Source organism: Sphingobium sp. WR1, from assembly GCF_059693745.1.
The window spans coordinates 1-57,103 of sequence record NZ_JCATID010000006.1; the positions used below are offsets into that span (position 1 = coordinate 1).

52 protein-coding genes are annotated in these 57,103 nt (G+C 65.1%); 25 read left to right on the plus strand and 27 right to left on the minus strand.

All coding sequences use genetic code 11. The features are described from left to right. Positions 1-316 precede the first annotated feature (316 nt). Entirely contained in the window at positions 317-1,804 is a 1,488-nt protein-coding gene (locus AC58EF_RS09335) for a lipopolysaccharide biosynthesis protein (protein ID WP_497275857.1), read from the plus strand. A 13-nt stretch (positions 1,805-1,817) separates the two neighbouring features. Here the strand turns inward: AC58EF_RS09335 and AC58EF_RS09340 are convergent, their stop codons facing one another. Then, positions 1,818-2,246, minus strand: a complete 429-nt coding sequence (locus AC58EF_RS09340) for a CBS domain-containing protein (protein ID WP_497275858.1) — start codon at positions 2,244-2,246, stop codon at positions 1,818-1,820. Positions 2,247-2,322: 76 nt separating this feature from the next. On the opposite strand from AC58EF_RS09340, the gene AC58EF_RS09345 reads away from it, so the two are divergent. Together AC58EF_RS09345 and AC58EF_RS09350 are read left to right on the plus strand one after the other, a co-directional pair. Further along, complete coding sequence (locus AC58EF_RS09345; protein ID WP_497275859.1) at positions 2,323-2,622, plus strand: hypothetical protein; 300 nt, start codon at positions 2,323-2,325, stop codon at positions 2,620-2,622. Then, positions 2,612-2,992 carry an acyl-CoA thioesterase gene (locus tag AC58EF_RS09350; RefSeq protein ID WP_497275860.1) on the plus strand — a complete coding sequence of 127 codons (381 nt, stop codon included), beginning with the start codon at positions 2,612-2,614 and terminating at the stop codon, positions 2,990-2,992. The genes AC58EF_RS09345 and AC58EF_RS09350 overlap by 11 nt, the downstream gene beginning before the upstream one ends. Before the next feature lie 9 nt (positions 2,993-3,001). Here the strand turns inward: AC58EF_RS09350 and AC58EF_RS09355 are convergent, their stop codons facing one another. From AC58EF_RS09355 to hisS, 6 genes are all read right to left on the minus strand, one after another. After that, positions 3,002-4,561 (minus strand): DUF4139 domain-containing protein, encoded by a 1,560-nt coding sequence (locus tag AC58EF_RS09355; RefSeq protein ID WP_497275861.1) that lies wholly within the window; start codon positions 4,559-4,561, stop codon positions 3,002-3,004. A 13-nt stretch (positions 4,562-4,574) separates the two neighbouring features. Beyond that, the gene (locus tag AC58EF_RS09360; RefSeq protein WP_497275862.1) at positions 4,575-5,990 is read right to left on the minus strand and encodes a DUF4139 domain-containing protein; all 1,416 of its coding nucleotides are present in this window, start codon (positions 5,988-5,990) and stop codon (positions 4,575-4,577) included. A 118-nt stretch (positions 5,991-6,108) separates the two neighbouring features. Further along, positions 6,109-6,927: a DUF4167 domain-containing protein gene (locus tag AC58EF_RS09365; RefSeq protein WP_497275863.1), complete on the minus strand. Its 819-nt coding sequence runs from the start codon at positions 6,925-6,927 to the stop codon at positions 6,109-6,111. A gap of 310 nt (positions 6,928-7,237) precedes the next feature. After that, entirely contained in the window at positions 7,238-8,059 is an 822-nt protein-coding gene (prmC, locus tag AC58EF_RS09370) for a peptide chain release factor N(5)-glutamine methyltransferase (protein ID WP_497275864.1), read from the minus strand. Positions 8,060-8,111: 52 nt separating this feature from the next. Further along, positions 8,112-9,197, minus strand: a complete 1,086-nt coding sequence (gene prfA, locus AC58EF_RS09375) for a peptide chain release factor 1 (RefSeq protein WP_497275865.1) — start codon at positions 9,195-9,197, stop codon at positions 8,112-8,114. After that, complete coding sequence (gene hisS, locus AC58EF_RS09380) at positions 9,197-10,528, minus strand: histidine--tRNA ligase (protein WP_497275866.1); 1,332 nt, start codon at positions 10,526-10,528, stop codon at positions 9,197-9,199. The genes prfA and hisS overlap by 1 nt, the downstream gene beginning before the upstream one ends. A 144-nt stretch (positions 10,529-10,672) precedes the next feature. Between hisS and AC58EF_RS09385 the strand changes: the two genes are divergently transcribed. Both AC58EF_RS09385 and ppa read left to right on the plus strand, forming a co-directional pair. Then, entirely contained in the window at positions 10,673-12,592 is a 1,920-nt protein-coding gene (locus AC58EF_RS09385; protein ID WP_497275867.1) for a M61 family metallopeptidase, read from the plus strand. Between the two features lie 36 nt (positions 12,593-12,628). After that, the gene (gene ppa / locus AC58EF_RS09390) at positions 12,629-13,171 is read left to right on the plus strand and encodes an inorganic diphosphatase (RefSeq protein ID WP_497275868.1); all 543 of its coding nucleotides are present in this window, start codon (positions 12,629-12,631) and stop codon (positions 13,169-13,171) included. A gap of 114 nt (positions 13,172-13,285) precedes the next feature. Here the strand turns inward: ppa and yczR are convergent, their stop codons facing one another. After that, the gene (gene yczR / locus AC58EF_RS09395) at positions 13,286-14,749 is read right to left on the minus strand and encodes a MocR-like transcription factor YczR (protein WP_497275869.1); all 1,464 of its coding nucleotides are present in this window, start codon (positions 14,747-14,749) and stop codon (positions 13,286-13,288) included. Positions 14,750-14,837: 88 nt separating this feature from the next. Between yczR and yczE the strand changes: the two genes are divergently transcribed. From yczE to AC58EF_RS09410, 3 genes are all read left to right on the plus strand, one after another. Continuing rightward, a complete protein-coding gene (gene yczE, locus AC58EF_RS09400; protein WP_497275870.1) occupies positions 14,838-15,440 on the plus strand; it encodes a membrane protein YczE in 603 nt (200 codons plus the stop codon). A 141-nt stretch (positions 15,441-15,581) separates the two neighbouring features. Further along, the gene (locus AC58EF_RS09405; RefSeq protein ID WP_497275871.1) at positions 15,582-16,763 is read left to right on the plus strand and encodes an NHL repeat-containing protein; all 1,182 of its coding nucleotides are present in this window, start codon (positions 15,582-15,584) and stop codon (positions 16,761-16,763) included. A 12-nt stretch (positions 16,764-16,775) separates the two neighbouring features. Continuing rightward, entirely contained in the window at positions 16,776-17,282 is a 507-nt protein-coding gene (locus tag AC58EF_RS09410; RefSeq protein ID WP_497275872.1) for a DUF1993 domain-containing protein, read from the plus strand. A 158-nt stretch (positions 17,283-17,440) separates the two neighbouring features. On the opposite strand, the gene AC58EF_RS09415 is transcribed toward AC58EF_RS09410, so the two are convergent. Next, positions 17,441-17,923 (minus strand): hypothetical protein, encoded by a 483-nt coding sequence (locus tag AC58EF_RS09415; RefSeq protein WP_497275873.1) that lies wholly within the window; start codon positions 17,921-17,923, stop codon positions 17,441-17,443. An 86-nt stretch (positions 17,924-18,009) separates the two neighbouring features. Between AC58EF_RS09415 and gyrB the strand changes: the two genes are divergently transcribed. From gyrB to AC58EF_RS09430, 3 genes are read left to right on the plus strand one after another with little or no spacing between them, the layout of a single operon-like run. Beyond that, positions 18,010-20,532 (plus strand): DNA topoisomerase (ATP-hydrolyzing) subunit B, encoded by a 2,523-nt coding sequence (gene gyrB, locus AC58EF_RS09420; protein WP_497275874.1) that lies wholly within the window; start codon positions 18,010-18,012, stop codon positions 20,530-20,532. A 5-nt stretch (positions 20,533-20,537) separates the two neighbouring features. Next, entirely contained in the window at positions 20,538-21,107 is a 570-nt protein-coding gene (locus AC58EF_RS09425; protein ID WP_497275875.1) for a DNA-3-methyladenine glycosylase I, read from the plus strand. Next, a complete protein-coding gene (locus AC58EF_RS09430) occupies positions 21,104-21,625 on the plus strand; it encodes a COG3650 family protein (protein ID WP_497275876.1) in 522 nt (173 codons plus the stop codon). The genes AC58EF_RS09425 and AC58EF_RS09430 overlap by 4 nt, the downstream gene beginning before the upstream one ends. Positions 21,626-21,769: 144 nt before the next feature. Here the strand turns inward: AC58EF_RS09430 and AC58EF_RS09435 are convergent, their stop codons facing one another. Beyond that, a complete protein-coding gene (locus tag AC58EF_RS09435; protein WP_497276122.1) occupies positions 21,770-24,193 on the minus strand; it encodes a ligase-associated DNA damage response DEXH box helicase in 2,424 nt (807 codons plus the stop codon). Positions 24,194-24,316: 123 nt separating this feature from the next. Here AC58EF_RS09435 and AC58EF_RS09440 point away from each other — a divergent pair, with 123 nt between their 5' ends. From AC58EF_RS09440 to AC58EF_RS09450, 3 genes are all read left to right on the plus strand, one after another. Then, on the plus strand, positions 24,317-24,532 hold the full coding sequence (locus tag AC58EF_RS09440; RefSeq protein ID WP_497275877.1) for a hypothetical protein: 216 nt from the start codon (positions 24,317-24,319) through the stop codon (positions 24,530-24,532). Positions 24,533-24,675: 143 nt separating this feature from the next. Further along, the gene (locus AC58EF_RS09445; protein ID WP_497275878.1) at positions 24,676-26,001 is read left to right on the plus strand and encodes a cystathionine gamma-synthase family protein; all 1,326 of its coding nucleotides are present in this window, start codon (positions 24,676-24,678) and stop codon (positions 25,999-26,001) included. Next, on the plus strand, positions 25,998-26,954 hold the full coding sequence (locus AC58EF_RS09450; protein WP_497275879.1) for a 2-hydroxyacid dehydrogenase: 957 nt from the start codon (positions 25,998-26,000) through the stop codon (positions 26,952-26,954). The genes AC58EF_RS09445 and AC58EF_RS09450 overlap by 4 nt, the downstream gene beginning before the upstream one ends. Positions 26,955-27,030: 76 nt before the next feature. Here AC58EF_RS09450 and AC58EF_RS09455 read toward each other — a convergent pair whose 3' ends face one another. Next, complete coding sequence (locus tag AC58EF_RS09455; protein WP_497275880.1) at positions 27,031-27,705, minus strand: HAD family hydrolase; 675 nt, start codon at positions 27,703-27,705, stop codon at positions 27,031-27,033. Between the two features lie 98 nt (positions 27,706-27,803). Between AC58EF_RS09455 and AC58EF_RS09460 the strand changes: the two genes are divergently transcribed. Genes AC58EF_RS09460 through AC58EF_RS09475 form a run of 4 tightly spaced genes read left to right on the plus strand, consistent with a single transcriptional unit; the run spans position 27,804 to position 31,413 of the window. Further along, entirely contained in the window at positions 27,804-28,913 is a 1,110-nt protein-coding gene (locus AC58EF_RS09460) for an MlaE family lipid ABC transporter permease subunit (protein ID WP_497275881.1), read from the plus strand. Continuing rightward, positions 28,913-29,785, plus strand: coding sequence for an ABC transporter ATP-binding protein (locus AC58EF_RS09465; RefSeq protein ID WP_497275882.1), 873 nt, complete (start codon positions 28,913-28,915; stop codon positions 29,783-29,785). Before AC58EF_RS09460 ends, AC58EF_RS09465 begins: the two co-directional genes overlap by 1 nt. 3 nt (positions 29,786-29,788) lie before the next feature. Then, positions 29,789-30,751: an MlaD family protein gene (locus tag AC58EF_RS09470; RefSeq protein WP_497275883.1), complete on the plus strand. Its 963-nt coding sequence runs from the start codon at positions 29,789-29,791 to the stop codon at positions 30,749-30,751. 47 nt (positions 30,752-30,798) lie between these two features. Further along, positions 30,799-31,413, plus strand: coding sequence for an ABC-type transport auxiliary lipoprotein family protein (locus AC58EF_RS09475; RefSeq protein ID WP_497275884.1), 615 nt, complete (start codon positions 30,799-30,801; stop codon positions 31,411-31,413). Between the two features lie 31 nt (positions 31,414-31,444). On the opposite strand, the gene pepN is transcribed toward AC58EF_RS09475, so the two are convergent. The 7 genes from pepN to AC58EF_RS09510 form a co-directional block, all read right to left on the minus strand. Continuing rightward, positions 31,445-34,045 (minus strand): aminopeptidase N, encoded by a 2,601-nt coding sequence (gene pepN / locus AC58EF_RS09480; protein WP_497275885.1) that lies wholly within the window; start codon positions 34,043-34,045, stop codon positions 31,445-31,447. Between the two features lie 145 nt (positions 34,046-34,190). Then, complete coding sequence (locus AC58EF_RS09485) at positions 34,191-35,123, minus strand: ParB/RepB/Spo0J family partition protein (RefSeq protein ID WP_497275886.1); 933 nt, start codon at positions 35,121-35,123, stop codon at positions 34,191-34,193. Next, complete coding sequence (locus AC58EF_RS09490) at positions 35,120-35,902, minus strand: ParA family protein (RefSeq protein ID WP_497275887.1); 783 nt, start codon at positions 35,900-35,902, stop codon at positions 35,120-35,122. The genes AC58EF_RS09485 and AC58EF_RS09490 overlap by 4 nt, the downstream gene beginning before the upstream one ends. Further along, positions 35,899-36,543 carry a 16S rRNA (guanine(527)-N(7))-methyltransferase RsmG gene (gene rsmG, locus AC58EF_RS09495; RefSeq protein ID WP_497275888.1) on the minus strand — a complete coding sequence of 215 codons (645 nt, stop codon included), beginning with the start codon at positions 36,541-36,543 and terminating at the stop codon, positions 35,899-35,901. The genes AC58EF_RS09490 and rsmG overlap by 4 nt, the downstream gene beginning before the upstream one ends. Continuing rightward, positions 36,540-38,390 carry a tRNA uridine-5-carboxymethylaminomethyl(34) synthesis enzyme MnmG gene (gene mnmG, locus AC58EF_RS09500; protein ID WP_497275889.1) on the minus strand — a complete coding sequence of 617 codons (1,851 nt, stop codon included), beginning with the start codon at positions 38,388-38,390 and terminating at the stop codon, positions 36,540-36,542. Before mnmG ends, rsmG begins: the two co-directional genes overlap by 4 nt. A 58-nt stretch (positions 38,391-38,448) precedes the next feature. After that, complete coding sequence (mnmE, locus tag AC58EF_RS09505) at positions 38,449-39,741, minus strand: tRNA uridine-5-carboxymethylaminomethyl(34) synthesis GTPase MnmE (protein ID WP_497275890.1); 1,293 nt, start codon at positions 39,739-39,741, stop codon at positions 38,449-38,451. Positions 39,742-39,746: 5 nt separating this feature from the next. Next, a complete protein-coding gene (locus tag AC58EF_RS09510; RefSeq protein WP_497275891.1) occupies positions 39,747-40,001 on the minus strand; it encodes a DUF6489 family protein in 255 nt (84 codons plus the stop codon). Between the two features lie 154 nt (positions 40,002-40,155). On the opposite strand from AC58EF_RS09510, the gene AC58EF_RS09515 reads away from it, so the two are divergent. From AC58EF_RS09515 to AC58EF_RS09525, 3 genes are all read left to right on the plus strand, one after another. Then, positions 40,156-40,854, plus strand: coding sequence for a dienelactone hydrolase family protein (locus AC58EF_RS09515; RefSeq protein ID WP_497275892.1), 699 nt, complete (start codon positions 40,156-40,158; stop codon positions 40,852-40,854). Next, on the plus strand, positions 40,854-41,822 hold the full coding sequence (locus AC58EF_RS09520) for a quinone oxidoreductase family protein (protein ID WP_497275893.1): 969 nt from the start codon (positions 40,854-40,856) through the stop codon (positions 41,820-41,822). The genes AC58EF_RS09515 and AC58EF_RS09520 overlap by 1 nt, the downstream gene beginning before the upstream one ends. Positions 41,823-41,890: 68 nt before the next feature. Continuing rightward, a complete protein-coding gene (locus AC58EF_RS09525) occupies positions 41,891-42,910 on the plus strand; it encodes a phytanoyl-CoA dioxygenase family protein (RefSeq protein ID WP_497275894.1) in 1,020 nt (339 codons plus the stop codon). Between the two features lie 18 nt (positions 42,911-42,928). Here the strand turns inward: AC58EF_RS09525 and AC58EF_RS09530 are convergent, their stop codons facing one another. Next, on the minus strand, positions 42,929-43,651 hold the full coding sequence (locus AC58EF_RS09530; RefSeq protein WP_497275895.1) for a YjbE family putative metal transport protein: 723 nt from the start codon (positions 43,649-43,651) through the stop codon (positions 42,929-42,931). A gap of 112 nt (positions 43,652-43,763) precedes the next feature. Next, positions 43,764-45,020: a transcription termination factor Rho gene (gene rho, locus AC58EF_RS09535; protein WP_497275896.1), complete on the minus strand. Its 1,257-nt coding sequence runs from the start codon at positions 45,018-45,020 to the stop codon at positions 43,764-43,766. A 274-nt stretch (positions 45,021-45,294) separates the two neighbouring features. Here rho and AC58EF_RS09540 point away from each other — a divergent pair, with 274 nt between their 5' ends. After that, entirely contained in the window at positions 45,295-46,275 is a 981-nt protein-coding gene (locus AC58EF_RS09540; protein WP_497275897.1) for an aspartyl protease family protein, read from the plus strand. Positions 46,276-46,288: 13 nt separating this feature from the next. On the opposite strand, the gene AC58EF_RS09545 is transcribed toward AC58EF_RS09540, so the two are convergent. From AC58EF_RS09545 to AC58EF_RS09570, 6 genes are all read right to left on the minus strand, one after another. Beyond that, positions 46,289-48,397: a transglycosylase domain-containing protein gene (locus tag AC58EF_RS09545; RefSeq protein ID WP_497275898.1), complete on the minus strand. Its 2,109-nt coding sequence runs from the start codon at positions 48,395-48,397 to the stop codon at positions 46,289-46,291. 133 nt (positions 48,398-48,530) lie between these two features. Next, positions 48,531-48,935, minus strand: coding sequence for a peptide-methionine (R)-S-oxide reductase MsrB (msrB, locus tag AC58EF_RS09550; protein WP_497276123.1), 405 nt, complete (start codon positions 48,933-48,935; stop codon positions 48,531-48,533). Positions 48,936-48,967: 32 nt separating this feature from the next. Then, positions 48,968-50,008: a DNA polymerase III subunit delta gene (gene holA / locus AC58EF_RS09555; protein WP_497275899.1), complete on the minus strand. Its 1,041-nt coding sequence runs from the start codon at positions 50,006-50,008 to the stop codon at positions 48,968-48,970. Further along, the gene (lptE, locus tag AC58EF_RS09560; RefSeq protein ID WP_497275900.1) at positions 50,005-50,505 is read right to left on the minus strand and encodes an LPS assembly lipoprotein LptE; all 501 of its coding nucleotides are present in this window, start codon (positions 50,503-50,505) and stop codon (positions 50,005-50,007) included. Before lptE ends, holA begins: the two co-directional genes overlap by 4 nt. 97 nt (positions 50,506-50,602) lie before the next feature. Beyond that, entirely contained in the window at positions 50,603-53,116 is a 2,514-nt protein-coding gene (gene leuS, locus AC58EF_RS09565; protein ID WP_497275901.1) for a leucine--tRNA ligase, read from the minus strand. Between the two features lie 96 nt (positions 53,117-53,212). Continuing rightward, on the minus strand, positions 53,213-53,662 hold the full coding sequence (locus tag AC58EF_RS09570) for a DUF3576 domain-containing protein (protein ID WP_497275902.1): 450 nt from the start codon (positions 53,660-53,662) through the stop codon (positions 53,213-53,215). 254 nt (positions 53,663-53,916) lie between these two features. On the opposite strand from AC58EF_RS09570, the gene AC58EF_RS09575 reads away from it, so the two are divergent. Beyond that, positions 53,917-54,639 (plus strand): hypothetical protein, encoded by a 723-nt coding sequence (locus AC58EF_RS09575; protein ID WP_497275903.1) that lies wholly within the window; start codon positions 53,917-53,919, stop codon positions 54,637-54,639. A gap of 106 nt (positions 54,640-54,745) precedes the next feature. Here the strand turns inward: AC58EF_RS09575 and AC58EF_RS09580 are convergent, their stop codons facing one another. Then, complete coding sequence (locus tag AC58EF_RS09580; protein WP_497275904.1) at positions 54,746-55,321, minus strand: peptidase S14; 576 nt, start codon at positions 55,319-55,321, stop codon at positions 54,746-54,748. Between the two features lie 157 nt (positions 55,322-55,478). Between AC58EF_RS09580 and ruvA the strand changes: the two genes are divergently transcribed. Together ruvA and ruvB are read left to right on the plus strand one after the other, a co-directional pair. Further along, on the plus strand, positions 55,479-56,087 hold the full coding sequence (ruvA, locus tag AC58EF_RS09585; protein ID WP_497275905.1) for a Holliday junction branch migration protein RuvA: 609 nt from the start codon (positions 55,479-55,481) through the stop codon (positions 56,085-56,087). Continuing rightward, positions 56,084-57,103: a Holliday junction branch migration DNA helicase RuvB gene (ruvB, locus tag AC58EF_RS09590; RefSeq protein ID WP_497275906.1), complete on the plus strand. Its 1,020-nt coding sequence runs from the start codon at positions 56,084-56,086 to the stop codon at positions 57,101-57,103. Before ruvA ends, ruvB begins: the two co-directional genes overlap by 4 nt.

The window sequence follows — 57,103 nt, forward strand, 5'->3', positions numbered from 1 at the left end:
CAACGCCTAGAAGCCGTCAGCACACCGAGCCGCCGCCCACATGTCCCTTCATCTAACCTACAATGTCAAAGAACCAGCCAAACTCCAAACCGGACACCGACCGTTCCCCGTACTTTCGTGCGAGGGACTGGTGTCCGTCTATGTTGGCGACCGTCCGTTTCGCTGCCTCAGTGGCGTCGTCCCGTCCGGTGAGGCGGCATATATGGGGGGCTTTCTGAACCGTCAAACCCTTTTTGCATTTTTATTTCAGAAATTTTTGGGAGGTTCCCGCTAGACCGGAGTCGACCGCAATCGGGATCAAGGGACGAAGAATATAATGGGCTTGCAGGATGCCGATGCGAATGATGCGGGTTTCGGCGCACGCATAAGAAGTGCGATCTTCTGGCGATCGGGCAGCCAGATCCTTTCGCAGATCATGAGCTGGGTGGTGACTTTGGCGGTCATTCGCCTGCTCGACCCCGCCGACTATGGCCTGTTCGCCATGACCCAGGTCATCCTGAACTTCGCGACCTTCCTCAACGGCTATGGCCTGGTGAGCGCACTGGTGCAGTCCGACACGGTCGAACCACACCGGCTGCGCCAGGCCTTCGGCATCATGATGTTGCTCAACGGCGCACTTGCCCTTCTTCAGTTGGGCATCGCGCCACTGGCCGCAGACTATTATGACCAGCCGATGGTCGCCGATCTGCTGCGGGTGCAGGCGCTGCTCTATCTGTCCACGCCCTTCATCTCCATCCCGGAAGCGATCATGGGGCGGGCGCTGGATTTCAAACGCCCCGCCCTGGTCAACCTGATCGCCGCCGCCGCCTCGGCCGCGATGGCGCTGACCGGCGCATTGTCGGGTTGGGGCGTATGGACGCTGGTCTGGGCACCGATCACCGGATTCTGGGTCAAGGCGGCGGGCTATGTGATCGTCACCGGATTCAGGCCGATCCCGAGTTTCGATTTTCGCGGCACCGGCGCGATGGTGGCCTATGGCGCGTCGCTGCTGGGCGGGCAACTATTCTGGATCGTCCAGAGCCAGGCGGACATCTTCATCGGCGGCCGCGTGCTGGAGCCGCACCAACTGGGCCTCTATGCCGAAGCATTGTTCCTGACCCAGATATTCGTCAGCAAATTCGTGCCGCCGCTCAACGATGTCGCTTTTCCCGCCTATGCCCGGATGCAGAAGGATGTGCGCCGGGTTTCCTGGTCCTTCTGCAAAGCGGTCAAGCTGCTGCTCCTGCTGACCTGCCCCATCTATCTGGGCATGGCGGTGACGGCGGAGCCGCTGGTCGAGACGCTGTTCGGGAAGAAATGGCTGGAAATGGCGCCCTTCGTCGCGATTCTCGCGCTCGCCATGCCGTTCATGACCGTGCAGGTGATGTTCGCGCCGGTGAGCAACGCGCTGGGTCGCCCCGGCACGACCGCGCGCGTCGCCGCGGCGGGGGCGGTGCTGATGCCCGCCGCCTTCCTGATCGGCATCCAGTTCGGCGCGATCGGTCTGGCCTGGGCTTGGCTAGCGGCCTTTCCCGTGCTGACGGCTATCACGGCCCGACTCGCCGGAGGGCCGATGGGGCTGCGATTCGCCGATCTGATCCGCGCGGCTGCGCCGAGCCTTGGCTGCTCGGTGCTGATGGCCGGAGTAGTGGTGGCCGCAAACAGGCTGTTGCCGCCCCTCCCCGCTCCTGTCCGGTTAGGCATATTGGTGCCGACCGGCGGCATCGCCTTCCTTGGCGCGCTGATCCTGTGCGCGCGCGGCACGTTGAGGGAACTGATCGAACTGCTGGTCCGCCGCAGGCCACCGGCCCAGGCAGCCGCCTGAGCCGGTAAACGAATCAGGCCGTCTGAATATAATCGCGTAGCGACGCCGCTTCCGATTCGATCGTATCGATGCGGAACTTCACCAGATCGCCGATCGAGATCAGCCCGGCCAGCTTCCCGTCGATGACGACCGGCAGATGGCGAATGCGACGCTTGGTCATCAACGACAGGCCGTGCAGCACCGGGGTCCGATCATCGATGGTGATGGCGGGCGCGGTCATGACTTCTCCCACCGTATGATTAAGCGCCTCAGCGCCGTCGCTGGCGACTCGGTAGAGCAGATCGCGCTCGGAAAATATGCCGAGCACTTCACCATCCTCGACCACCGGCAGGCAGCCGATACGTTTGTTTGCCAGCAACTGAACCGCGGACAGCACGCTGTCGGTCGGCTTCACATGAATGACGTCGCGTCCCTTCCCCTGCAAAATCGCCGCGATGGTCATGGCTGCTCTCCTTTTTGCCTGAAATCATTTTCTTCGGGCGCTTGATGATCCCACTTTCGCACCCCAATGAAAAGGGATGACACGCAAGGAAGCGCTCGACGATCCGCAGATCGCAGCCACCGCCTGGCGCCGGTTCCGCCGAATCATGGCGTGGATGGCGCTGGCCGGCGCGCTGTGCGTCGCGGCGGCCCTGCTGTTCCTTTATTGGTGGACCGGCACCCTGCCGCTCCATATGGCGATCGCGACCATATTGGGGGTCTGGTTGACCTTCATGCTGGGAACCGGTCTGATGGCGCTCGCTTTCCTGTCGCACGGGACCGGGCATGACGAGCAGGTGATGGACAGGCTGAAGGACGAGGTGCCAATTGACGACTGATCGACGAGGCGAAGTGGTGCTGCGGGTCGTGCCGCGGCTGACCGACATCAACAGCAACGGCCATATTTTCGGCGGCTGGGTGCTGAGCCAGATGGACATTGCCGGCGGCATCGTCGCGCATCGAATCGCGCAAGGCGCGGTCGCGACCATCGCGATCGAGAGCATGAAGTTCATTTCGCCGATCCTGCTGGGCGATATCGTGTCGGTCTACGCCCGCGAGGAACGGCGTGGCCGGACGTCGATCGCGATTCGAGTCGATGTCGTGGCCACACGCGACGCCAGTCAGCAGGAGGTGGAACTGACCAGCGGCGTCTATACCTTCGTCGCGCTGGACGCGAATCACCGGCCCCGGCCGCTACCCGAAGGCTGAGCCTCCACCTCAGCGCGGCAGACGCTCTGTATAGACATAGTCCAGCGTGTCATTGGCGGGCACAATTGCGCGCCAAATCCAGGCATTACCACGCCGGTCCATTGTGGTGGGTCGAGGATCGATGTCATGGGGGATGGCGACTTCGGCGGTGACGTCGAAGGGCCGTGCGTTGCTCAGGCTGATCGTCCAGCGGCGTTCCTTGCGCGATTCGGACCGTTGGCGCACGGCGATTCGGACGTCGGCGCTGGCTGCGAGATCATAGTCGACCCGCTCACCCTCGGTTTTGTCACCGATGTCGGCTTCGCCCGCGAGCAGGCGCATACCGCCCACATCCTCGAAAACCGCAACCCGGCCCGAAGGCATGGCAAGGCCCAGGCCATCCGCCTTCCTGTTCTGCACACGCAGGCGCAGCGTCATCGGTTGCGATCCATCGGTCGCAGCCTGGACGGTCGCGGCATAGAGGCGCTCCACCTTGACGTCCGCCTGGTGCAGCAGGGCCACTTGCTTCTGGCCATGGGCGGCGACATCGACGTTCACCGGCACGCGATAAAGTTTCAGGTCGCCGACATCCTCCGGCGGCGGGGGTGGCGGTGGCGGTGGCGGCGGGGGCGGAGCCGGGGCAGCAAGCATGGCCATTGATTCACGACGCATGCTGGTAACGACAATATCTTGCGCACCGGCCATATCCATCGCCGGCGGCGCGGGCATCTCGACCGGAAACAGATCCCAGCGCGGATGCGTGCTGGTGATGTCCATCGGCCAGCAGGTCAGCCGGAGCGGTCCGCCGGTCGGGCGCGGCTGCGGCCCGCGTGCGCGCTTGTTGGGCTGGCCGGCTATGACGCTGAGCCGCGCGCCGGGGAAACCGGTGACGCCGCCATTGGCGACGGTCAGCCAAGCCATGAGGTCCAGCGTCCGGCCATCGGGCTTCATATCAGCAACATAATTGGCCGCCCAGTCGAAGCCTTCGGCGAGATAGGTGAGTTGCAGGGTGGCGCGAATGGCGCGATCACTGGTCCCGATCACCGATAATGTCGGCCGCGGCGACAGGTCCGGTGGCAGCTTCGGATAGAGCATCCGTTCCGGCAGACCGCTGCATCCCAGCGCCTCAAAGCCCTGTGCGGTCTGGACGATCACGCCGCCGGTCGGGCCGGCGCTGATGATCGCGTCCTGCTCGGTCGTCTTGCCGGTCTTGCGGTCGGTGCGGCGGAGGGTGACGCGGCGCTTAAGATAGGCGTCGACCAGTCCGGCGGGCGTCAGCAGCCGGGCATCGCGATTCTTCTCGCGCACGCCGCGCGGCATATCGGACAGCATCGCCGTTTCCGGCATCAGGCCTTCGGCGACCCCCTCGAATCGAACGGTCGATTCGCCCTGGGGCAGATCGATGGTCCGGGTTTCGGTGATGAGCGCATAGCCGCCGGGCCAGTTGCGATCGATCGCGCCCTTCGTCCGACCGGGCTGGCGATAGACGGTGACGGACACCGAATCGGCTTTGGCCGAAACGACCGTGCCCGCCTGCGCCGGCGCGATGCAAGCGCAGACCAGAAGGAGCAGGAGGAAGACGCGCGACATCGGCGCTCGTCGCTCAGTAGCGCGAATCGAAGGTGACGCTGAGATCGACCGAACCGTTGGCCGGCACCGGCGCACTCCATTCCATCCGGTCGGCCGAGACGCGCTTGCCTTCGACAGCTTGCCCACCCAGCATCTGGGCCATGACGCGGGTGTCGCCCCACAGCCCCTGTTGCGCCAGGTCGATCGTCACCGGTTCGGCGCGCGCGTTGGTCAGCGTGTAACGCATCTTCGTTTCCCAGCGCGAACCGCCCTTCTTCGTGCGCTGCTCGACGGTCGGCCGCACCTTGACGTCGAAGGCGTCGCCGGTGCGAAGCGCCATGGACGATCCCATGGGGGTGTGATCGATAACATTCTCGCCGATGAACTGCGGATCGCCGCGCGCGTCGCGCATATAGACGCGAATCGTGCCGGCGGGGAGCTGGTCGCCAAGGCCGCCCTGCTTGGCTGTAGAGAATTTGAGCACGCTCGATGCACTCATCGCTTCGGCCGCGCTACCGAGCCAGCCATTGACATATTCATAGGTCGCCCGCGCCGGCGCGCCCTTTACGTCGAGGAAGCTGACCTGTTTCTGCTGGGCGTTGGCGATGGTCGTGCGGGCCGCCAGCGGATAGAGATAATAGTCGCCCAGCCGCTCGCGGGGACCGCTTTCGGTGCCGGCCTGGTCCATCGCGCCGCTGGAGGATCGCCACCAATTGGTCCGGCCTCCGCCATTGGCGGGATTACCCGCGACCAGGAGCGTCTTCGCATTGTTGAATGTCGTGCCCGTATTGTTGGTGAGCGTGACCCAGCCCTGCATGTCCATCGCGCCCTTGGCGGCGTCGAACAGGGCGACATAGTCCGCCGTCCAGCCCAGATTCGGCGTCAGATAGGATAGCCGCGCCGGCACGCTACCGCTCCGTGCCGATTCGACCGTTACCGACAGGGTCGGACGTGCGCGCAGATTGGGCGGAACCCGGTCGAAGACGACCCGCACCGGCAGGCCGTCGTCGCGCAGCACCTCGATCCGGCTGCCGATCTGGAGGACGATGCCGCCATTGGCCGCCAATATCCTGGCCCTTTCACGCATTTCGGCGCCGGTGGCGGGGTTGGTGCGCACCAAAGTCACCTCCTGCCCCACGGCCTTGTCCATCAGCTTGTCGGGGGAAAGGAGGTTATAGTCGAAATTCTGTTCGACGATGGACAGGCCGGGACCGGAAAGATTCACGGTTTCCGGGCGGATGCGCGCCGACACATCGGGAAATTCGATGCGGTTGCGGCCCTGGTTCACCGGCAATTGCCGGTCGTCCTGCACCAGCGACTGGCCGTTGTTGTAGATGGTGACGGCGACATCCCCCTGGGCGGTGGCGCCGGTCGGATCCGCGGCGTCCTGCGCCTGCGCCGAAAAAGGAAGAGTGGTCAGCAGCAGGGGAAGCAGGCGCACGGCTTTCATCGGCATCTCTCCAGCAAGGTGAGAGCCTTGTGCCGGATCGCGAAGCAGTTGGAAAGCAGGCATGAAAAAAGGGACAGTGCACCGGGCACCGTCCCTTCAATCTCAAACGTCGCGGCGCTTATTCGGCGGCTTCGGTCGCGGCGGCGCGGGGGCGACGGGTGCGCTTCTTGGGCGCTTCCTCGGCCGCCGGCTCGGCATCATTGTCGGCGCGCGCGATCGACGGCGGCAGGACGGCGGCGTCAAAGCCCTCGCCCGTTTCAACCGGCGCGGCAGCTTTGCGCGGGCGCCCCCGGCGCGGACGGGGCGCTTCGGTTTCAGCCTCGGGCGCTGTTTCGGCTACCGGCTTCGGCGCGGGCACGGCGGCGGGACTGCCGACCGGGCCTTCCATGCCCATTTCCTGCTGGACGGGCGCATTTTCATCGCCCGCGAAGCGATCGCGGCGGTTGCGGTCGCGGCGGTTGTTGCGGCCCTCGCGCCCTTCCCGGCTGTCCCGTGCGTCGCGATGATCGCGATTGTCACGCGATTCCTCGCTACGCTCCTGGTCGCGCGGCGCGCGATCATAGGAAGGCTGCTGTTCGCTGCGGAAATCCTCACCGCCTTCATAGGCGCCTTCGAATTCCTCACCCTCCTCGTCGAAATTCTCCTCGCGGGGACGGAAGCGCTGCTGTTGCTCCTCCTGCCGGGCGCGGTTGTCGGCGAGCACGCGGAAATAATGATCGGCGAACTGAAGATAATATTCGGCGTTCACCCGGTCGCCCGCCATCTGTGCGTCGCGGGCCATATTCTTGTATTTCTCAAGAAGCTGGGCCGCGTTGCCGCGCGAGCGGTTGTCGATGCGGTTGCCATTGTCGCCACCGCCCCGATTATTGCCGTTGGGGCGTCCGTTGTTATTGTTCCGGCCGCGATTGCGGCGACCGGCCTGCCGATTGTTGATCAAGATATGATCCTTGCGTTCGCTATGCCAAACTTCACTGAAAACACTGTTCAGTCGCCATCCCCAAGCATGGCCTGAATTTCAGGCCGGATGCGGCTCCGCAGGGCATGACCCTAGCCGGACCATTCCCCAGCTGCCAGCGGCGCCTGCGCAGCGAGCGCCGTCATGACTTTAAGGAGCGGGAAAACGGCCTTTTCTATCAATGGTCTGTGCGACCATGTCACGAGATGAAGCCGTCCCTGCCGTTGATGTAGTGGCTTTCCCACCAGAAACCAAGCAATTTTCGCTTGTCCCATGGTAAATCAAGGATTGTTTACGCCGGATGGATGGCGAGGAGGCAGCGATCATGGCCCGCCAGGTCGCGGCGCACGCGCACATCCAACCCCTGCTCGACCAATAGCGCGGAGACACTGTCCCGCTGATCATAGCCGATCTCGATCGCGGCCATGCCGCCCGGCGCGATCAGGCGCGGCAGGTCCGGCGCGATGCGGCGATAATCGTCCAGGCCATCGGCGCCCGCGAACAACGCGCTGGCCGGATCGCGCAGCACATCGCCCGACAGCGGCTCATCGCGCGCGATGTAGGGCGGGTTGATAAGGAGTAGGTCGAAAGGGCCATCCACCCCCTCTCCCCAGTCGCCCAGGCGGAATGCGGCGCGATCCGCGAGGTCAAGCCGGATCGCATTGCCCTGCGCAACGGCAAGCGCTGCCGAGGACGCGTCGATACCCAAACCCCGCGCCTGCGGCCATTGGGCCAGCGCCGCCAGCAGCAACACGCCGGAGCCGGTGCCGAGATCGAGAATGGTCGCCGGCGCGCGATCGCGAAAATGATCGACAGCCGCCTCGATCAGCGTTTCGCTGTCGGGCCGAGGAATCAGCACGTCGGGCGTGACCGTCAGGCTGATCGTCCAGAAATCGCGGACGCCGGTGATATGGGCGATCGGCTCGCCCGACAGGCGGCGCGCCAGCAGCGCGTCGAAGATGTCGGGCACATCCAGATCGCGCTGACGCAGCAGCATGTCGGCCCGCGACAGCCCCAGCGCATGGGCCATCAGCAGTTCGGCGTCGAGGCGCGGCGTGTCACTGCCGACAGCGAGTTGGACAGTTGCCGCGCGCAGAGCGTCAGGAACATCCATGCTCGTCATTCCCGCGTAGGCGGGGATGACAGGAAAATAGGCGACGGCGTAATCAAGCGACCCCGTCCAGCTGCGCCAGGCGGGCCGCTTCATCCTCGGCGATCAGGGCGTCGATCACTTCCGACAGGCCCGGTCCTTCGAGTATTTCGGGCAGGCGGTGCAAGGTCAGGTTGATACGATGGTCGGTGACGCGGCCCTGCGGAAAATTATAGGTGCGGATTCGCTCGGAACGGTCGCCCGTTCCCACCATCGCCTTGCGCGCGCCGGCCTGTTCGCTCTGGGTGCGCTCACGCTCGGCCTCGTAGAGGCGGGCGCGCAGCACCTGCATCGCCTTCGCCTTGTTCTTGTGCTGCGACCGCTCATCCTGCTGGGTCACGACGATGCCGCTCGGCAAATGGGTGATGCGCACGGCGGAATCGGTGGTGTTGACATGCTGGCCGCCCGCACCCGACGCGCGGTAGATGTCGATCTTGAGATCACCGTCAGCGATCTGGACATCCACCTCCTCGGGTTCCGGGAGGACGGCGACGGTCGCCGCGCTGGTGTGGATGCGCCCGCCGCTTTCGGTCGCCGGCACGCGCTGGACGCGATGGACGCCGCTCTCGAACTTCAGCTTGGCGAAGACGCCGACGCCGTTGATGCTGGCCACCACTTCCTTGAAGCCGCCCTGTTCGGAGGCGTTGGCGGCGATCATCTCCATCTTCCAGCCCTGCGCATCGGCATAGCGCTGATACATGCGGAACAGGTCGCCGGCGAAGAGCGCCGCTTCGTCGCCGCCGGTGCCGGCGCGGATTTCCAGCATGGCGGGCCGGGCGTCGGCCGCGTCCTTGGGCAGGAGTTGCAGCGCCAGCGTGCGCTCCGCGTCAGGCAACTGGCTTTTAATCAGTTGCATCTCCTCCTGCGCCATTTCGCGCATCAGCGGATCGGCTTCCTCGCCGCCGGTCATGGCTTCGAGCGCGGCCAGTTCCTGCCGCAGCCGGCGCAGTTCGCGCGCGGCCGCCGCGACCGGCTCGATCTCGGCATATTCCTTGGACAGTCGCACGAACGCATCGGGCGCGAGGTCGCTGCGCGTCATCGACGCCTGCACCTCATCCCGGCGCGCCTCGATCTGCGCGATGCGTTCGGCGGAGATGTGCATTAGCGACGGCCGGTCAGCACAATTGGTCGCGGAAATTCCGTTTCGCTGTCATCAAACACAAAGCAATCAACGATTGCTTGTTTCAACCTTCTGCGAACTTTCGGTGCCGGATTGTCCGGGGTCCGCGCGTTGATGTCTCTAATAAGAAGCGTTCCGACGCCCTCGCCACCAACTTCTACATCAAGAAGGCGATACGTCCCTGCTCTTTTAGCCTTTTCAAAGCGCTTCTTCGGTGATCCACTATAGGCCATCTCGGCCTTGATCCCGCCCCGCCGAAGCAAAGCTAAAATTTCAATCGAAAGCTCTAACGCCTCGTCGCCTCTGGGAACAATCGCTATTTCTGCGACCTCACGTTCCGGCATATCTACCAGCATCGCCAGCCGCTCAATCCCCGCCGCCCAGCCGACCGCCGGGGTGGAGGGGCCGCCCAGATTCTCGATGAGGCCATCATAGCGACCGCCGCCCAGCACCGTGCCCTGCGCGCCGAGCCGGTCGGTGATGAATTCGAACGCGGTGTGGCGATAATAATCCAGGCCGCGCACCAGCCGGGCGTTGCGCTCCCACGCCACGCCCGCGGTGTCGAGGCCGCTCGTCACCTTTTCGAAGAAGCTGCGCGCTTCGTCGGTCAGATAGGCGTCGATGTCCGGCGCGCTGTCGGCCACCGGGCGGTCGCGCGGGTCCTTGCTGTCGAGGATGCGCAGCGGGTTGCGCTGCAACCGGTCCAGACTCTCTTCCGAAAGCTGATCGCGATGCGCCTCGAAATGGGCGATCAGCGCCGCGCGCCAAGCGTCGCGGCTCGGCCCGTCGCCCAGCGTGTTGAGGTTGAGCGTCACACCATCCGAAACGCCCAGTTCCCGAAGCAACTGGTCGGCCATGACCAACAGTTCGACATCGGCGCCCGGCTCGCCCGCGCCGATGATTTCGGCGTCGAGCTGGTGGAACTGGCGGAAGCGACCCTTTTGCGGGCGCTCATAGCGGAAGAGCGGACCGTGGGTCGCGACCTTGAGCGGCGCATATTGCTGCCAGCCCTCGGTAATATAGGCACGACTGATCCCGGCGGTGAATTCGGGACGCAGGGTGATGCTGTCGCCGCCGCGATCCTCGAACGTATACATCTCCTTGGAGACGACGTCGGTGCTTTCGCCCAGCGAGCGCGCGAAGACGGCGGTGGATTCGAACACGGGCACTTCGACGCGCTGGAAACCGTAGAGCTTGCGCACCCGGTCGAACGTCGCGACCACATGCGCGAAACGCTCCTGGAACGCTTCACTCGTGCCGCCCAGCATGTCCTGCGTGCCGCGTACCGGACGCGGGGTTTCGATCTTCGCCATGGGGCAGCGCCTTTAACGGCAAACGCTTCCCAAGGAAACGCGCTTTTTAAGGCTGGGTTCAGGGGGGTGGACGCAGGCCGCCCATAGCGCCATGCTGAAGAGCATAAGGGCCGTCCGGCCCCGCCCAAATTTCTGGAGACCTCCATGATCCGCAGCCTTGCTGCCGCCCTTTGCCTTTCCACAGCGATCGCCAGCCCCCTGTTCGCGCAGGACACGATCCGTTCCAAGCCGACCGCCCTCCCCGTCGACAGCGCCGCGCCGATGCCCAAGGACGTGCCCTATCCAGGCGGCACCATCCGGCTGGAGGTCGATGCGACCGACACGACCCAGCGCATCTTCCGCGTCAGGGAAACCATCCCCGTCGCCGCCGCCGGCCCGTTCACCCTGCTGATGCCGCAATGGCTGCCGGGCAATCATGCGCCGCGCGGGCAGATCGACAAGCTGACCGGCGTCACCTTCACCGTGGGCGGCCAGCCGGTGGCCTGGAAGCGCGATCCGCTGAACGTCTACGCCTTCATCCTCGACGTGCCGCAGGGGGCGCGCGAAGTCGTCGCGCAATTCCAGTTCCTGTCCGCCACCCAGCCCAATCAGGGCCGCGTCGTGGTGACGCCCAAGATGCTGAACATCCAATGGGAAAGCGTCTCGCTCTATCCGGCGGGCTATTATACCCGCCAGATTCCGATCCAGGCGACCGTCACCTATCCCGCCGGCTGGCAGGCGGCGACCGCGCTGCGCGGCACGAAGACGGGCGACACCGTCGCCTATGAGACGATCGACTATGAAGCATTGCAGGATTCGCCGGTCTTCGCCGGCCGCTATTTCAAGCCGGTGGACCTGGGCAGCAACGTCACGCTGAATATCGTCGCCGACGATGCCGACGAGCTGGAGTATAAGCCCGAGCAGATCGCGAAGCACCGGAAGCTGGTGGCCGAAGCCGGGTCGCTGTTCGGCGCCTATCATTTCAACCATTATGACTTCCTGCTCGCCATCACCGACGAGATGGGCGGCATCGGCCTGGAACATCATCGCTCATCCGAGAATCAGGTGGAGCCGGGCTATTTCAAGAAATGGGACGGGGGCGAGGCGCTGCTGGACCGCAACCTGCTGCCGCATGAATTCACTCATAGCTGGGACGGCAAGTTCCGCCGGCCCGACCTGCTGTGGACGCCCGACTTCAACGTGCCGATGCAGGATAATCTGCTGTGGGTCTATGAAGGGCAGACGCAATTCTGGGGCTATGTGCTGGGCGCGCGGTCGGGCCTGTTCTCCAAGCAGGAGACGCTGGACGCCTATGCCCAGATCGCGGCCAAGCTGGACACCGCGGTCGGCCGCCAGTGGCGCCCGATGGAGGACACGACCCACGACCCGATCATCTCCGCCCGCCGCCCCAAGGGCTGGGCGAGCTGGCAGCGATCGGAGGATTATTATAACGAAGGCCTGATGATCTGGCTGGAGGCCGACGCGATCATCGCCAAGGCGACGCGCGGCAAGAAGGGCCTCGACGACTTCGCCAAGGCCTTTTTCGGCATCAAACCGGGTGACTGGGGCCAGGTCGTCTATAATCGCGACGAGGTCATCCGGACGCTGAACGACATCGCCCCCTATGACTGGGCCGGCTTCTTCCAGAAATATGTCGATTCGCCGACCAGGGAAACACCCAAGGGCGGCTTCATCCTGGGCGGCTACAAGCTGGTCTATGGCGAGGAACCGGGCGCCATCACCAAGGCCGCGGAAGGCGCGAACAAGATGGTCGACCAGAGCTTCGGCATCGGCGCCATCGTCAAAAATGACGGCGAGATCAGCGGCGTCATCTGGGACAGCGCGGCGTTCAAGGCGGGCCTCGTCACCGGTGCGAAGATACTGGCGGTCAATGGCGACGAATTTTCTGGCGACGTATGGAAGGCCGCGATCAGGACCAAGACGCCGATCCAGATCATCCTGAAACAGGATAAATACTACCGCACTTTGACTCTCGATTATTCGGGCGGCCTGCGCTATCCGCGCCTGGAAAAGACAGGAGAGGGTGAAGGCAGCCTCGACCGGCTGCTGAAACCGAGAACATAATCACCCGCAAAGCAACGTGTAGGAAAAGGCATTTCCATGAATATCGAACTGATCCCTGTCGGCGACGATCCGCCCAACAGCCTCAACGTCATCATCGAGGTCCCGACCGGCGGCGAACCGGTGAAATATGAGTTCGACAAGGCGTCGGGCGCGCTGTTCGTGGACCGCATCCTGCATACGCCGATGCGCTATCCCGCCAATTACGGCTTCGTGCCGCACACGCTGTCGCCCGACGGCGATCCGCTGGATGCGCTGGTCATCGCCCGTTCGCCCTTCATCCCCGGCGCCGTCGTGGCGGCCCGCCCGATCGCGGTGCTGAATCTGGAAGACGAAGCCGGCGGCGACGAAAAGCTGGTCTGCGTGCCCGCCGATTCGGTCTTCCCCTATTATTCCAACGTGACGGAGAAGGACGACCTGCCCGGCATCGTGATGGAACAGATCGAGCATTTCTTCACCCACTATAAGGATCTGGAAAAGAAGAAATGGGTTCGCGTCGGCACCTGGGGCGGCGCGGAAGATGCGAAGCGCATCACGCTCGAAGCGATCGAACGCTACAAGGCGGGGAAGAAGGCGGCATAAGGTCGGTCTTCCGATCGAAATCGAAAAGGCCGCCCGGAGCGATCCGCGCGGCCTTTTCTGTTGAGTTCGGCACCGGCCCGCAAGATGCGCCCTTCCGCGCATCTTGCCAAAAACTCAAATCAATCGGTCCGCCTCCAGCGCCATGGCGGCCGAATCCCGCGCCCTGGGCATACGGGCGTGAAGCCGGGCGTCGGCTTCGACCAGCCGCTCGACGCCGGCTTCCAATTGCGCTTCGTCCAGGGTGAAGGGCAGGCGCAGGAAACGCTCGAACGCGCCGCCGACGCCGAAGCGCGGGCCGGCGGCGATCCGGACGCCCAGGCTTTCGGCCAGGGCGGCGAGCGCGGTCGCTTCGGCGCGCGGCAGTTCGGCCCAGAGCGACAAGCCGCCCGCCGGCGCCTCGACCCGCCAATGGGGCAGATGCCGCGCGATCAGCCCCAACAGATGGTCGCGCCGCCCGCGCAACACCTCCGCCCGCGCCCCCAGCCCCACATCGGCGTCGACCAGTTGGGCGACGGCAAGCTGCTCAACCACGGGACTGGCCATGTCCATCGTCGTGCGCAGCCGGCCGAGCGCGGCGATCGTCTGCGCATCGGCGCGAATCCAGCCGACGCGCAGGCCACCCCAGAAAATCTTGCTGGCCGATCCCAGGGTGATGACCTGCCGTCCCGACGGATCATGCATCGCGACCGGCGGCGGCGGCGCGAAGTCCAGGCCCATCGCCACCATCGTTTCGTCGACGATCAGCGGCGTATGGCTGCGCGTCGCCGCCGCCACCAGCGCGCGGCGGGTGGCCAGGTCCATGCTGCGCCCGGTCGGATTGTGGAAATCGGCTATGACATAGGCGAAACGGGGCGAGGTCTGGCGGAAGGCCGCCTCCATGGCGTCGATGTCCCAGCCCTGCGCCGGCAGGCCGACCGGCACCGGCACGACATGCGCGCGCTGCAACGCCTGGATCGCATTATGATAGGTGGGATGGTCGATCACCGCCCGGTCGCCCGGTCCCGCCAGCCATTTGAGCAGCAGGGAAAAACCCTGCTGCGCCCCGTTCGTCACCATGATCTGGTCGGGCGAGGTCGGGCAGCCGCGCCGCTCATAATGGGCGGCGATCGCCCGGCGCAGCACCATCAGACCGAGCGGATCATAGCCGAGATCACCGAGATAGGCCGGGAGCGCCTCCACCGCCGCCTGATAGGCGCGGCCGACGCCGGGCGCGGCGGGCAGCGCGGCATGGGTCCAGTTGAGGATATTGCCGCCGCTGCTGAGATCCCGCTCCTCCTGCGGCGCCTCGACATGGCCGGCGGGCAGGCGCGTGACGCTGCCCGACCCCTGCCGGCTTTCGAGAAACCCCTCGTCGCGCAGCCGGTCGAAGGCGGCGGCGACGGTGGTGCGCGACAAGCCCAGCGCGGCGGCCAGTTCCCGCTCGCCCGGCAAGCGGACATTGAGTCCCACGCGCCCGTCCAGCACCAGCATCCGCAGCGCCTGCGCCAGTTGGCGATAGGCCGGCTCGGCGCTGTCCAGCGCGCGCCAGGCGCCCAGCAGGCGAAGGAGGGAAGGTGGACGCAGCAGCGAAGTGGACATGGGATTCGTTCCGTTCGAACCATTGATACAGGCCATTTAAGTCAGACTGGTCCTTTTTGAAAAGGCCAATTATGCGGAAAAGCCTGCCATGATGATGCACCGCCGCCTTTTCCAGCTTTTCTGGGGCCTATGCCTCTATGGTTTTGCCATGGCGCTGCTGCTGCGCGCCAATCTGGGCCTCGATCCGTGGGACGTGCTGCACCAGGGCCTCGCGCCCCCGCTCGGCCTCAGCTTCGGCATGACGGTCAACCTGATCGGCGCGATCGTGCTGCTGCTCTGGTGGCCGCTGCGGCAGCGGCCGGGGATCGGCACCGTCGCCAATATATTGGTGATCGGAACGGCGGTGGACCTGTCGCTGATGATCCTGCCGACGCCGGAGGGTTATGCCATGCGCGCCACATGGCTGGTCGCGGGGATCATCCTCAACGGCATCGCCGGCGGCGCCTATATCGGCGCGGGGCTGGGACCGGGACCGCGCGACGGGCTGATGACGGGCCTGTGCCGCCGCACCGGCTGGCCGGTCAAATGGGTGCGGACGGGAATCGAGATCGGCGTGCTGGCGATCGGCTGGATGCTCGGCGGCACGGTCGGCATCGGCACCCTGCTCTATGCCGCGACCATCGGCTGGATCGTCCACCACGCCCTACCCTTCTTCCGCATTGTCGGCGCGGACCAACCCGCTCGCGCCTGACTCTGATGCCCCCTGACCGGCCGGCGCTCGAAGACCCGCCGGCCGGTCCTTTTCTTCCTGCAAATGCGCCGCTTGGCATTGACCGGACCGGGCGGTCGGGCATGATCCCGCCGCCCTTCCCCGATCAAGGAGCCTTGCCTCATGCGCGCCTTCCTTGCCCTCCTCCTGCTGCCCCTGACCGCGGCGGCCGCGCCCGAGCCGGCGCTCGCTCCTCTCGCCTTCGAACAGATCGCGCCCGCTGGCACGAAAATGCCGCGTTTCAAGGTCGACGCCGCCTGGCCGGCCATGCCCGGCGACTTGCTGCTGGGCCAAGTGAGCGGCGTCGCGGTGGGACCGGATGATTCGGTCTGGGTCGTGCATCGCCCCCATAGCCTGACGGCGACCGACACCGGCCTCGCCCAGAACCCGCCCATCGCCGTCTGCTGCAAGCCGGCCCCGCCGGTGGTGCGCTTCGGCAAGGACGGCCGCTATATCGGCGGCTGGGGCGGCGCGGCGAGCGCGCCCACGATCGACGGGGTCAATCAATGGCCCGCCAGCCTGCATGGCATCTTCGTCGACAAGGCCGGCAGCGTCTGGTTCGGCGGCAATGGCAAGGGCGACCATGTCGTCATGAACTATAGCCCCGAGGGCAAATATATCCGCAGCTTCGGGCGGCGCGACAAGACCGGCGGCAATGATGCGACCGATCAGCTCGGCAATCCGTCGGACGTCAACCATTCGGATGGCATGGTGCTGATTTCCGACGGCTACACCAATCGTCGCGTGATCGGATATGATGCGGCGAGCAACGCCTATAAGGGCCGCTGGGGCGCCTATGGCAAGCCGCCCGTCGCGCCAACCCGCAGCGGCGATTTCGACCAGAGCCATGCCGTCGACCCCAGCAAGGTCGCCAATCCCAAATCGGAAATCTTCGCCGACATCGTCCATTGCGTCGTGCCTACCAGGGACGGCCATCTCTATGTCTGCGACCGCAACAACAACCGCGCGCAATTGTTCAGGCGGGAGAAGGATGGCGGGCTGACCTTCGTGCGCGATCTGGTGATCGCGCCGGAAACGGGCGGCACCCATAGCGTCACCGACATCGCCTTCTCGCCCGATCCGCAACAGACCTTTCTCTATGTCGCCGACATGATGAACAGCCGCATCTGGATATTGGAACGCAAGACCCACACGGTCCTGGGCGCGATCGGCCGGGTCGGACGGCAGGCGGGGCAATTCACCTGGCTGCACAGTATTGATACCGACAGCGACGGCAATATCTATGCGACCGAGGTGAATACCGGCCGCCGCGTGCAGAAGCTGGTCCTCACCGGCATCGAATAGAAGGAACGCTGCATGGCGACCGAACTTTACGACCTGACCGTGCCTGTCTTCATCCGCGGCTTGAAAACCCTTTCGGCCCTGCTGGACAAGGGGGCGGCCTTCGCCGCCGAAAAGGGCCTCGATCCGCTGACGCTGACCGGCGCGCAGTTGATCGAGGACATGAAGCCGCTGACCGCGCAGGTGCAGTTCGCCTGCGACACCGCCAAGGGTACAGTGACGCGGCTGGGCGAACTGGAGCCGGTCGCGATGCCGGACACCGAACAGAGCTTCGAAGAGTTGCAGGCGCGGATCGCCAGGACCATCGCCCTGCTGGATGCCGTGCCGCGTGAGAAGATCGACGGGCGCGAGGAGGCGACGGTCGTGCTCAAGGTGCCGGGCGGCGAAATCCCCTTCACCGGGCGCAGCCATGTGCTGACCTTTTCCCTGCCGAACTTCTATTTCCACCTGACCACCGCCTATGCCCTGTTGCGCAAGGCGGGCGTGCCGGTTGGCAAGCTGGACTATCTGGGCGGGATCTAAGCGAGATGACTTTACTTTGATCCGTTCGTTTCGAGCGAAGTCGAGAAACGAGGTCAAGCCGAGTTCAGCGAAGCTGAACGCTGGCGGTGCGCTATCCGCTTCTCGACTTCGCTCGAAGTGAACGGGTGTAAATTGATGTCATTCAACGTCATCCAGTTCTAGCCCGCGATCAGCCGCACATAGGCGCTGCCGACCCAGCCACTGACGCAGGGGCCGTCATAGGGCTGCTTGCGTTCCACGGGGGACGAGACGCCGCAATCGGCGGCGGCGGCGTCATTGCCGGCCGCCGATGCGGGCGGAACCACGACGCCCAGCCATTTCTGGTCGATGCTGCGGGTGCAGACATAGGCGCGTGTCCCTTCCGTCAGCGCCGCGACGGCTTTCGCCTCGGCGAAGGGCGCGGTGCGCACCGCCAGCCCTGACGCGCCGGGCCGCGTCACCTGCCCCATGGTGCCGCAGGCGTCGAGGCGCGGGCCGTCCTCACCGATCGTCACGGGGCGGGCGAGCGTGGATTCGATCCGGCTTTCCGGCACTTCCTCGCGCGGGGCGCCGGCGAGCGAACTGTTGGGCAATTCCTCATAGACGTCGTTGCTTTTCGAGCAGGCGGCGAGAAGCAGCATCAGGGCAAGGGGGGCACGCATGTAAAGCGTGATAGACCGCCCTGCCCCCCGGCGGAAGCCGCCATGTTTCGCTTTAGTTTCAGCGCACCTTTCCCTATATGCTCGTCATGAGCGAAGAACCCGTCAATTCCCCCAACAGCAATGATTATGGCGCCGACAGCATCAAGGTGCTGAAAGGGCTGGACGCCGTGCGCAAGCGGCCCGGCATGTATATCGGCGATACCGACGATGGCAGCGGCCTGCACCATATGGTGTTCGAGGTCAGCGACAATGCGATCGACGAGGCGCTGGCCGGCCATTGCGACAAGATCGTCATCACGCTGAACCCCGACGGGTCGGTCAGCGTCGAGGATAATGGCCGCGGCATCCCCACCGGCATCCACAAGGAAGAAGGCGTGTCGGCGGCCGAGGTCATCATGACCCAGCTGCACGCGGGCGGAAAGTTCGAGAACACGTCGGACGACAATGCCTATAAGGTGTCGGGCGGTTTGCACGGCGTGGGCGTCTCGGTCGTGAACGCCCTGTCCGAATGGCTGGACCTCAATATCTGGCGCGACGGCAAGGAACATTATATGCGCTTCGCCTATGGCGATGCGACCGCGCCGCTCAAGGTCATCGGCGATGCGCCGGCCAAAGAAGACGGGACTCCCAAGAAGGGGACGCGCGTCACCTTCCTCGCTTCGCTGGAGAAGGCGCCCGGCGACGGCGCGACCTTCAAGAACCATACCGAGTTTGATTTCGAGAAGCTGGAACATCGCTATCGCGAACTCGCCTTCCTCAACAGCGGCGTGCGCCTGTTCCTGGTCGACGCGCGGCATGAGGAGAAGAAGGAAGTCGAACTCTTCTACGAGGGCGGCATCGCGGCCTTCGTCAAATATCTCGACCGCAACAAGAATGCGCTGATGCCCGATCCGATCGCGATCGCCGGCACGCGCGACGACGTGACCATCGACGTCGCACTGGAGTGGAACGACAGCTATTACGAAAACGTCCTCTGCTTCACCAACAACATCCCGCAGCGCGACGGCGGCACCCATCTCGCCGCTTTCCGCGCGGCGCTGACGCGCACGCTCAACAGCTATGCCGACAAGACCGGCCTGCTGAAGAAGGAGAAGGTGAACCTCACCGGCGAGGATATGCGCGAGGGGCTGACCGCGATCGTCTCGGTCAAGCTGCCCGACCCCAAATTCTCGTCCCAGACCAAGGACAAGCTGGTCAGCTCCGAGGTGCGCCAGCCGCTCGAAAGCCTGATGGCCGACAAGATGGCGGAATGGCTGGAAGAAAATCCCGCGCACGGCAAGATGATCGTGCAGAAGGTGATCGACGCCGCCGCCGCGCGCGAAGCCGCCAAAAAGGCGCGCGAACTGACCCGGCGCAAGGGCGCGATGGATATCGCTTCGCTGCCCGGCAAGCTCGCCGACTGCCAGGAACGCGACCCGGCCAAGTCCGAACTTTTCCTGGTCGAGGGCGATTCGGCCGGCGGGTCGGCCAAACAGGGGCGCAACCGGCATAATCAGGCGATCCTGCCGCTGAAGGGCAAGATATTGAACGTTGAGCGCGCGCGCTTCGACCGGATGCTGTCGTCCAAGGAAGTCGGCACGCTGATCCAGGCGATGGGCACCGGCATCCGCGACGATTTCACCCTGGACAAGCTGCGCTATCACAAGATCGTCATCATGACCGACGCCGACGTCGACGGCGCGCATATCCGCACCCTGCTGCTGACCTTCTTCTATCGCCAGATGCCGCAGATCATCGAGGCGGGGCATCTCTATATCGCCCAGCCACCGCTCTATAAGGCGACGCGCGGCCGGTCGGAGGTCTACCTCAAGAATGAAGCGGCGCTGGAGCAGTATCTGGTCGATAATGGCGTCGATTCGATGGTGCTGGAAACCCGCGGCGGCGCGCGCAGCGGTGACGATCTGCGCCACCTGATCGAACATGGCCGGCGGATGCGGGCTGTGATGCGCTATGTCCCGCGCCGCTACAATCCCGCGATCATCGAAGCGCTGAGCCTCAACGGCGCGCTCGATCCCGAACTGTCAAACGACGCGCAGGCGCAGCGCCTGGCCGCGACCGTCGCCTGGATGGATGCGCATGATGCGGAAGGCCGCTGGTCGGGCCGCATCGCCGAGGAAGGCGGCTTCCATTTCGAACGGCTGTGGCGCGGCGTCACCGACCATCATGTGGTCGAGGGCGGCTTCATCGGATCGGCCGAGGCGCGCAAGCTGCACGCCATCGCGAGCGAGGAAGCGGCGAGCTATGTCACGCCGGGCCGACTGGTCACGGCCAAGGCGGCCGCGGCCGCCGAGGAAGCGGGCGAGGATGAACTGCCCGCCGCGCCGGCCAAGGGCGCGATGGTAACGTCGCCCAGCGAACTGCTCGACGCGATTCTGACCGCCGGGCGCAAGGGGCTGGCGATCCAACGCTATAAAGGCCTGGGCGAGATGAATGCGGAACAATTGTGGGAAACCACGCTGGACCCGGACAATCGCTCGATGCTGCGGGTCGAGGTGGAACAGGCCGATATTGCCGACGAAATCTTCAGCCAGCTGATGGGCGACGTAGTGGAATCACGGCGCGACTTCATCCAGGACAATGCGCTGAACGTCGCCAATCTGGACGTTTGATTCATATGAGCGGCGCGGAACCGACGCGATGCGCCTGGGTGGGCGCGGATGCGCTGTACCGCGCCTATCATGACGAGGAATGGGGCGTGCCGGAGCGCGATTCGCGGACGCTCTGGGAAACGCTGATGCTGGAGGGATTCCAGGCTGGCCTGTCCTGGATCACCATATTGCGCAAGCGGGAGACGTTTCGCGCCGCCTTTGCCGGTTTCGATCCGGACAGGGTCGCGGCCTTTGGCGGGGCCGATGTCGAACGACTGATGGGCGATCCGGGCATCATAAGGGCGCGGGCCAAGATCGAGGCGACGATCCGGGGCGCGCAGATCTTTTGCGCGATGCGCGACAGGGGCGAAGATTTCTCCGCCTATGTCTGGGCTTTCGTCGACGGCGCGCCGATCCGCAACGACGGCGTGCATTTCCCGGCGAAGACCGATCTGTCCGAAGCGATATCCAAGGATCTCAAGACGCGCGGCTTCAAGTTCGTCGGACCGACCATCGTCTATGCATGGATGCAGGCGGTCGGCATGGTCAATGATCATGCCGTGCAGTGCTTCCGCCGGGACTCGCTCGGCGCATGAAGGCGGCGCTCGCCCTGCTGCCGCTTGCGCTGCTGGGTGGCTGCGGCGGCGAAGAGACGCCGTCCGCCGCCAATCAGGCCATGGCGATGGCGCCCACGGAAACGGTGAGCGCGCCGATCAACCATGGCGCCGATCCCGACACCGAACTGGACAATCGCGGGCCCGATGATGCGCCACTGTCCAAGCCCTTGGTTTCACGTGAAACATCGTCTTCCCTGCCAACGCCGCCCGATTATCGTGCGATCGGCACCGAGCCTTTCTGGGCGGTAACGGTGCGCGGATCGACCGCGACTCTGGAGCGTCCGGACAAGCCGCCGATGCGCTTTGCGATCAGCCGGAACAGCGATGACAAGGCCATACGCTATCTGGGCGAGGGCTTTACCCTGACCGCGACGCAAGGTCCGTGCAGCGACGGCATGAGCGACACCATCTGGTCCGACCGGGTGCAGATCGCTTTTGGCAAAGGCACGCTCAAGGGCTGCGGCGGCGACCGCGATGACGGGGCTTATGAAAATTGAACGGAGCGGTCGGTTGGAGAATTGTTGGCTGAGAAGGGTGGGAAGTGGACTGACGGCTTTTTCATCCTCCCCTCCCCTTCAGGAGAGGGGCTATGAAGGTCCGCTCCTGGTCGCTTCCCAATCGACCGATCCCCCTGTCCTCGCCTAATCCGCGCGCATCGCTTCGGCCACCAGCGCCTCGGCCTCCATCAGCAGCGCATCCTCCGCCGCATGTTGCGCCACCTGCTCGCGGCCGATCAGGATCAGCACCGGCACCGCCAGCGGACTGACCCGGTCGAGATCGATATGCAGCATCGTTTCGCTCGCGCGGTCGATCAGGTCGCCCAGCCGTCCGACATCGGTCATGCGCGCGCGGGCGTCCGCCCAGGCGGCCTTGAGCAGCAGATGGTCGGGCTGATATTTGCGCAGCACATCATAGATGAGGTCGGTGGAAAACGTCACCTGCCGCCCGGTCTTGCGCTTGCCCGGATGCTGGCGCTCGATCAGGCCCGAGATCACCGCCACGTCGCGGAAAGCGCGCTTCAACAGACTCGACTGCTCGACCCATTCGACAAACTCATGGTCCAGAATGTCGGCGGAAAACAGGCTTTTCGGATCGGTGACGGGCTTCAGCCCATAGACCGCCAGCGCATAGTCGTTCGACACGAAACCCAGCGGCATCAGCCCCTGCGCGTCCATGCGGCGGGTGAGCAACATGCCGAGCGACTGATGCGCGTTCCAGCCCTCGAAACTGTAGCAGACCAGATAATGGCGCCCCTCATGCGGGAAAGTCTCGATCATCAACTGCCCCGGCTGCGGCAGGGCGGAGCGATATTTCTGCATCTCCAGCCATTCGCGCACATCCTGGGGGAAGCGATGCCATTCCTCCGGCTCGGCCAGAAAATGGCGCACCCGGTCGGCAAGGCGGGTCGACATCGCCATGCGGGTGCCACCCCAACTGGGGATTCGCGCCTGTTTCGACGTCGCGCGCACGACCAGATCGCTGGTGTCCATCCGCACCACCTCCAGCGCCATGCCGGAGAAGAAGAAGCTGTCGCCGGGTCGCAAGGTGGCGGCGAACCCCTCCTCCACCGTGCCGAGCTTGCGGCCATTGGCGAAGCGCACGGCGAGCGCCGGCTGATCGACGATAATGCCGGCGTTGAGGCGATGCTGCTGGACGAAGCGCGGGTGCGACACCCGCCAAAGCATATGCCCCTGGCTATCCGGCTCCTGCGTCAGGCGCTTGAACCGGTCATAGGCGCGCAAGGCATAGCCGCCGCCCTCGATGAAATGCAGGACATTGTCGAACGCCTCCCGCGTCAGCGCGCTATAGGGGGTAGCGGAGCGCACCTCCTCCAGCAGTTCCTCCGCCCGGAACGGCCCGGCGCAGGCGAGGCCCATGACATGCTGCGCCAGCACGTCCAGGCTGCCGGGGCGGAAATCGTCGGCGTCGCGCTCCCCCGCCTCGACCGCGTCGAGCGCGGCCCGCGCCTCCAGATATTCGAAGCGGTTGCCGGGAATCAGGATCGCCTCCGACGCCATGTCGAGCCGGTGGTTGGCGCGGCCGATGCGCTGGAGCAGGCGCGACGATCCCTTGGGCGCGCCCATCTGGATCACACAGTCGACATTGCCCCAGTCGACGCCCAGGTCGAGCGACGCGGTCGCCACCAGCGCGCGCAGCTTGCCCGCCGCCATCGCCGATTCGACCTTGCGCCGCGCCTCGATCGACAGGCTGCCATGGTGGATGGCGATGGGCAGGTTGGCGTCGTTGGCCGACCAGAGCGACTGGAAGATGAGTTCGGCCAGGCCCCGCGTATTGCAGAAGACCAAAGTCGTCTGGCGCGACTCGATCTCCGCCATCACCTGTGTCGCGGCATATTTGCCGGAATGGCCGGACCAGGGGACGCGGCCCTCCGGGATCAGGATGGCGACATGGGGGTCCGCGCCCTGCTCGCCCAGGACCGGCGTCACGGCGTCGATATCGCCATCGGGCGCGAGCCAGGCGCGATAGGCGTCGATATCCGCCACCGTGGCGGACAGCGCCACCCGGCGTAGCGCGGGATGGATCGCCTGCAACCGCGCCATGGAGAGGTTGAGCAGGTCGCCGCGCTTCTGCGTGGCGAAGGCGTGGACCTCGTCCACGATCACCGTCCTCAGATCCGCGAACATCAGGGCCGCGTCGGGATAGCTCAGCAGCAGTGACAGCGATTCGGGCGTGGTGAGCAGGATTTGCGGCGGACGGGCGCGCTGGCGCGCCTTGCGGTCGGACGGCGTGTCGCCGGTGCGTGTCTCGACCCGGATCGGCAGGCCCATCTCCTCGATCGGGGTCAGAAGGTTGCGGCGCACATCCACCGCCAGCGCCTTGAGCGGCGAGACATAGAGAGTATGCAGCCCATCGACCGGATCGCGAATCAGGTCGGCCAGTGTCGGCAGGAATCCGGCCAGCGTCTTGCCCGCCCCGGTCGGCGCGACGAGCAGCGCATGTTCCCTCCGCTCCGCGGCCGCCAGCATCTCCATCTGGTGCCGGCGCGGCCGCCAGCCGCGGGCGGCGAACCAGCTTTCGACGATGGCGGGAAGGCGAACCGACATGGCCCGGATGTAGGTCACCCCTCCCGTCCTGTCACGATCCGCCGTGCACCGCGCGGGGTTCCCGACATGGCCCCGGCGCCGCGATCATGGTAAGAGTGGCGAAAATGGAGAGGAGATCGGAGCATGACCGAAGACCATGAACATGCCCTCGTTCCGGGGACGGTGCCAACGACCTTGTTCGACGCCTGGTTCGCGCCCTTCAGCTACTGGGCCAATTGGTGCAGCTTCTATGCGGAGGCGCTCCATGTTGCGCAGGTCCATCCGCCGCACGCCGGAGATCCGGCTGAAGGGGATGAGGCGCCCGTGCATATCGAGGATGAGGAGGGCCTTGTCGCCTGAACCGCGGACCGGGTTTTCGCGGAATAATCATATAGCCGAAAGAAATAATCTTGCTCACCCCTCTGGTCCCCGTCCCCGCTCCTGCGTTACACTCCCGCCCATGACAGCGGCGCATCAGACGCCGAGATATGCAGGAGAATGACATGACCGGCGAAACCGAAGCCGAACTGACCGGCGCCGAACCGACGCACAACCGCCGCCGTCCCAAGGCCCCGATCATGGAGATCGACGGCCGCAAGCTGAAGCCTGCCACCCTGATGATGGGCCATGGCTATGACCCCACCCTGTCGGAAGGGTCGTTGAAGCCGCCCATCTTTCTGACCTCCACCTTCGCATTCGAAAGCGCAGCAGCAGGCAAGCGCCATTTTGAGGGCGTGACCGGCATCCGGCCCGGCGGAGCGGAAGGGCTGGTCTATTCCCGCTTCAACGGTCCCAATCAGGAGATTTGCGAGGATCGCTTGTCCGTCTGGGAGGAGGCGGAGGATGCGCTGCTCTTTTCCAGCGGCATGTCGGCGATCGCCACGACCCTGCTCGCGCTGGTCCAGCCGGGCGACGTCATCGTGCACAGCGCGCCCCTCTATGCCGCGACCGAATCGCTGATCGGACGCATTCTCGGCCGCTTCGGCGTGCAATGGCTCGATTTCCCGGCCGGCGCGACCGAGGAGGAGATCGGCGCGGTGATCGAAAAGGCCAGGACGCTGGGCCGGGTCGCGCTCATCTATCTGGAAAGCCCGGCCAATCCGACCAATGTGCTGGTCGATCTGGAGGCAGTGGTCGCGCGGCGCGACTTGGCTTTCGCGGGAGAGGCGCATGTCCCGCCGGTCGCGATCGACAATACGTTCCTCGGCCCGCTCTGGCATCGTCCGATCAAGCATGGCGCGGACCTGGTCATCTACAGCCTGACCAAATATGCGGGTGGGCATAGCGATCTGGTCGCGGGCGGGGTGCTGGGTCCCAATGCGCTGATCAACAGCATCCGCCTGATGCGCAACACGATCGGCACCATCCTCGACCCGCACAGCGCCTGGATGCTGCTGCGCAGCCTGGAAACGCTGGAATTGCGGATGAGCCGGGCGGGCGAGAATGCGGAGAAGGTCTGCGCCTGGCTCAAGGACCAGCCGCAGGTCGAGAAGGTCGTCTATCTCGGCTTCCCCGAGACGGAGCGGCAGGCCGATATCTATCGCCGCCACTGCACCGGCGCGGGATCGACCTTCTCGCTCTACTTGAAGGGCGGCGAGGCGGAGGCCTTCGCCTTTCTCGACGCGCTCAAGATCGCCAAGCTGGCGGTCAGCCTGGGCGGCACCGAGACGCTGGCCAGCCATCCCGCCGCGATGACCCATTTGTCCGTCCCCGCCGAGCGCAAGAAGGCGCTGGCGATCGGCGACAATATGGTGCGCATCTCGATCGGCTGCGAGGATGCCGACGATCTGATCGCCGACTTCGCCCAGGCATTGCGGCAGATCGGATGAGCGGCCCGCGCCCGGTCATCCTGATCGCACAGCCGCATCTCGCGCCTTTGCTGGGCGTGCTGGCGGCGGACTATGACGTCATGCCGCTGTGGGAGGATGGCGGGCGCGCGCGGCTGGACAGCGCGCAGGCGCTGGTGACGGCCGGCGAGTTCCGGCTCGATCCCGCGTTGATCGCGGCGATGCCGAAGCTCGGCCTCATCGCCTGCTTCACCGTGGGCTATGACGGGGTCGACCTGGACCTCGCCCGATCGCGCGGCATCGCCGTCGCCCATGCCGGCAATGCCAATGCGGAGGATGTCGCCGACCATGCCATCGGCCTGATGCTGGCCCATCGCCGCTGGATCGTCGAGGGCGACCGGCAATTGCGCGCGGGCCTGTGGACCGCACAGGCCAAGACCATCACCCGGTCGATGGGCGGCGCGCGCCTGGGCATCGTCGGCATGGGGGCGATCGGCGTGGCGGCGGCCGAACGGGCGCAGGCGATGAGGATGCGGATCGGCTGGTGGGGGCCGCGCGACAAGCCCGCCCTTCCCTGGCCGCGCGCGACAAGCCTGATGGCGCTGGCGCAGGAAAGTGACATAGTGCTTGTCGCAGCCCGCGCCGGAGAGGAGAATCGTGGCCTGATTTCCGCCGCGATCATCGAAGCGCTCGGCGCCGGCGGGCTGCTGGTCAATGTCGCGCGTGGACAGCTGGTGGACGAAGTGGCGCTGATCGACGCGCTGAAATCCGGGCGGCTGGGCGGCGCGGCGCTCGACGTGTTCGATCCCGAACCGACCGATCCCGCGCGCTGGACGGACGTCCCCAATGTCGTGCTGACGCCGCATACCGGCGGCGCGACGCAGGAAGCGGTCGGGCGGATGGTGCAGATGCTGCAAGCCAATCTCGCCGCCCATTTCGCGGGCCAGCCCCTGCCCGCGCGGGTAGGTGATCTTGGGCCGTCATTGCGAGCGTAGCGAAGCAATCCATCGGAGCGACATTGGATTGCTTCGCTACGCTCGCAATGACGATGTCAGCGGGATATTTTCCGCCTCAGTCCCAGTCCACCCGCGTCCAGCCCCGTTCCGCCGCCAGTTTCGCCAGCGGCTTGTGCGGATTGGACGCAAAGGGAATGTCGGCATATTCCAGCATCGGCGCATCCGACACATGGTCGGAATAGGCGCGGATATAGGCCTGCGACCGGTCGATCGCCTCGGCCGCCATCCACGCCTTGATCATGCGCAGCTTGCCCGTGTCATAGCAATTCTCGCCGGCGATCTTCGCGCGGACATAGCGAAGATCCTGCGACAGATGATCGGTCGCGATAACCGCGTCGAACCCCAGCCGCCGCGCGATCGGCTCGACATAGAGGCGATAGGAGGCGGTGGCGAGCACCAGCCGATAGCCGTCCGCCCGGTCCTTCGCGATCTGCGCCACCGCGCCCTGCCGCAAATTGGTCGCCACCACCTTGTCGGCATAGCTTTCGATATGGGGCATCAGCTTCGCGCGCTCGACATTGGGACCGATCATCAGCGCCTGGTTCAGTTCCTTGAGGCGCTGGCGCGTGATCAGCTTCAGCACATAGGCGAGCATCAACAGGATGACGCAGGGGAACAGCAGCAACCGCCACGGCGCCATCCGCCGCGCCACATGAATCAGGAACCCCGTATAGGTGCCGCTGAACGTCACCGTGCGGTCCATGTCGTAGATCGCCAGCCTGTGCGTCATGCCGTTTCCGAAACTTTTGCCCTTACCCGTCGTTCTGACCTGCGGATGGGCCGTTTCGGCTTGCCGTGCAACCGATAATGGACCACTAAACCGCCTTGATGAACAAAGCCGCCGACCTTTCCGAAGAAACGCGCGATGGCGGCACGGTAATACGGCTTTCGGGAAACCTGGCCATAGCGTGCCTTCACGACCTGCCTGCCCGCCTCGAAGGGCTGCAGGGCCCGGTCAACGCGATCGACCTGTCCGGGGTCGACCATATCGACACGATCGGCGCCTGGACGGTGCATCGCACCGCCAAGCGGCTGGGCGCGGAAATCAACGGCGCGCATGACGAGGCCCAGCGCCTGATTGACGCGATCGGCAAGTTGGACGAACCGGTGCCGATCCGTCCGGAGCATGTTCACCCCCTGCGCCGAGTCGTGGGCGAGATCGGCGAGGCCGTCGTCAATTCGGGCACCACCTTGCTGGGCCTGCTCGGCTTTTTCGGCGCGACGCTTGTCGCCAGCTGGAGCCTGATCCGCCATCCCAGCCGTTTCCGGTGGAACGCGGTGGTCCAGCGCTTCGAGGTGGTGGGCGTTTCCGCCCTGGGCATCATCGGCCTGATGAGCTTCCTGATCGGCATCGTCATCGCCCAACAGGGATCGGTGCAGCTCAAGCAGTTCGGCATGGAGGTGCTGACCATCAACCTGGTCGGCCGCCTCACCTTCCGCGAACTGGGCGTGCTGATGACCGCGATCATGGTCGCCGGCCGCTCCGGCTCCGCCTTCGCCGCGCAATTGGGCACGATGAAGCTGACCGAGGAGATCGACGCGATGCGCACGATCGGCGTCTCCCCGATGGAGGCGCTCGTGCTGCCGCGCACGCTGGCGGTCGTGATGATGATGCCGCTGCTCGGCTTCTACAGTTCGATCGTCGCGATCATCGGCGGTGGCTTCCTGTGCGCTGTCGCGCTGGAAATCCCGCCGATCACCTTCGTCCAGCGGTTGCGGGAGGTGGTGCCGATCACCGATCTCTGGGTCGGCCTCATCAAGGCCCCGGTGTTCGGCGTCATCATCGCCCTGTCGGGCTGCTTCCAGGGGATGCAGGTCAAGGCCAATGCTGAGGAGGTCGGCCTGCGCACGACCTCCGCGGTGGTGCAGGCGATCTTCCTGGTCATCGTCATCGACGCCTTCTTCGCGGTCTTCTTCACCTGGGTGGGCTGGAACTGATGAGCGAAGAGGAAATCCAGGAAGCAGAAGATCGCCGGATCGAAGAAGCGGTCGAAACCGCGGACATCGCGATCAAGGTGCGCGGCCTCAAGAACAGCTTCGGCAACCAGATCGTGCACGAACATCTCGACCTCGACGTGCGCAAGGGCGAGATTTTGGGCGTGGTCGGCGGATCGGGCACGGGCAAGTCCGTCCTGATGCGGTCCATCATCGGTCTCCAGACCCCCGATGAGGGGGAAGTCTGCGTCTTCGGCGAATCGATGATCGGGCGGCTGGACGACGAGGCGCTGGCGATCCGCAAGCGCTGGGGCGTGCTGTTCCAGGGCGGCGCGCTCTTTTCGACCCTGACGGTGGCCGAGAATGTCGAAGTCCCGATCCGCGAATATTATCCCAATATCGGCCCGGAGCTGCGCGACGAGATCGCCGCCTACAAGATCCGCCTGACCGGCCTGCCGACCGAGGCCGGCCCCAAATATCCGTCCGAGCTGTCGGGCGGCATGAAGAAGCGCGCGGGCCTGGCCCGCGCCTTGGCGCTGGACCCGGACCTGCTGTTCCTGGACGAGCCGACCGCCGGTCTCGATCCGATCGGCGCGGCGGCCTTCGACGACCAGACGCGCAAGCTGCAACAGACGCTGGGCCTCACCGTTTTCCTCATCACCCATGATCTCGACACGCTCTATTCGATTTGCGACCGGGTGGCCGTTCTGGCGGACAAGAAGGTGATCGCGGTCGGCACGATCGAGGAGCTGCTGGCGCTCGACCATCCCTGGATTCAGGAATATTTCAACGGCCCGCGCGGCCGGGCCGCGACCGCGGCGGTCGCGCGCGAACAGGGCAAGGCGGCGAGCAAGCCGACGGACGGAAGGCGATAGGATATGGAAACCCGCTCCAATCATGTGCTGGTCGGCACGGTCACGCTGCTGTTGCTGGCCGCGGTGATGATCACGGCCTTCTGGTTCTCGCGCCTGTCGCAGGGTGACAACAAGGAATATGACATCTTTTTCAAACAGTCGGTCAGCGGCCTCGCCAAGGGGTCCGCGGTCAACTATTCGGGCGTGCCGTCCGGGCAGGTCGAAAAGATCGAACTGTGGGATCGCGATCCCAGCTTCGTGAAGGTGCGGATTTCGGTCAAGTCGGCCACCCCGGTGCTGCAAGGCACGACGGCGACGATCCAGGGCGTCGGCTTCACGGGCGTGAGCGAGATCGTGCTGGACGGCGCGGTCAAAGGCGCTCCGCCGATCATCTGCCCTGCGGAAAACCCCAAGGCGGTGTGCCCCGACGGGGTGCCGATCATCCCGACCAAGCCCGGCGCGCTGGGCGAGCTGCTCAACAATGCGCCGCAATTGCTGGAGCGGCTGTCGACCCTGACCGAGCGGCTGACCGAATTGCTGAACGACAAGAATCAGCAGTCGATCGCCGGCATCCTCGCCAATGTGGAGCGGGTGTCGGGCGCGCTGGCCGATCGCAGCCCCGAAATCGCCGCCACGCTGGCCGAAGCGCGTATCGCCGTGCAGCGCACCGGCGTCGCGGTCGAGCAGATCGGCAAGCTCGCGGCCACAACGGATTCGATGCTGAACGAGGAAGGCAAGCCGCTGCTGGGCGACCTGCGCAAGACCGTGCAGGCGGCGACGCGCAGCATCGATACACTCGACAAGACCATCGGCGAGGCGCAGCCGGGCGTCCATGCCTTCAGCACCCAGACCATGCCGGAGGTGAACCAGCTGGTGCGCGATTTGCGCGAAATGTCGCGGGCCTTCCGCGGCGTCGCCGAAAAGCTCGACCAGCAGGGCGCCGGATCGCTGGTCGGATCGCCCAAGCTGCCGGACTATAAGCCATGAAGCCGGACCATCAGAGGCCAGACCATCAGAGGAAAGAGAAGCGGACCATGATCCACGCGAAATCCCGCAGCGCGATGGTCGCGCTCGCCGCCGCCGCCGTCCTGCTGTCGGGCTGCGTGTCCTTCGGCGCGAAGCCCCCGGTGCAGTTGCTGACGCTGGACGCCGCGCAGAAGGTGCCGGCAGGCGCGGCTCGCGTCGCCGGCGGCGGGCGAACCCTGATCGTCGCCGATCCCGAAGCGCCCAAGATGCTGGACACGATCCGCGTGCCGGTGCAGACGGCGCCGACTGCGGTCGCCTATGTGACCAAGGTCCAGTGGGCCGATACGCCGCGCCACCTGTTCCGCCGGCTGCTGGCCGAAACCATCTCCGCGACGACCGATCGGGTGGTGCTCGATTCGGGGCAGTTCTCCGGCGATGGCGGACAGCGGCTTTCGGGTGAGCTGCTGGCCTTCACCATCGACGCAGCCAGCCATAGCGCGACCGTCACCTATGATGCCGTGCTGACCACCCCCGCCGGTGTGGCGCTCGCCCGCCAGCGCTTTACCGCCAGCGCGCCGGTAAGCGGCAAGATCGAGGCGAATAATGTCGGCGCGCCGCTGAACGCGGCCGCGAACAAGGTGGCGGCCGATGTCGCCGCCTGGGTGGCGGCGGTCAAGGACTGAGCCCGCTTTCGGGTGGAGCGAGCGGCGGCGGTTATTCCAGGCTCTTGCTCGCCTGCTCGGTCACATCCTTGGACAGGCCCGGCTCGGCCAGGATGCGTTGCAATTCCGCTCGCATCATCGCGGCGCGCCCTTCATCGAACCGCTTCCAGCGTCCCAGCGGCGGCACCAGCCGGGCCGCCGTCTGCGGGTTGAGCTTGTCGAGCGCGATGATGCAGTTCGCGACCAGCCCATAGCCTCTGCCCGACTTGTGATGGAACGCCCATTGGTTGCCCGCGAAAGCGCCATAGAGCGATCGCACGCGGTTGGGATTGGCCAGGGTGAAGTCCTTGTGTCGCCCCAGTTCCTCGACCTGTTCGACCGTGTCGGGATGGAAGGCGAAGGCCTGGGTCTGAAACCATTTGTCCAGCGTCAGCGCGTCGGCCGAATAGCGGTTGTAGAAAATATCGAGCGCTGCCACCCGTTCCGCGCTGGTCCCGTTCGCCAAGGTGCCGAGCGCCGCCTGACGTTCGGTCATATTGTCGGCCTCGCTGAACTGGGCGAAGGCGATGGCCGGGCCGTCCTGCGCGCCCGACGCCACCAGATAATGAAGCGCGGCGTTGCGCAGCTTGCGCGCGCCCTTGGCAGCGGACGACAGCGCGAAGGCGTTCGCCCTGGTCCTGGCATGAACGTCGCGCCAGAGCGGCTCCAGTTCGGCGCCGATCTTCTGCTGCAAGGCGTCCCGCGCCGCGTGGATCGCATCGGGATCGACGATTTTCATCTGGTCACCCAGATAGGCTTCACTCGGCAGCCGGATGGTTTCCGCGACAAAGGCGGGATCGAGCGCCGGATCAATCAGCGTATTGCGGATCGCCTCGATCACCGCGCCATCATCCACATCCTGTCCGCCGATCCGGCCGACCAGCACATTGACCATGAGCTGCTGCATCGCCTCATAGCGGGCAAAGGGATCGTCATCATGCGCGGACAGGAAAGCGAGATCGGCCTGGCTGCGGTCGGTTTCCACGATCACCGGCGCCGAAAAACCACGATTGATCGACAGCACCGGCGCACTCGCGAAGCCGGGGAAAGTGAAGCTCTGCGTCGGATCGGTCAGCATCAGCAATTCGTCACCATGATGCGTGGCCGTCGCGGGATCGAACAGGGCGATGCGCAGCGGGATCGCCATCGGCGCCTTGTCGGGCTGACCGGGCGTCGCCGGCACGCTCTGCTCCAGCGTCAGTTCGACGTTGCGGCTGACAGGATCGTGCGACAGCAGGGCGCGGATGCGCGGCGTCCCCGCCTGCTCGTACCAGCGGCGGAACTGGCCGAGGTCGATATTCCCGCCATCCTCCATCGCGCGGACGAAATCCTCGCAGGTCGCGGCTTCGCCATCATGGCGGTCGAAATAGAGGTCGGTGCCGGCACGGAACCGTTCCGGCCCCAGCATCAGCGCCATCATGCGGATCACCTCCGCCCCCTTATTATAGATGGTCGCCGTGTAGAAGTTACTGATTTCCATATAGGATTCCGGCCGCACCGGATGGGCGAGCGGGCCACTATCCTCCTGGAACTGGGCGGCGCGCAGGATGCGCACATCCTCGATCCGCTTGACCGCATGGCTGCCCATATCGGCGGAGAAATTCTGGTCGCGAAAGACGGTGAAGCCTTCCTTCAGCGAAAGCTGGAACCAGTCGCGGCAGGTGACGCGGTTGCCCGACCAGTTGTGGAAATATTCATGCGCGACCACGCCTTCCACCCCGTCATAGTCGATGTCGGTGGCGGTTTCGGGATCAGCGAGAATATAGCGGGAATTGAAGATGTTGAGGCCCTTATTCTCCATCGCCCCGAAATTGAAGTCGGCGACGGCGACGATGTTGAACACGTCCAGATCATATTCGCGGCCATAAATGCGCTCGTCCCACGCCATACTGTCCTTGAGCGCCTTCATCGCATGGGCGGTACGCGGCAGGTCAGCTTCCTTGACCCATATGCCGAGCCGCACCGCGCGCCCGCTCATCGTGACAAAGCTGTCGGCGTTGCAGGCCAGGTCGCCCGCCACCAGCGCGAACAGATAGCAGGGCTTGGGGAAGGGGTCGTTCCAACGCGCCCAATGCCGGCCGTCCTCCATATCTCCCTGTTCGACCGGGTCGCCATTGGCCAGCAGGATCGGAAAGCGGGTCTTGTCGGCCGTCATGCGGACGCTATAGCGCGACAGCACATCGGGCCGGTCCGGGAAGAAAGTGATGCGGCGGAAGCCCTCCGCCTCGCATTGGGTGCAGAGCAGCCCGCCGCTGGCGTAGAGCCCCATCAGCTTGCTATTGCCCTCCGGCGCCAGCTCGACGAGCGTTTCGACGCTATGCGCTTCGCTAGGCAAAGCGACGATGAGCGCGCCGGCTTCCAGATGCCATTCCCCATCCGTCAGGATGCGCCCGTCGACCTTTACCTCCAACGGGACGAGGCCATCGCCATCAAGGCGCAGAGGGCGGTCATGATCGCCGTTGCGGGCGACGGACAGCGTCGCATGAACCCGCGTCAACGCCGGGTCGAGATCGAAGTCGAGCGCGATATCAGGGACCAGCCAGTCGGGCGCGCGATAGTCCGCGCGGCGAATGACGACGGGAGCGGCGGCGGTGGTGGAGAGCATGTCGGCCATCCCCGCAACCTAGGGAGCAGACAGGGAAAAGACCAGTGGGCTTGGGAGACAAGCCGAAGATCGGCGATATAATCTCCGTTCGCGCGAACGATGTCGAGAAACGTCTCATGCCTCCCGACATCGCTCGAAACGATGTACGATTTTCCTAAATGCGTTCGCCCGACAGCCGCTGGCAGAGCATGTCGAGCTGATCGAGGTTGGAATAGCGCATCGACAATATGCCCCCGGTCGAGGCCCCGTCATGGGCGATTTCCACCTTCAGCCCCAATATGTCGGCCAGATGCTGCTCCAGCGCGGCGATATCCGGGTCCTTCTCTCCCGCCCCGCCGCTGCTGCGGCGAACGGCCGGAGCTTCGGCGCCGGTCTTGACCTTGCGCACCAATTGCTCGGTATCGCGAACGGAAAGACCTTTTTCCTCAACCTGTTGCGCCAGCCGTTCGCAATCGGGAGCCCCGATCAGCGCACGGGCATGGCCCATGCTGATTTTGCTGTACATCACCTGCTGCTGCACCGATTCGGGCAGGTCGAGCAACCGCATCAGATTGGCGACGTGGCTGCGCGACTTGCCGACGATCCGGCCCAGCGCTTCCTGGCTGTGATGGAATTCGGCGATCAGCTTGCGATAGGCCTCCGCCTCTTCGATCGGGTTGAGATCCTCGCGCTGGATATTCTCGATCAGCGCGATCTCCAGCGTCTCCTGCTCATCAAAGTCGCGGACGATGGCGGGGATGCGATGGAGCTGGGCGCGCTGCGCCGCGCGCCAGCGGCGTTCGCCGGCGATGATCTGGAATCCGCCGCCATGGGGACGGACGATGATCGGCTGGATGACCCCGCGCTTGGCGATGCTGTCCGCCAGTTCCTGCAACGCCCCCTCGTCGAAATGACGACGCGGCTGTTCGGGATGCGGATGGATCAGCGCAACCTCGATGCTCTGCACCGACTTGCCATTTGCGACAGGAGCGGCGGTGGACGCCACCGGCTCTTCGCGGGAGACGTCGCCCAGCAGGGCGGAGAGGCCTCGACCGAGACCCTGGGGACGCTTGGCGATCTTCGGCTTATCGGTCGTTTCGTCGCTCAAGCGGCAACCTCCTGTCGGGGCAGGCGCGCGATCAATTCGCGCGCGAGACGCATATAGGCTTCCGATCCCGAGCAGCGGAAGTCGTAGATAAGGGCGGGGACGCCGTGGCTGGGCGCTTCGGACAGGCGCACATTGCGCGGTATCACGGTGGAGAAGACGAGGTCGCCAAGGCAGGCGCGTACATCGTCGGCGACCTGATCGGTCAGCCGGTTGCGGCGATCATACATGGTAAGCGCCACGCCCATGATCGACAGGCCCGGATTGAAGCGGCCGCGGATACGCTCGACCGTCTGGAGCAGTTGCGACAGGCCTTCCAGCGCGAAAAATTCGCACTGGAGCGGCACCAGCAGCGACTGGGCGCCGACCATGGCGTTGATCGTCAGCAGTCCAAGCGAGGGCGGGCAATCGATCAGGCAAATGTCCCAGCGGCCGGGCTGTGCTTCGGACAGCACACGTTCGAGCCGATGGGTGCGCTCCTCATAATCGATCAGTTCGATCTCCGCGCCGGACAGATCCTGGGTGGCGGGCACGAGGTCGAGCTTTGGCACCCGCGTCGTCACGATTGCGTCGTCCAAGGCGCAATTGCCCACGAGCAGGTCGTAGCTGGACTGGGCACGTTCGCCCTGTCCTACGCCAAGCCCCGTGGACGCATTGCCCTGCGGGTCGAGATCGACCAGCAGCACCCGAAGGCCCGTGGCGGCCAGACCGGTCGCGAGGTTGATCGCGGTCGTGGTCTTGCCCACACCACCCTTCTGGTTGGCGATGGCGATACGGATCATGGGCGATGTTTCCTCTTGCCGACAGGTGTGACGGACCGGGCGACGATGATGGCGCTTTCGGCATCGGTCACGCTGGGTTCCACGTGGAACATACCTTGCCACGCCGGACGCAATGCCTCCAGTTCATTTTGTGCATTTCGTCCCTTTGGCAGCACCCACAGCGTCTTTTTATCGGACAAGTGCAACGCGGACGCGAGCAATTTGGGCAGAGGCGCATAGGCGCGAGCGCTGATGACCGCGGCCTGTGTCGCGGGCACCGTTTCGACCCGTCCGCCGAACACCCTTGCATGGGCCAAACCCAGTTCGGCGACGACATCATTCAAAAAATCGATCCGCTTGCGGCGGGATTCGACCATCAGCACCGGCCGATCCGACAGGCAGGCTGCAACGATCCCCGGCAAGCCGGCTCCGGAGCCGAGGTCGATCCACTCACCCTCCTCCGCTTCACCGGCATGGCCGAGCAACTGGGCCGAATCGACGATATGCCGCGCCCAGATATGAGGGCGTGTCGATTCGGCGATCAGATTCTGCTCGTCCATGGCCGACAACAGGATCGCGACATAGCGTTCGAGCCGTTCCCATGTTTCACGTGAAACATCGAATTGCGCCAGGAGCCAGGCGCGCGCCTCCTCCTCGGTCACGCAGCCTCTCGCCGGACATGGACGAGAATCGCGGCGAGCGCGGCCGGTGTGATCCCGCGGATACGCCCGGCAGCGGCTAGCGTATCGGGTCGCGCCGCGTCGAGCCTTTCGATCATCTCGGTCGACAAGCCACCAATGGTGCGGAAGTCGAAATCGGCGGGGATAAGGACGCGCTCATTGCGTCGCAACTCGGCAATCTCGGCATCCTGCCGCTGGAGATAGGGAGCATAATGGGCGTCCTCCAAAATTTCCGTGCGCAGATCGGCCGGCGCATCGCACAAGGCCGGCGCGAGGTCGAGCAACAGCGCCTTGTCGACTTCGGGAAAGCGCGCCCAGTCGAACAGGCGGCGCCGCGCGCCATCTTGGCGCACCGCCGCACCTGCGCGCGCCATCTCGCTCGCGGTCATCGGGCGGGCGAGTTCCGCCTCGATTCCGGTCCGCATGACAGCACGCTCCGACAGGCGCGCAGCGCGAGCTTCGCCGATCAGGCCATGTTCAATGCCGATCGGACCCAGCCGCGTCTCGGCATTGTCCGCCCTCAGACGAAGTCGATATTCGGCCCGCGCCGTCAACATACGATAGGGTTCGGTCACGCCCTGAAGAACGAGGTCGTCGATCATCACGCCGATATAGGAGCTGGCCCGATCGAGAATCATCGCCCCTCCCCCCCCAGCGCGCGCGGCGGCGTTGGCGCCCGCGACAAGCCCCTGGGCGGCGGCTTCTTCATAGCCGGTCGTGCCATTGATCTGCCCGGCGCAGAAAAGACCGGGAACCGCGCGCACCTCCAAAGAGGCATCGAGCGCACGCGGATCGACATGGTCATATTCGACCGCATAGCCGGGCACGACAATTTCCACCCGCTCCAGCCCTGCCATGGAGCGCACCATCGCCACCTGAACATCGGTAGGCAAAGATGTGCTGATGCCATTGGGATAGACGAGATGATCGTCCAGCCCTTCGGGTTCGAGAAAAATCTGATGCCCGTCGCGATCACCGAAGCGCAGCACCTTGTCCTCGATCGAGGGGCAGTAGCGCGGTCCCCGTCCCTCGATCGCGCCGCTGAACAAAGGCGAGCGGCCAAGGCCGTCGCGAATGATCTGATGGGTGCGATCATTGGTGCGGGTGATGGCACAGGATAATTGCGGCAGGAGGCGCGCGGCGGTGAGCGGCGACATGGTCCAGCCCTCGCCGTCGGACGGCTGGATGTCGAGCCGGGCCCAATCGATCGTACGGCCGTCAAGGCGCGGCGGCGTCCCGGTCTTGAGCCGGGCAATCGGCAAACCCAGATCGCGAAGCTGGACGCCGAGCGCGGTCGCGGCGCGCTCCCCGATTCGGCCACCCGTTTCGCGCTCGTCGCCGCGAAAAAGCCTGCCACCGAGGAATGTTCCGGTCGCCAGCACCACGGCGGGCGCAGTCAGTGTGCGGCCATCGGCCAAAGCGACGCCTGTGACAGCATCGCCGTCAAGGAGGAGCGCGCCCGCTTCGCCCTCGACAATCGCCAGGCCAGGCTGAGTATCGAGCAGAGCATGAATGGCGGCGCGATAGCGCTTGCGATCCGCCTGGATGCGCGGCCCCTGCACGGCGGCGCCCTTGCTGCTGTTGAGCATTCGATAATGGATGGCCGCGGCATCCGCGGCGCGCGCGATCAGCCCATCGAGCGCATCGACCTCGCGCACCAGATGCCCTTTGCCCAACCCGCCGATCGCCGGGTTGCAGGACATGGCGCCGACCGTCTGCCGGTCGAAGGTGAGCAGCGCCACCGACGCGCCCTTGCGCGCCGCCGCTGCGGCGGCCTCACAGCCGGCATGGCCGCCGCCGACCACGATCACATCATAGCTTGTTCGCATGTCGCGCCCTTATCAGATTCGGGGCGCCTCGGTCAAAAGCGTTCCACGTGGAACAGTCTCATTTGCCGATACAGAATCCCGAAAACAGCCGATCGAGCATATCCTCAGTCCCGGCCTGCCCGGTAAGGGCATCGATGGCCGCGCGGGCAAGGCGCAACTCCTCCGCCGCGACAAGCAGATCCGTCGTCATGCCGGCGGCCGCGAGATGATCCTGTAATTGTCCAATTCGCTGTCGCTGTCGGGCATGGAGCGCATAATCCCCTTCCCCCGGCAACAATGTCGCGGCGCGCTCCAGCAGCGCGGCCACCAGCGCATCCATCCCTTCGCCGGTCCGAGCGGAAAGCCGCAACCCCGGTCGGGGAGCCTCAACGCGATCGCTCTGGGCGGCGATCAGAATGGCATCGTCGCGCGGCAAGTCCGTCGGCGGGCCAAGCCAGAGGATGATGTCCGCCGCATCCAGCGCCGCGCGAGCGCGATCGATGCCGATCGCCTCGATCGCATCGCCCGTATGGGCACGCAATCCCGCCGTGTCGGTGAAGAGGAAGGCGGTCCCGCCGATCGCGGCGGGCACTTCGATCCGGTCGCGAGTCGTGCCGGCAATGTCGGACACGATCGCCGCCTCGCGTCCGACCAGCGCGTTGAGAAGGGTCGACTTGCCGGCATTGGGCGGACCGGCCAGCACCACGCGCACGCCATCGCGCAAACGCTCGGCGGACGGCGCGGCGACGATAGCCGCAACATCCCGGGCCAGCGTGGAGATGCCCTCCCCAATCCGCGCCTCGATCGCCGTGTCGGGCACATCATCCTCGTCGGAAAAATCGAGTGCTGCCTCGGCCATGGCGGACAGGTCGAGAAGATCGCGACGCCAGCCATCGATCCGGCGTGAAAAATGCCCCTCCGCCATCAGCAAGGCAGCGCGACGCTGGCTCTGGGTTTCGGCGGCAAGCAGGTCGGACAGTCCCTCGACCGCGTTCAGGTCCATGCGGCCGTTGGCGAAGGCCCGTCGCGTGAACTCCCCCGCTTGCGCGCGACGCAGGCCTGGCATAGCGGCCAGCGCATCTTCCACTGCCGCGACGACGGCCCGCCCGCCATGGCAGTGCAATTCGGCCATATCTTCGCCCGTCACACTGTTGGGGCCGGGCAGCCAAAGCAGCAACGCCCGGTCGAGCAGGCTATCGTCGCGCGGGTCCCGCAACAGGGCAAGGCTGACGGTGCGGGGCCGCGGCAATCGACCGGCCAGCGCCCTCATCGCCGATCCGGCGCCAGAACCGCTCATCCTTATAACCGCGATTCCCGCCGGAGGCGAACCACTCGACAGCGCGAAAATCGTCTCCTGCTGGCTTTCGGCCACGAACCTTATTTCTTCTCGTCCTTGCCGCCGCTCATGCCGGCGAGGCCCACATTCATCATCTGCTGGAACAGACGCATACCCGCGTCGCCGAGCGGCGAGAAGCTCTTGAACAGCGTCTCCATCTGCTCGACATTGCCTACCCCGTCGAAACTGTCGAGCATCGTCCGAATATATTTGTCATGGATGGGCGTGACATCCGGCAAGCCCAAAAAAGCACGGGCCTCGGCAGGTGTGCAATCCACGTCGACGGTTACTTTCATGTCCCTGCCCTTCCCTGTTGGCGCATCGGATCGCGTTGCGCCGTAATGCCGCAAATCACCCCGCCGAAGCAAATTTTTAAACGCAGCGGGTGGTTGCGTGCATCCCCGGATCGGCCAATATGCGCTCCAGTCTCAACCGCGAAAGGATATCGGCATGGGCAGCTTCACTCCTATCAAGACATTGGAAGGCGACGCGCAGTTCGACGCCTATGTGGCGCAACCCGACGGCGGGGCTGCGGCCGCGATCATCGTCATCCAGGAAATTTTCGGGGTGAATGAAGGCATCCGGCGCAAATGCGACAGCTGGGCCAAGGCCGGCTATCTGGCCTATGCGCCCGACCTGTTCTGGCGCGAAAAGCCGCATGTCGAACTGGACGCCGATGTGCCGGCCGATTTTCAGGCTGCGATCGGCCATATGCAGAAACTGAACCAGGATCAGGCCATTCGCGATATCGAGGCGACAATCAAGGCGGCGCGCGCCGCGACCGGGGGCGGCAAGATCGGCCTTGTCGGCTATTGCATGGGCGGCCGACTGGTCTTCATGTCGGCTTGCCGCACCGACGGCGACGCCTTTGTCGGCTATTATGGCGTGGGCATCGACGGACTGCTGGGCGAACAGCACGCAATCGGCCAGCCCACGATGCTGCATATCCCGACCAAGGACGGGTTCGTGCCCCCCGAAACGCAAAAGGCGATGCATGACGGCCTGAAGGATAATCGCCATGTGACCCTGCACGACTATGAAGGGCTGGACCATGGCTTCGCCGCCGAGATGGGCAATCGCCGCGTCGAGGATGCCGCCCAGTTGGCCGACCGGCGCACCGCCGATTTCTTCGCCGAGCATCTGGCCTGATGGCCGGCGCGTGGCGGATGGTCGCCCGCAGCCATGGCGGGCCGGAGGTGATTGCGCGCGAGGATTTCGATCCGGGTCTTCCGGCTGAGGGCGAGTTGCTGATCGAACAGGAAGCGGTCGGCCTCAACTTCATCGACACCTATTATCGCACCGGCCTCTATCCCGCGCCGCTCCCTACGCCCCTGGGGGCAGAGGGCGCGGGCCGCGTCGTGGCGGTCGGCACGGGCGTTATCGCCTTTGCGGTCGGCGATCGCGTGGGCTGCGCCAGCGGCCTTGGCGCCTATGCCACGCACCGGACCGTTCCGGCGGACCGCGCGGTGAAGATTCCCAACGGCGTGTCGAGTGAAGATGCGGCAGCGATGATGCTCAAAGGCATGACCGCCTGTTACCTCGCCGAAGACATGATCGCTTTGAAGGCAGGTCAGGTCGCGCTGGTTCACGCGGCGGCCGGCGGGGTCGGATCGATTCTCGTTCCCTGGCTGCGCGACAAGGGCGTGATCGTCATCGCCCATAGCGGATCGGCGGAAAAGGCCGCGACCGTGCAGGCCGACCATAGTCTGCACGGCGCATTCGAGGATCTCGCCGCCACCGTCCGCGCGTTGACGGGCGGCACGGGCGTCGATGTCGTCTATGATGGCGTCGGCCGGGATAGCTGGAGCGCTTCGCTCGCCAGCCTCAAGCGACGCGGACTGTTGGTGAGCTATGGCAATGCCTCCGGCGCGGTGCCGCCCGTCAGCCTGCTCGACCTCAGCCGTGGCGGATCGCTCTATGTTTCCCGCCCGACCCTGTTCGACTATATCGCAACGGCGGAGGAACTGACGCACACCGCCGGTCGACTGTTCGATCGGATGCAGCGCGGCGTGGTGACGGCGCGCATCGGCCAGCGTTTTGCCCTTGCCGACGCGGCCGAGGCGCACGCGGCGCTGGAAGCCCGCCAGACCCGCGGCGCGACAGTGCTGATTCCATGAACGACTGAACGGCGGATCGAGCAACATTTGCTCGACGCTCTCATCGCCCGGTGGCAAGGCGGGCGCGCATGAACGCCCTGACGCCCCTCCTTGCCCCCGTCTGGTTCGCCCAGCTTTTCACCGGGGCCAAATCCTTCGTAGACAATCCGTTGATCGGATCGACGCGGCTCAATGCGATGGGCCTGCATGTCGCCCGCCTCCGGCTCGCCCATGGCATGACCGCATGGCGACGCGCGAAGCTGGCGCGGGCGGTCCATCCCGACGATCGCGCCACCTTCGACCGCGACGGTGTGGTGGAGATTCGCAACTTCCTGCCCGATACGGTTTTCGCTGCGCTCCAGCGGGAGATTCTCGCCTATCGCGGCCCCGCCCGCGAAACCGTGCAGGGTGACACCGTCACGCGCCGGCTGGCCGTCGATCCGATCGCGCGAAAGGCGATTCCCACCTTCCAACAATTTCAAGATGATAAGCGCTGGCACGCGCTGGCACGCTATATTGCGGGCTTCGATATCGAGCCGCTTTTCTACATCCAGTCGATTCTCCCCCAGCGCCATGACGCGCCGCCCGATCCGCAGACGCGCCTCCATGCCGATACCTTCCACCCGGCGATGAAGGCCTGGTTGTTCCTGGAAGATGTCCCGCTAGAGAGCGGCCCCTTCGCCTATGTGCGCGGGTCGCATCGTCTGACGCCGAAACGCATCGCCTGGGAAAAGGCGCGCAGCCTGCAGGTGCGCGATGGCGATTGCCGCCTGTCGGCGCGCGGCTCCTTCCGCGTCGAAGAGAAAGAATTGGCCGGACTGGGCCTGCCGCAGCCCACGCCCTTTGCCGTGCCCGCCAATACGCTGGTGATCGCCGACACGTTCGGCTTCCATGCGCGGACCCGGTCGAGCCTGCCGACAACCCGGATCGAATTATGGGCCTATGGCCGACGCAATCCTTATCGTCCGCTGACGGGATGGGATGTGTGGAGCCTTCCCGGCATCGCAGAGCGGCGAATTCCCCTGCGCTGGTGGCTGGGGGACAAGGCGGCCAGCATCATGCCGCAAAACTGGCGCGCCGTGGGGCGCAAGGGTCCGGCGGACGATTAACGCCCGCCGGTCAAAAGTTCAGTTGAAAAGGGTCAATATCCCGACCTGATGGTCGACAAAGCCATCATAGATCATCTTCACCGCGACATAGACGATCACGGCGAGGCCCAGATAGGCGATCCAGCGGAACCGCTCGATATATTTGGCGATGATGTTCGCCGCGACGCCCATCAGCGCGACGGACAGGATCAGGCCGATGATCAGGATGCCGGGATGATCGCGCGCCGCGCCCGCGACGGCGAGCACATTGTCCAGGCTCATCGACACGTCGGCGAGCGCGACGGCCCAGGCGGCGCCGGCAAAGCTCTTGGCCGGGCGCAGACCCGACACATCATCATCGCTCGTGTCATGGGGCGTATCGCCGCCCCGCCTGGGGTGAAGTTCGCGCCACATCTTCCAGCTGACCCACAGCAGCAGCAGGCCGCCCGCCAGGATCAGGCCCACGATCTGCATCAGCTGGCTGACCACCAGCGCGAAAGCGATACGCAGCACCAACGCAGCGATGATGCCAATCAGGATCACCCGCTGCCGCTGGGCAGGCGGCAGGCCCGCCGCCAGCGCGCCGACGACGATGGCGTTGTCGCCCGCCAATAATATGTCGATCATCAGCACCTGGCCAAAGGCCGCCAGCGCGCTTGGCGATCCGATATTGCTGAAATCATTGACGATGTGCTGCCAAATGTCGGCGGGGGAACCAAGTCCCTGGGCAGCCGAAGCGGCGGTGGCGATGAGGTCGAACATAGCGGCCTAACGTCCCTGTCTGGATGAATGGAGAAAGCCGGACCATATACATGGCCCGGCTCTCACGGCAAAACATATGAGCGGTGCCCGATCGGGACGACCGGCGCGCCGCTTACTGGTTCATGGTCGCGAAGAAATCCTCGTTGGTCTTGCTATCCTTCATCTTGTCGAGCAGGAATTCCATCGCGTCGACCGTGCCCATCTGCATGAGGATGCGGCGCAGCACCCACATCTTGCTGAGCGTGGGCTTCTCGACCAGTAGCTCCTCCTTGCGGGTGCCCGACTTGCCGACGTCCAGCGCGGGGAAGATGCGCTTGTCGGCGACCTTGCGGTCCAGCACGATTTCCGAGTTGCCGGTGCCCTTGAACTCTTCGAAGATGACTTCGTCCATACGGCTGCCGGTATCGATCAGCGCGGTGGCGATGATGGACAGCGAACCGCCTTCCTCGATATTGCGCGCCGCACCGAAGAAGCGCTTGGGGCGCTGCAGCGCATTGGCGTCGACACCGCCTGTCAGCACTTTGCCCGACGAAGGGACGACGGTGTTATAGGCGCGGCCGAGGCGGGTGATCGAATCGAGCAGGATCACCACATCCTTCTTATGCTCCACGAGGCGCTTGGCCTTCTCGATCACCATTTCGGCGACCTGGACGTGGCGGGTGGCCGGCTCGTCGAAAGTGGAGGAGACGACCTCGCCCTTCACGCTGCGCTGCATGTCGGTGACTTCTTCCGGCCGCTCGTCGATCAGCAGCACGATCAGGAAGACTTCGGGATGATTGTCGGTGATCGCCTTGGCGATGTTCTGGAGCATTACCGTCTTACCGACGCGGGGCGGCGCGACGATCAGCGTGCGCTGGCCCTTGCCCTGCGGCGAGACGATGTCGATGACGCGGGCCGACTTGTCCTTGATGGTCGGGTCGAGCGTGTCGAGACGCAGCTTCTGTTCGGGATAGAGCGGCGTCAGATTGTCGAAATTGACGCGGTGACGGACGACATCGGGATCGTCGAAATTGACGGACAGCAGCTTGGTCAGGGCGAAATAGCGCTCACCATCCTTGGGCGCGCGGATTTCGCCTTCCACCGTGTCGCCGGTGCGCAGGCCGAACTTGCGGACCTGGTTGGGGGAAACATAGATGTCGTCGGGACCGGCCAGGAAGTTCGCTTCCGGGCTGCGCAGGAAGCCGAAACCGTCGGGCAGCACCTCGATCGTGCCCTCGCCCATGATCTGCTCGCCATTTTCCGCCTCGGCCTTGAGGATCGCGAACATCAGGTCCTGCTTGCGCAAGGTCGATGCGCCTTCCACGCCCAGATCTTCGGCCATGGTGACGAGGTCAGCGGGCGCTTTCTTCTTGAGGTCCTTGAGGTGCATTTGCGAATCGGTCCGATGCGGTGATGGGAAAAATGGGCCGGAAAGGAAGGAGATAACCGGACAGGAAGGCCGGGAAACCCTCGCTCCGGACGGGCGAGGAGATAGCATCTGGCGTTTAGCGATCCGCCGCCCGTCTCGTCAAGGCAGGACAGACCCTGATTCCAACGGAAATTCGCCACGCCGGGTGCAGGGTCGGCGAGTGGTGTCGCTGGCGCGACAGCCGGTCTTCATGATATATGGGAAGACAAGAAGATAATGGAAGAGGATGAGGGTTATGGGACGGCTCCATGCCTTGCTGGGGATCGCACTCGCGATCGGCGGCCCGGCGATTGCTGCGCAGGATGTGCCCGCGCCCACCGCCTCGATCCTCGATCCCGATGTTCCGCCGGCGATCGTCCATACCGGACCGTCCCTCGACGATCGTGTGACCATTCCCATTTCCATCGACGGCAAGGGGCCGTGGAACTTCATCATCGACACCGGATCGCAGCGCACCGTGATCGCCCGCGATCTGGCGCAGAAACTGGCGCTCGCACCGCGCAACAACGTCGTCATCCTCAGCATGACCGGCCGCTCGGAAACCAGCACCGTCGCCGTCCCCCGGCTGGGTTTCGCCGGGAGCACGCTCACCGATATCGAGGCGCCGGTGCTGGAGGGCGAGCATCTCGGCGCGCCGGGACTATTGGGACTGGACAGCCTTCATGCCAAGCGGGTGACGCTCAATTTCCGCACCGGACGGATGGAGATCGCCAGTAGCGGCGCGAGCCGCCGCCTGTCGGTCGATCCCGACACCATCGTCGTCCAGGCGCGGCGCAAGCGCGGCCAGCTCATCCTGCTCGATTCCGACGTCAACGGGATGCGGGTCAACATCATGCTCGACACCGGCACCAACTTCAGCATCGGCAACCTGGCGCTACGCGACAAGCTGATCCGTAAGAAACGCGCGCCGGACCTGCTGACCGCGACGCTAACCAGCGTCACGGGGGGCACGCTGGTGGGCCAGGTCGGGAAGATCAAATTGGTGCGGATGGGACGGGTCAACCTGACCCAGGTGCCCGTGATCTTCGCCGACGCCAGCCCGTTCAAGGAGCTGGGGATGCAGGACAAGCCGGCGCTGATGCTGGGTATCAGCGCGCTCAAGATTTTCGACCGGGTGGCGATCGACTTCGGCCGGGGGAAGGTCGACTTCCTGCTGCCCGACGCAAGCGCGGTAGAGAAAATGCGCTTCGCCGCCAACGACCGGGTAAAGGGGTAATTCCCCTTCCCCGTTACGGGTTGGGCGTGGGCCGGGTCGCAGGCGGTTGCTGCTGCCGCTGGCGGTCGCGGCCCAGCACATTGTCGATCCATTGCTGGTCCAAACGCGGCGGCGGCGGCCGATCCTCGGGATCGACGTCCATCTGCTGATCGTCCGGGTCCGCGCCCGGCTCCTGGCTCCGGGGACGCTCGATCGGCAGGCCGTTTTCGTCGACCATCATGCCCCCGTCCGTTCCCCCGCCCATGCCATTATCGGGCTGGCCATAATAGGCTTCCGCGTCCGGCTCCAACTGCCATTCGGGCAGGGTCACTTCGGTCTCGAACTGTTCGATCGGACGCTTGGCGACCGCCGCCTTCATATAGTCGGCAAAGGCGCGTGCCGGGGCGCGGCCGCCATAGAGCGCCGGCACCGCCTTGGCATCGTCGCGACCGACCCAGACGCCGGTGGTGATGCCGCTGGAAAAGCCCAGGAACCAGCCATCCTTGCCGCTGTTGGTGGTCCCGGTCTTGCCCGCGACCGGGCGGCCAATCTGGGCCGCCTTGCCGGTGCCGGTGCTGACGGCGGTCTGCATCAGGTCGGTCATGCCGGCCGCGACCCAGGGCGCGACCAGCACGCGGCTGGTGTCGTCCTGATGCTGGTAGAGCAGACGCCCGTCGGCGGTCGTCACCTTGGTGATGCCATAGGGCGTCACCGCAATCCCCTTGCGCGCGATGGAGGCGAAGGCACGGGTCATGTCGATCAGGCGGACGTCGGACGTGCCCAGCACCATCGACGGATGGGTGTTGATCGGGGTGGTGACGCCGAAGCGGCGCGCCATGTCGGCCACGGTGGGGAAACCCACCTCGACGCCCAGCTTCGCCGCGACCGTATTGATCGAATAGGCGAAGGCGGTGCGGATATCGATGTCGCCGGCAAAGCGGCCATTGCTGTTGCGCGGGCTCCACCCGTTGATCGTCACCGGTTCGTCGGTGACGCCGGTGTCGGGCGTGTAGCCGGCCTCGAGCGCGGCCATGTAGACGAAGATCTTCCAGGCCGATCCCGGCTGACGGGTCGCGGTGGTGGCGCGGTTGTAGTTGGACGTCACATAGTCGAGGCCACCGACCATCGCCCGCACCGCGCCGTCGCGGTCCAGGCTGACCAGCGCGCCCTGCGTCCCGGCCGGGACATTGGCCTTGATCGCCGACGTTGCGGCATTCTGCATCCCAAGGTCGATGGTGGTGTAGACCTCCAGGGGCTCGTTCGGCTCATCGATCAGCAGGTCGAGCTGGGGCAAGGCCCAGTCGGTGAAATAGCGCACGCTGTTCTGCGGCGGCTCGGGCGCCATGCGGACGCCAGAGAGGTCGGCATTGGCATGTTCGGACGCGGAGATCGCGCCATTTTCCTGCATCAGGTCCAGCACCACGCCAGCGCGGCCGATCGCGGCTTCGGCGTCGGCGGTGGGGGAGTAGCTGGACGGCGCCTTGACCAGGCCGGCGATGATCGCGGCCTCGGGCAGATCCAGCGACGTCGCGGGATGGCCGAAGAATTTGCGGCTCGCCGCGTCGATGCCATAGGCGCCGCCGCCGAAATAGACCTTGTTGAGATAGAGTTCGAGGATCTGCCGCTTGGAGAATTTGCGCTCCAGCGCCAGCGCCAGCACCATTTCGCGGATCTTGCGGCCGAAACTATAGCTGTTGTTGAGGAAGATGTTGCGCGTCACCTGCTGGGTGATGGTCGATGCGCCCTGCCAGCGCCGCCCCTGCCCGCGCCGCTCGACCGCGACCCAGGCGGCGCGCGCCATACCAATCGGGTCGACGCCGGGATGCAGGTAGAAGCGCTTGTCCTCGGTCGACACCATGGCGTCGACCATGACCTGCGGGATGCGGTCGTAACTCAGCCACTGGCCGAAGCTCGGCCCCAAAGAGACGATGACGCGGCCGTCGGCCGCATGAACGCGGATCATCTGGCCATTGGGGGAGGATTTCAGGCTGTCATAGTCGGGTAGCGACTGCATCGCGATCACCACCGCGACGACCACCGCCAATATACCCGCCACCGCCGCCGCCAGACCGATCTTCAGCCCGCGCACCAGCCATTTCCTTGCGCGACCGGGCGCGCGTTTGCTCTTGCTTGATCCTGCCATCTGTGCCGCTCCGAATAGGCGCTAATCCGCGCGTCGGCCAGCGCAAATCATGCACCCGGCGCGGAAAAAGACCGTCGCGGCGTCATGGAGAATGGCCGTTTACCGGCGATGAACGATATGTCCGACTCGCGCCTTACTTGGCGTTGTCGCGCGGCTTGAAGTCCAGGCTGGCGCTGTTCATGCAGTAGCGCAGGCCGTTGACGCCAGGCCCGTCGGGGAAGACATGGCCCAGATGTCCTTCGCAGCTGGCGCAGCGCACCTCGGTGCGGATCATGCCATGGCTGGTGTCGCGAATTTCCTCGACCGCATCGATGTCGACCGGCGCGGTGAAGCTGGGCCAGCCCGATCCGCTGTCATATTTTTCCTCGGCATCGAACAGCTCGGTGCCGCAGCCGGCGCAATAATAGACGCCGTCGGCCTTGTTGCTGTTATATTTGCCGGTGAAGGCCCGCTCCGTGCCCGCCTCCCGCAGCACATGATATTGTTCTGGGGTCAGGCGGTCACGCCATTCGGCGTCGGTGAGGTGCAGCTTCTCCATGGCGGGCAATATGGCGCTGCCGGACAGGTCGATCAAGCCCGCTCCCGCGCCGCCTGACGCGCGATCGCTAACAATTCGTGGCGCACCATCAGATCCCCTGTCCCCCTGCCCCCGCGGCTGGCCCGCTCCGCCTCCAGCAGGCGCTGGATGACGCGCGCGATGCCCGTCGAATCCCACAGCCGCACCTGCCGCGACACCAGCCCCTTCTCCTTCCAGAAAACCGCCTTGCCCGCCGATTCGACCGCCGCCTCCAGCCGGCCGCTGGCGTCGAACGCATCGCGGATGGTGGCGATCAGCATCGCGCGGGTCAGCAGCGGACGGATGACCGAGGCCATGGCCGCCCCGGTTTCGCTGAGGCTCATCATCTCGCGGTGCATGGCGCGCAGGTCGCCGCCCAGCACGGCATTGACCAGCGGCGCGACCTCCGTGTCGGGATTGTCGGCCGACAGCGCATCCAGCGCCTCGGCCGTCGCCTCGCGCGGACGGTCGGGCGCGGCGTCGAGATAGAGGACCAGCTTCTCCACCTCCCCCGCCATCAGCGCGCGGTCGCCATTGGCAAGGTCGACGATCCGGCGGGCAAGGTCGGACGGCAACCGCAACCCGCCCTCGCGCGCGATCCCGACGGCGATCTGCTCCGCCTCGCGCGCGTCGGGCTGGTAGGAGATGAAGGCGAGCGCTCCCTTATGGTCGAGCGCCAGCTTGACCAGCTTCGACGTGGCTTTCAGCGCGCCCGCCACCGCGATCACCGGATTGCCCGCCACCTCCGCCTCCAGCAGCGCGGTCAGCGCCGGCACCGATTCCTCGCCCATGCCATTGATCCGCACCCAGCGCCTGTCGCCGAACATGGAGAAGGACGCCGCTTCGTCGGCCAGGCGCGCGGGATCGTCCTTCAGCGTCGCGCCATCCAGGTCGATCCGCTCGGCCTGCGGCCCCATGGCCCGTTCCAGCCGTTTCGCCAAAGCCTGGCTGCCCGCTTCGTCGGGACCGTAGAGCAGGAAGAACCGGACATCTGCGGCCGATCCCTGCCCTGCCGCGTCCAGCGCCTTTTCGATCTGGCCGCGGTTGGCCTTCAAGGATTGGCCGCCCTGCGCGAGAAAAGCGCGAGGCGGGTGACGATCTGATCCGCCACCGTCTGCGACAGACGTTCCAGCGCCGTGTCCTCGGCCGCGATCGTCGCATATTCGCTCGACGTCACGTCGATGCCCGCGTCAGAACCCGCCGTGTCGTCGAGTATCTGCGCCCCGGTGCCTTCGTCGATCAGCTGATAGCGCGCGCGCAGCGTCCGTCGCTCGCGGGTGATGGCGGCGTCGGAGCGAAGACCGAAACCGCTGATATTGTCGTCCAGCTTCACCACCAGCTTGTAGCGCGGGCCGCTGCCGCCCTGCATCGCCGAAAGGCGGTCATTAAGTGCATTGCGCATCAGCCAGCCGGCCTTGCCCTCGATCGGTTCGACCGTGACATTGCCGAGCGCCTGCGCCACCGCGCCATGCCCGCCTCCGCCATAGACGGGGCGCAACCCGCAAGCGGTGAGGGGAACGAGGGCGATCAAGAGCAGGGGCCAAGGCTTCATGCAAACCTCCATAACCGTTCGCCCTGAGCCTGTCGAAGGGCTTTCCTGCTTTGAGAAAAGAGCAGGGCTTCGACAAGCTCAGCCCGAACGGATTCCATTAGATGACCAGGTTCACGAGACGATCGGGCACCACGATCACCTTTTTGGGGCTGGCGCCGTCGAGGATACGGACGACATTGGGCGCAGCCAGGGCGAGGCGTTCCAGCTCGTCCCTGGGCGTCCCCTTGGGCACGGTGATGGTATCGCGCAGCTTGCCCATCACCTGGCAGGCGATGGTGACTTCGTCATCGACCAGCAGCGCCGGATCGACCGCCGGCCATGCGGCATCGGCGATCAGTCCTTCCCCGCCCATTTCCGCCCAGCCCTCTTCCGCCAGATGCGGCGTCATCGGCGCGACCAGCAGCGCCAGCGCACGGATCGCGGCGGTGCGCGAGGCGGAGGGCTTGGCCTTCTCGATTGCGTTCACCAATTCATAGATCTTGGCCACGGCCTTGTTGAAACCCAGCGCCTCGACATCCTTCGCCACGCCGTCGATCGTCTGGTGCAGCTTGCGGTCGAGCGCCTTGTCCTGCCCCTCGGCGCTCGCGTCGCACTCGCCGAACAGGCGCCAGACGCGATTGACGAAGCGCCACGATCCCTCGATGCCCGCCTCGGTCCAGGGCAGGTCGCGCTCTGGCGGGCTGTCGGACAGCATGAACCAGCGCACCGCGTCCGCGCCATATTGGGCGATGATGTCGTCGGGATCGACGACATTCTTCTTGGACTTGGACATTTTCTCGACGCGGCCGACCGTCACCGGCGCACCACCCTCGATCATGACCAGAGCCTCGCCCTGCTTCACCACATCTTGCGGCGCGAGCCAGGCGCCCTCGGGCGACTTGTACGTCTCGTGCGTCACCATGCCCTGCGTGAACAGGCCGGTGAAGGGTTCGGCAAAGTCCAGCTGTCCCATATGCTGGAGCGCGCGGGTCCAGAAACGGGCGTAGAGCAGATGCAGGATCGCATGTTCGACGCCGCCGATATACTGCCCTACCGGCAGCCATTGCTCGACGGTGGCGCGATCGAACGGCCGGTCCTTGGGCTGGCTGGCGAAGCGGATGAAATACCAGCTCGAATCCGCGAACGTATCGAGCGTGTCGGTTTCGCGCACCGCCGGCTGGCCGCAAGACGGACAGTCGACATGCTTCCAGGTCGGATGGCGGTCCAGCGGGTTGCCCGGAATGTCGAAGCTGACATCGTCCGGCAGCACGACCGGCAGCTGGTCCTTGGGCACCCCCACCGGGCCGCAGCTCTCGCAATGGATGACCGGGATCGGCGTGCCCCAGTAGCGCTGGCGCGACACGCCCCAGTCGCGCAGGCGGAACACGGTCTTGCCTTCGCCCCAGCCTTCGGATTCGGCGCGGGCGATGACGGCCGCCTTGGCGTCCTCGACGGCCATGCCGTCCAGGAAACGCGAGTTCACCAGCTTGCCGGGACCGGTATAGGCTTCGTTGTGGATCGGCGCCTGCTCATCGCCCTCCGCGGCGACCACGCGCTCGACAGGAAGCATATATTTGCGCGCAAAATCGAGATCGCGCTGGTCATGTCCCGGAACGCCCATGACCGCGCCGGTGCCATAGTCCATCAGCACGAAATTGGCGATGAAGACGGGCAGATGCCAATCGGGATCGAAGGGATGCGCGACGCTGAGGCCGGTGTCGAAGCCCAGCTTCTCCGCCGTTTCCAGCTCAGCGGCGGTAGTGCCGCCTTCCTTGCACTTCTCGATGAAGGCAACCGCGTCCGGGTTGTTCGCCGCCACCGCCTGCGCCACCGGATGGTCGGCCGCGATCGCGACGAAACTGGCGCCGAAAATCGTGTCGGGCCGGGTCGAATAGACCTCGATCTCGCTGTCGAAAGGCGCGACCGGCTTGAAATGGAATTGCAGGCCGACCGACTTGCCGATCCAGTTTTCCTGCATCGTCCGCACCTTGTCGGGCCACTGGTCCAGGCCCTTCAGCCCCTCCAGCAGGTCGTCGGCGAACTGGGTGATCTTGAGGAACCACTGGCTGAGCTTGCGCTTCTCGACCAGCGCGCCCGAACGCCAGCCGCGCCCGTCAATCACCTGCTCGTTCGCCAGCACGGTCATGTCGACCGGGTCCCAGTTGACCGCGCTTTCCTTGCGATAGACCAGGCCCGCTTCCAGCATGTCCAGGAACAGCGCCTGCTCATGGCCATAATAGTCCGGCTCGCAGGTGGCGAGTTCGCGGCTCCAGTCGATCGCGAAGCCCAGCTTTTTGAGCTGCGCGCGCATGTTGGCGATATTGTCGCGGGTCCAGTTGCCGGGATGGACCTTCTTTTCCATCGCCGCATTTTCGGCCGGCATACCGAATGCGTCCCAACCCATCGGATGCAGCACTTCATGGCCGGTCATCCGGCGAAAGCGCGCCAGCACGTCGCCCATGGAATAGTTGCGGACATGGCCGATATGGATGCGCCCCGACGGATAGGGGAACATCTCCAGCACATAGCTGCGCGGCTTGGAGGAAGTGTCGTCGGCCTTGAAGCTCTGCTTCTCGTCCCAGGTCGCCTGCCAGCGAGCGTCTGCTTCCAGCGGGTTGAAGCGCCTTTGCATGTCATGTCCTTACAAATGCGAGCGGGCTGGGCCTTTTACGAAGCCCAGCCCAAAGGGTTTGAAAATGGGGCATTTTCATGCCCGAAACGGGAAGGATCAGCCGGCGATCGCCATGCGGCGCAAGTCACGCGCTTTGGTCAGGATGATCTCCTCCAGCTTCTGCGTGGTCGCCGCCTTGACCGGCGCATCGACCCACTGGCCATTCTGGTTGACCTGGCGGCTGGCCGCGACCCGCAATGCGTCGGCGCGCAGATCCTGATCCAGGATCGACACGGTCAGCTTCATGCGTTCGGTCGGCGTGTTCGGATTGGTGTACCAGTCGGTGACGATCACGCCGCCGTTCGAATCCGTCTGCACCATCGGCATGAAGGACAGGGTATCGAGGCTGGCGCGCCACAGATAGGCGTTGACGCCGATCGTCGTCACCTTCGACGCGGCGAGATCCGCCTTCGGGCGCTCCTTGGAACCGCCCCCACAAGCGGCGAGCGGCAGGAGCGCGGCCAGCAGAAGACCGGCGGAAACAGAAGCGGGAAGGCGGCGGACCATCAGGCATGTCCTAGCTAGAAAGACGAAAATCAGCCCGCTTCTATAGTGCGCGGGCGGCAATGGGCAAGGGGCGCTGGATCGACCCGTCGCGATGATCCGTCGCGGCCGCCGAACGCCCTCTGCCGGAACCAGCCATCCGATCATGTGTGTTCCGTGCAACAGCTCCGACAAAAAGGGATTCTTCCCCCTAGTCATTGGCGGCTTCGCGGGTGTAGAGCGTTACCAAAGAATAAGTCGGGGATGAGATTCGAATCATGCGTGCGAACAGGGGATATTTGGCGGTGGCAGGCGCGGCGGTGGCCGTAGCCGGCTTTCTGCTGTCTCCCGCGTTCGGCGCCGCGACCGAACTCGTCCGGCTGCACGCGGCGAATGCGCCGGTTTCGCTGGGCGCCCTCGGCAGCATCTCTTCCTTCACCCCGACGACCAAGGATCCGCAGCTGGCGGCCGCCTATGCGAAGATCGCTGCGTCTGCCAGCCGTCAGGGTTTCCGCTTCACGCCGACCAGCGGGTCGATGAGCGGCCAGCGTTCGATCACGATCATGGTCCGCGCCGCGGATCGCGTGACGAGCCCGACGGCCGATCCGGTCGATATCAAGCCGATGGCGTTCAGCCTGAACGGATCGCACAACTGGCGCAAGTTCGCCCTGCCCGAAGCAGTGGGCCGCAAGGCGCTGGACCCGGTTCCGGTCGAATCGATGGTCGACGCCAAGAATTTCTCGCTGGATGACGGCAAGAAGGACCGTTTCAGCACCAAGGTGCTGATCGAAAGCCGCCGCGATCCCGCCGCGACCGAGCGCAACCCTTCGGCGGACAAGGATTATTCGCTGGATCTGGCCAGCTCCTATTCGCTGACCCGCAACCTCAACGTGACGGCGGGCCTGCGCTACAATAATAACATCACGGGTCGCCTGACCCCGATGACCGACGACCGGCAGGATAGCCAGGCCGTCTATCTGGGCACCGTCTTCAAATTCTGATCAGACGGATTTCTGACTGAGAACATGGCGCTTCGCTAGGCGGGTAGCAATTCATGCTTCGTCCGATAGCGCCCTTCCAAAGCGAACGGCGTGTCGCACGAAAGCCTTACAGCACCCCCGCGATCAACCCCAGTGCCTGCGCCTCATTCGCCTCCAGATACCAATTTTCCGGCGCCTTCACGAGCAGCTCCTCCATCGTCACCTGCGACCCCAGTATCAAATTTTGAAATCCCTCATTCTGAATCGCGATCGAGGATTCGATCTCGTTGAGCGTCGCCTTCAACGTCGCGATGCAGGTGGAGAGCGGCCCCGCCAGCTGGATCGACTTGGTGATGATCCGCTCATGGATCATCAGCCGCGTGCCGCGCGTCAGATAGCGATTCTCGGTCGCGAAGAAGCCCATGAAGGTCGCGCCCGCGGAATAGACCGCCGTCCGTCCCATGAACACCAGCCGCCGCTCGGGATAGAGATCGGAATGGAAACGGATATCCTCGCCCATCAGCCGGGCGATTTCCGGGTCGCCGCCAAGGGTGGAGATTTCCACCACTACCAGCCCCTGCTGCGGCGCGGTGGAGAGGCAATTCTTGAAATGCAGATACATGCCATGGTCGACGATCCCCGACAGCATGATCGCGGGAAATTCGAAATCCCTGGGCGAAAGCATTGGCGCGGTCATCAACATCCAGCCATTCTCCTTTGTCCGCATATCGTGCGGCACTACGCCCCAGCCCGCAAAAGGTGCCGCGCTTTTGACTGGCGCGCCGCGTCACAGGCTGTAAAGAACAGATCATGACCAAAGGACAAGGCGACAAAAAGCAGGACGCCGAGGGGCAAAACGGATGATCGCGAAACTCAAGGGGCGGCTGGACAGCACCGGCGTCGATCATGCCATCATCGACGTGGGCGGGGTGGGCTATCTGGTCGGCGCCTCCTCCCGCACGCTCGCGGCGCTGGGGCCGGTCGGGGAAGCGGTGACGGTCCACACCGAGATGCTGGTGGCGGAAGATTCGATCCGCCTCGTCGGCTTCGCCCGCGCCGAGGAACGCGACTGGTATCGACTGCTGACCCATGTGCAAGGCGTCGGATCCCGCGTCGCGCTGGCGATCCTCTCCGCGCTGGAGCCGCACGATCTGCACCGCGCCATTGCCGCCGGCGACAAAGCGATGGTGGCGCGGGCCAATGGGGTCGGCCCCAAGCTCGCCCAGCGCATCGTCAATGAACTCAAGGACAAGATCGGCGCCGCGCCCGGCGGCGGCCCCGTGGGCATTGGCGGCGCGGTGGCGATGCCAGTTAGCGGTCATAGTGCCGACGCGCTATCGGCCCTCCAGAATCTCGGCTTCAAACCCAATGAAGCCAGCATCGCCGTCGCCGCCGCCGAAGAGGAACTGGGCGACGGCGCCAGCCTTGACGCGCTGGTCCGCCTCGCCCTGCGGAAGGCGGCGAAGTGAGCGAAGACCGTCTCATCACCCCCAGCCGCCGTCCCGAGGATGTCGACGCCGCGCTGCGCCCCAAGTCGCTGGACGAATTTGTCGGCCAGCAGGCCGCGCGGGAGAATCTGCGCATCTTCATCCAGGCGGCCAGGTCGCGCGGCGATGCGCTCGACCATGTGCTCTTCTTCGGCCCGCCCGGCCTGGGCAAGACCACGCTGGCGCAGATCGTCGCCAAGGAAATGGGCGTGGGTTTCCGCGCCACGTCCGGTCCGGTCATCGCCAAGTCGGGCGATCTGGCTGCCTTGCTCACCAATCTCGATGAAGGCGACGTCCTCTTCGTCGACGAGATTCATCGCCTCAACCCTGCGGTAGAGGAAGTCCTCTACCCCGCCATGGAGGACCGCGCGCTCGACCTGATGATCGGCGAAGGACCATCCGCCCGATCGGTGCGCATCGATCTGCCGCGCTTCACGCTGGTCGGCGCGACCACCCGCCAGGGCCTGCTCACTACGCCGCTGCGCGACCGGTTCGGCATCCCGGTGCGGCTGCAATTCTACACGGTGGAGGAACTGGAACTGGTCGTCCGCCGTGCCGCGCGGCTGCTTGATCTCGCCATCACCTCCGACGGCGCGGTCGAGATCGCGCGCCGGTCGCGCGGGACGCCACGCATCGCCGGGCGGCTGCTGCGCCGGGTGCGCGACTTCGCCAATGTCGCGGGCGCACCATCGGTCGATCGCAAGGTCGCCGACGCCGCGCTCCAGCGGCTGGAAGTCGATCAGCTCGGCCTCGACCTGATGGATCGGCGCTATCTGATGATGATCGCCGACATCTATCGCGGCGGCCCGGTGGGGGTCGAGACGCTGGCGGCGGGCCTGTCCGAAGCGCGCGACACGATCGAGGAAGTGATCGAGCCTTATCTGATCCAGCTTGGCCTCATCGCCCGCACCGCGCGGGGCCGATGCCTGAACGGCCCGGGCTGGAAGCATCTTGGCCTCAACCCGCCCGCCGGATCGCAGGACGGCCTGTTCGACTGA

Coding starts and splice junctions, on each gene's coding strand:
- AC58EF_RS09335 (WP_497275857.1), top strand. CDS start 317: ATGGGCTTGCAGGATGCCGATGCGAATGATGCGGGTTTCGGCGCACGC.
- AC58EF_RS09340 (WP_497275858.1), bottom strand. CDS start 2,246: ATGACCATCGCGGCGATTTTGCAGGGGAAGGGACGCGACGTCATTCAT.
- AC58EF_RS09345 (WP_497275859.1), top strand. CDS start 2,323: ATGACACGCAAGGAAGCGCTCGACGATCCGCAGATCGCAGCCACCGCC.
- AC58EF_RS09355 (WP_497275861.1), bottom strand. CDS start 4,561: ATGTCGCGCGTCTTCCTCCTGCTCCTTCTGGTCTGCGCTTGCATCGCG.
- AC58EF_RS09360 (WP_497275862.1), bottom strand. CDS start 5,990: ATGAAAGCCGTGCGCCTGCTTCCCCTGCTGCTGACCACTCTTCCTTTT.
- prmC (WP_497275864.1), bottom strand. CDS start 8,059: ATGGATGTTCCTGACGCTCTGCGCGCGGCAACTGTCCAACTCGCTGTC.
- prfA (WP_497275865.1), bottom strand. CDS start 9,197: ATGCACATCTCCGCCGAACGCATCGCGCAGATCGAGGCGCGCCGGGAT.
- hisS (WP_497275866.1), bottom strand. CDS start 10,528: ATGGCGAAGATCGAAACCCCGCGTCCGGTACGCGGCACGCAGGACATG.
- AC58EF_RS09385 (WP_497275867.1), top strand. CDS start 10,673: ATGATCCGCAGCCTTGCTGCCGCCCTTTGCCTTTCCACAGCGATCGCC.
- ppa (WP_497275868.1), top strand. CDS start 12,629: ATGAATATCGAACTGATCCCTGTCGGCGACGATCCGCCCAACAGCCTC.
- yczR (WP_497275869.1), bottom strand. CDS start 14,749: ATGTCCACTTCGCTGCTGCGTCCACCTTCCCTCCTTCGCCTGCTGGGC.
- yczE (WP_497275870.1), top strand. CDS start 14,838: ATGATGATGCACCGCCGCCTTTTCCAGCTTTTCTGGGGCCTATGCCTC.
- AC58EF_RS09405 (WP_497275871.1), top strand. CDS start 15,582: ATGCGCGCCTTCCTTGCCCTCCTCCTGCTGCCCCTGACCGCGGCGGCC.
- AC58EF_RS09410 (WP_497275872.1), top strand. CDS start 16,776: ATGGCGACCGAACTTTACGACCTGACCGTGCCTGTCTTCATCCGCGGC.
- AC58EF_RS09415 (WP_497275873.1), bottom strand. CDS start 17,923: ATGCGTGCCCCCCTTGCCCTGATGCTGCTTCTCGCCGCCTGCTCGAAA.
- gyrB (WP_497275874.1), top strand. CDS start 18,010: ATGAGCGAAGAACCCGTCAATTCCCCCAACAGCAATGATTATGGCGCC.
- AC58EF_RS09425 (WP_497275875.1), top strand. CDS start 20,538: ATGAGCGGCGCGGAACCGACGCGATGCGCCTGGGTGGGCGCGGATGCG.
- AC58EF_RS09430 (WP_497275876.1), top strand. CDS start 21,104: ATGAAGGCGGCGCTCGCCCTGCTGCCGCTTGCGCTGCTGGGTGGCTGC.
- AC58EF_RS09435 (WP_497276122.1), bottom strand. CDS start 24,193: ATGTCGGTTCGCCTTCCCGCCATCGTCGAAAGCTGGTTCGCCGCCCGC.
- AC58EF_RS09440 (WP_497275877.1), top strand. CDS start 24,317: ATGACCGAAGACCATGAACATGCCCTCGTTCCGGGGACGGTGCCAACG.
- AC58EF_RS09445 (WP_497275878.1), top strand. CDS start 24,676: ATGACCGGCGAAACCGAAGCCGAACTGACCGGCGCCGAACCGACGCAC.
- AC58EF_RS09450 (WP_497275879.1), top strand. CDS start 25,998: ATGAGCGGCCCGCGCCCGGTCATCCTGATCGCACAGCCGCATCTCGCG.
- AC58EF_RS09455 (WP_497275880.1), bottom strand. CDS start 27,705: ATGACGCACAGGCTGGCGATCTACGACATGGACCGCACGGTGACGTTC.
- AC58EF_RS09460 (WP_497275881.1), top strand. CDS start 27,804: ATGAACAAAGCCGCCGACCTTTCCGAAGAAACGCGCGATGGCGGCACG.
- AC58EF_RS09465 (WP_497275882.1), top strand. CDS start 28,913: ATGAGCGAAGAGGAAATCCAGGAAGCAGAAGATCGCCGGATCGAAGAA.
- AC58EF_RS09470 (WP_497275883.1), top strand. CDS start 29,789: ATGGAAACCCGCTCCAATCATGTGCTGGTCGGCACGGTCACGCTGCTG.
- AC58EF_RS09475 (WP_497275884.1), top strand. CDS start 30,799: ATGATCCACGCGAAATCCCGCAGCGCGATGGTCGCGCTCGCCGCCGCC.
- pepN (WP_497275885.1), bottom strand. CDS start 34,045: ATGGCCGACATGCTCTCCACCACCGCCGCCGCTCCCGTCGTCATTCGC.
- AC58EF_RS09490 (WP_497275887.1), bottom strand. CDS start 35,902: ATGATCCGTATCGCCATCGCCAACCAGAAGGGTGGTGTGGGCAAGACC.
- mnmG (WP_497275889.1), bottom strand. CDS start 38,390: ATGCGAACAAGCTATGATGTGATCGTGGTCGGCGGCGGCCATGCCGGC.
- AC58EF_RS09510 (WP_497275891.1), bottom strand. CDS start 40,001: ATGAAAGTAACCGTCGACGTGGATTGCACACCTGCCGAGGCCCGTGCT.
- AC58EF_RS09515 (WP_497275892.1), top strand. CDS start 40,156: ATGGGCAGCTTCACTCCTATCAAGACATTGGAAGGCGACGCGCAGTTC.
- AC58EF_RS09520 (WP_497275893.1), top strand. CDS start 40,854: ATGGCCGGCGCGTGGCGGATGGTCGCCCGCAGCCATGGCGGGCCGGAG.
- AC58EF_RS09525 (WP_497275894.1), top strand. CDS start 41,891: ATGAACGCCCTGACGCCCCTCCTTGCCCCCGTCTGGTTCGCCCAGCTT.
- AC58EF_RS09530 (WP_497275895.1), bottom strand. CDS start 43,651: ATGTTCGACCTCATCGCCACCGCCGCTTCGGCTGCCCAGGGACTTGGT.
- rho (WP_497275896.1), bottom strand. CDS start 45,020: ATGCACCTCAAGGACCTCAAGAAGAAAGCGCCCGCTGACCTCGTCACC.
- AC58EF_RS09540 (WP_497275897.1), top strand. CDS start 45,295: ATGGGACGGCTCCATGCCTTGCTGGGGATCGCACTCGCGATCGGCGGC.
- AC58EF_RS09545 (WP_497275898.1), bottom strand. CDS start 48,397: ATGGCAGGATCAAGCAAGAGCAAACGCGCGCCCGGTCGCGCAAGGAAA.
- msrB (WP_497276123.1), bottom strand. CDS start 48,935: ATGGAGAAGCTGCACCTCACCGACGCCGAATGGCGTGACCGCCTGACC.
- lptE (WP_497275900.1), bottom strand. CDS start 50,505: ATGAAGCCTTGGCCCCTGCTCTTGATCGCCCTCGTTCCCCTCACCGCT.
- leuS (WP_497275901.1), bottom strand. CDS start 53,116: ATGCAAAGGCGCTTCAACCCGCTGGAAGCAGACGCTCGCTGGCAGGCG.
- AC58EF_RS09570 (WP_497275902.1), bottom strand. CDS start 53,662: ATGGTCCGCCGCCTTCCCGCTTCTGTTTCCGCCGGTCTTCTGCTGGCC.
- AC58EF_RS09575 (WP_497275903.1), top strand. CDS start 53,917: ATGCGTGCGAACAGGGGATATTTGGCGGTGGCAGGCGCGGCGGTGGCC.
- AC58EF_RS09580 (WP_497275904.1), bottom strand. CDS start 55,321: ATGTTGATGACCGCGCCAATGCTTTCGCCCAGGGATTTCGAATTTCCC.
- ruvA (WP_497275905.1), top strand. CDS start 55,479: ATGATCGCGAAACTCAAGGGGCGGCTGGACAGCACCGGCGTCGATCAT.